Source organism: Streptomyces sp. NPDC002788 (assembly GCF_053592115.1).
Window position 1 is genome coordinate 1 of the sequence record NZ_JBSFVB010000023.1, and the last position, 57671, is coordinate 57671.

The window sequence follows — 57671 nt, forward strand, 5'->3', positions numbered from 1 at the left end:
GCCCCCCCCGCCCCCCCCCCGCGGGGCGGCGCCGCCCCGCGGCGGGGGGCGCGCGCGCCCCACTCCGGCAACGCGGCGAGGCGCGGTGCCGGGCCTTCGTGCCGCCGCACTGCCGATGCTCAGGCAGGCACAGGCGCCGGCGCCTCCGGGCCCACGTACCGCGCCACCGGCCTGATGATCTTCGTGTCCTCCGCCTGCTCCAGGATGTTGGCGCTCCAGCCCACCACACGCGCGGCGGCGAAGGTCGGGGTGAACATCTCGCGGGGCAGGCCGCAGAGTTCCATGACCACGCCCGCGTAGTACTCGACGTTGGTGTGCAGTTCACGGCCGGGCTTCAGTTCCGCCAGGATCGCCTCGACGTGCCGCTCGACCTCCACGGCGAAGTCCACCCGCGGACCGCCGAACCCCTGGGCGACCTCGCGCAGCATCCGCGACCGCGGGTCCTCCGTGCGGTAGATCGCGTGCCCGAACCCCATGATGCGATCGCCGGCGAGCACCCGCTCTCGCACCCAGGAGTCGATGCGATCCGGGGTGCCGATCGCGTCCAGGGTGTCCAGCGCGCGACTGGGGGCGCCTCCGTGCAGTGGCCCCGACAGCGCGGCCACCGCACCGGCGAGGCAGGCCGCCACGTCCGCGCCCGTCGACGCGATGACCCGGGCCGTGAAGGTTGACGCATTGAATCCGTGATCAATGGTTGAGATCAGGTACTGCTCGATCGCCCGCGCGTGCTGCTCGGTCGGTACCGAACCGGTCAACATGTAGAGGTAGTTCGCCGCATAGGACAGGTCCTCGCGCGGCTCCACCGGCTCGAGCCCGTTCCCCAGCCGGTGCAGCGCGGTGAGCAGCGTGGGTACGGCCGCGGCCGCCGCGAGGGTGTCCTGCCTGCGCAGGTCGGCGTCGATGTCGTACACGGGCCGGAAGCCCTTGGCCGCGCCCAGCAGCGACAGCGCCGTGCGCATCCCGGCGAGCGGGCCGGAGCGCCCGCCGGCTGCCGCGATGGCCGGCAAGGCCGCTCGCACCTCGTCGGGCAGCCGCCGCAGCGCCGCGGTGTGCGCCGCGAAGGCCGCGCCCTGCCCGGCGTCCGGCAGTTCGCCGTGGACGAGCAGGTGCCAGACGTCCTCGAAGGCGCGGGTCCGCGCGAGGTCGACGGCGGAGTACTGCCGGTAGTGGTAGAAGCCCTCGAGGCCACGGACGTCACCGACCTGGGTGTCGGCGACGACGACACCCGCGAGCCCCCGGGGTGCATCGATGAGCGCGGCTGTGGACCTGTTGACGGACATGTGTTCCTCCCTGGACTTGATTCGACTGTCCATGCTTGACTTGAGGTGTGTCAATATTGATTAGATCAATATATCCATCAATGGTCCGCTAGGCGGATACGGTGACCCCCATGCGCGATCAAGAACCCGTCCCCCTGGACGCGGAACGGCGGCTGACGACCAAGGAGGCCGCCGAACTGCTCGGCGTGAAGGCGGAGACCGTGTACGCGTACGTGAGCCGCGGTCAGCTCAGCAGCCGGCGGGTGACCGGCGGCCGGGGCAGCACCTTCGACGCCGAAGAGGTCGAAGCGCTCGCCCGGCGCAACCGGCGGGAGAGCGCGGGCGGTTCCGGCTCCGGCGGAGAGCTGGGCGTACGCACCCGCATCACGCTGATCGAGAGCGACCGCTACTACTTCCGCGGCGTCGACGCGGTCGACCTGGCCACACGGCACACCTACGAGGAGGTCGCCGAGTGGCTGTGGACCGGCCGGATGCGCCCGGGCACCACGTTCACCGCACCCGCGGCCTCCGTGGCCGTCGCCCGCAGCGCGGTCGAGGCACTGCCCGAACACGCCGCGCCCACCGACCGGTTGCGGGTCGCGGCGATCGCCGCCGCGACCGCCGACCCGCTGCGCTTCGACCTGTCCGAGGACGCCGTACTCGGCACCGCGCGCACCCTCATCCCCACGCTCGTCGCCGCCCTGCCTCCGGGGCGGCGGGACCGCCGTGACGACGGCCCCTTGGCCCACCGCCTGTGGACCCGCCTGTCGCCGCGCAAGGACCCGGACGAGGCGGCTCTGCGCGCCCTGGACGCCGCCCTCGCCCTCCTCGTCGACCACGACCTGGCCGCCTCCACGCTCGCGGTGCGTGTGGCGGCGTCGGCCCGGGCCCACGCCTACGCGGCGGTCTCCGCCGGACTGGGCGTGATCGAGGGGCCGCTGCACGGCGCGGCCAGCGGGCTCGCCCACCGGCTGCTGCAGGACGTGCTCGACCAGGGCGACGCGGCACCGGTGATCGAGGACCAACTCCGCGCCGGCCGCCGTATCCCGGGACTCGGCCACCGGCTCTACCCGGGCGAGGACCCGCGCGCGCGTGCGCTGTTCGCCCTCCTGGAGCAGGTCCCGCAGGCGGAACCCGCCCTGCTCGCGGCCCGGGAGATCGTCGAGACCACCGCCCGCCACACCCCGCTGCACGCCAACGTCGACCTGGCGCTCGCCGTGCTCACCACGTCCTGCGGCATGCCGCCGACCGCGGGCGAGACGATCTTCGCAGTGGCCCGTACGGCGGGCTGGATCGCCCACGCCCTGGAGGAGTACGGCGAGCGCCCCCTGCGCATGCGCCCGAGCGGTGTCTACTCAGGTCCCAAGCCGCCACAACCACTGCCGGAGTAGGCAAGGGCGGGGCCGGAATGAGCTGCGGCCCAACTCAGGTTAGGCTCACCTCTGTGAGTACGTGCTCAAGCGTCTCCCGGGACTCCGACGAGCCCGTTCCGGGAACCGCGGCCATCGCGAGGACCTGGCTGTTGCTGGAACAGCCCGGCCCGTGGGGTGCCAAGGCGCTCACTTCGAGCCACCTGGACCCCGCGGTGGGCCGTGCCCTGGAGGCGGCCGCGAAGGACACGGGCGTACGGATCGTGCTCATCCGCAGGCCAGGGCGCCATGCGGACCGCCGTATGCCCGCCACGCGCCGGGTGTTCGCGGCCCACACCGTTCCGGGAAACGTGTGGCTGCGCAGCGCCACCACCTCGGACCCCGCCCGGCTGCTCGAACTCGACTTCGCCGCACTCGGCCGGGGCGACCACGGCAGTTTCGACGCCGTGCTCGGGGCGGAGCCCCACGACGATGAGCCGCTCGCCCTCGTCTGCACCAACGGCAAGCGCGACCGATGCTGCGCCCTCCTCGGCCGGCCCCTCGCCGCCGAACTGGTGGCGTCCGGCGTCGAGGGCGTCTGGGAGGTCACCCATCTGGGTGGTCACCGCTTCTCCCCCACGGCGCTCGTGCTGCCGTACGGATACGCCTACGGCCGGGCTGAGGCGCACACCCTCAAGGAGGTCCTGCAGGGCGCGCGGGAGGGGCGGATCGTCGTGGAGGGCTGCCGGGGCGGCTCGGCCTGGGAACGGCCCGGCCAGGCGGCCGAGCTGGCCGTGCGCACCATGACGGGCGAGTGCGCGGCGGAGGCGCTGAGCGTCGTACGGACGGCCGGCGCGGCCCCGCACTGGGAGGTGACCGTCGCCCACGTCGACGGGCGCCGCTGGCAGGTCGACGTGGTCCAGGGGGCCGCCCTGCCGCCCCGTCCGGAGAGCTGCGGGGCGTCCGTCCTCGGGTCACCCGCGCGGATGGACGTGGTGGCGGTGCGCGAGGTGAGGTTGACGACGGCGCTCGCGAGCTGACCGTCCGGCCTCCACCGATTTCCGGCAGTGGACGCCGTCTTCGCACGTATTGATCAAGAGATCCATGCCACACCCGTTACGGCGAGTGGGCAGCCGCACGTACCGTCATGGGTATGAGCCCCACTCCCCCCGCTCGCCGCCTGCGCCTCGGCCTGCCCCGGCGGGTGTTCTCGCAGGTGCTGCTGATGCAGGTGGCGATCGCCGCGGGGGTCGCGGTCCTCGCGACCGGGCTGTTCCTCGCGCCCCTCGGCGACCAGCTCGACGACCAGGCGATGCGCCGCGCCCTGGCGATCGCGCAGACCACCGCGCAGCAGCCGGGCCTCGCCGAGGAGGTGAGGGACACGCCTCCCTCACCGAACGGTCCGGTGCAGAAGGAGGCGGAGCGGATCCGCAAGGCCACCAAGGCCGAGTACGTCGTCGTGATGGACTGGCGGGGCGTGCGCTGGTCGCACACCGACCCCAAGCAGATCGGCGGCATCGTCTCGACCGACCCCGGCCAGGCCCTGGCCGGCAAGGAGGTCATGGAGATCGACAGCGGCACCCTGGGCCGCTCCGCACGGGGCAAGGTGCCGCTGCGCGACAGCGACGGCACGATCGTCGGTGCCGTCTCGGTCGGTATCGCCTACGACAGCGTCCGGGCCCGGCTCATCCACGCGATCCCCGGGCTGCTCGCGTATGCCGGCGGTGCCCTGGCCGTGGGCGCGCTGGCCGCGTGGCTCATCTCGCGGCGGGTCCAACGACAGACCAGGGACCTGGCCTTCTCGGACATCGCGGCGCTGCTGTCGGAACGGGAGGCGATGCTGCACGGCATCCGGGAAGGCGTCGTCGCCCTGGACCGCACCGGCCGGATCCGCCTCGTCAACGACGAGGCGCAGCGCCTGCTGAGCATCGGGGACGCGGTGGTGGGCCGCTCCCCCGACGAGGCGCTCGGCGCGGGCCGGACGGCCGACGTGCTGGCCGGACGCGTCACCGGCACCGACCTGCTCACCGTGCGCGGCCAGCGGGTGCTGGTCGCCAACCGCATGCCCACCGACGACGGCGGCGCCGTGGCCACCTTGCGCGACCGCACCGAGTTGGAGCAGCTGGGCCGCGAACTCGACTCCACCCGTGGTCTGATCGACGCCCTGCGCGCCCAGGACCACGAGCACGCCAACCGGATGCACACGCTCCTGGGGCTGCTCGAACTGGAGATGTACGACGAAGCCGTCGAGTTCGTCGGCGAAGTCGTCGGCGACCACCGGGCGACCGCGGAACAGGTCACCGAGCGGATCGAGGATCCCCTGCTCGCCGCCCTGCTGGTCGGCAAGGCAACCGTCGCGGCCGAGCGGGGCGTCGCCCTGTGGGTGTCGGACCGGACCCGGCTGCCCGACCGGCTGGTCGACCCGCAGGGCCTGGTCACCGTCGTGGGGAACCTGGTGGACAACGCGCTCGACGCCGTCGCGGGCAAGCCGCACGCGCGCGTGGAGGTCGAACTGCGCGCCGAGGGCCGCACGGCGATCCTCAGGGTGTGCGACACGGGGCCGGGAATCCCGCCCGAGCACCGAGAGTCGATCTTCACCGAGGGATGGTCCACGAAGAAGCCGCCGGCGCACCGCGAGCGGGGCATCGGGCTCTCCCTGGTGCGCAGGCTCGCCGAGCGGCAGGGGGGCAGGGCGACCGTGGGCGAGGCGCATGGCGGGGGCGCGGAGTTCACCGTCATCCTGCCCGAGGCGCTGGCCGAGCCGGGTCCCGAACCGGCCTTGACCGTGCCGTCCGTCCGGCGGACGGCCGAGGAGAAGTCGTGATGATCGAGGTCCTCGTCGTGGACGACGACACCAGGGTGGCCCGGGTGAATGCCGCCTACGTCGAGAAGGTGCCGGGCTTCCATGTCGCAGGCGAGGCGCACAGCGCCGCGGACGCGCTGCGCCAGCTGGAGACGCTGCCCCGGCTGGACCTGGTGCTCATGGACCACTACCTGCCCGACGAGACGGGGCTGGCGGTCGTCCAGGAGATGCGGCGGCGCGGCCACCAGACCGACGTGATCATGGTGACGGCGGCCCGGGACGTGACGACCGTGCAGGCGGCGATGCGGCACGGCGCACTGCAGTACCTGGTCAAGCCGTTCGCCTTCGCCGGGCTGCGCGCCAAGCTGGAGGCGTACGCGGAGCTGCGTCGCACGCTCGACGGCGGCGGGGAGGCGGAACAGGCCGAGGTGGACCGCATCTTCGGCGCACTGTCGGCCGGGTCTGAACCCGCCCTGCCCAAGGGGCACTCCCCCACCACCGCGGAGCTGGTCCGCCAGTCGCTGATGAACGCCGACGGGCCTCTGTCCGCGCAGGAGATCGCCGAGCGGACCGGGGTGAGCCGCCAGACCGCCCAGCGGTATCTGAAGCTCCTGGAGCGCACGGGACGGGCCAGACTGACCCTGAAGTACGGCGATGCGGGCCGCCCGGAACACCGATACGTGTGGGCGACCCGCGGCTAGAAGGATGCCGAAGATCTTGAAATCGAGTCTGGATTGCACCAGTTCACGCCGATTGACTTTTACTGGCAATCCGGGGTGAGTCGGGTGGCCGGAGCAAGAGTCACCGCCCAGGACCGACCGGGCTACCGGGCAAGGCCGTTGGCCATGCTGTAGGCAGTCCGAGGCCCTCCCGGCTGTCAGCCCGTGGCCTTCTTCGCGAACTCGGTCGTGTAGGTCCGCGCGAGGTCGATCTTGGCGTTCTTGATGTTGGGGTTGAACGCCTTGAGTACCTTCTCGACCGTCTCGGGGCCGTCCGCCGGCATCACGCCGTCGTTGGTGAACATCGGCAACGTGCTTTTGATCGCCTGTGCGTAGAGGGCCTTGTCTCCCTGCGAGTAGTCGGCAGGCATCTTGTCGGCGATCTGGGACGCGCTGTGCGTGGACATCCACTTGAGCGTCTTGACGAACGCGTCGACCAGCTTCTGGACGGTGCTCTTGTGGCTGTCCACCCAGTCCGTCCGCATGTACAGGCTTGACGACGGATACGGCCCGCCGAGTGCCTCCTGGGACCCCTGCGGCGTCCGCATGTCGAGAAGGACGCGGCCCGCCTTCTTGTCCAGGATCTGTGCCACGGTCGGGTCGGTCGTCATGCCGCCGTCGATGGAGCCCTTCTGGAGCGCCGAGATGAAGGTCGGTCCGGCCCCGACGGCGACGGGCGTGAAGTCGCTGACCTTCACACCGTTCTTCACGGCGAGGTACTTGGTGAGGAAGTCCGTCGAGGAACCGAGGCCGGTGATGCCGAGCTTCTTCCCCTTGAAGTCCTTGGGCGAGGTGATGTCACCCGCCGCCTTGTCCGAGACGATCTCGACCTCCCCGGGGGCGCGAGAGAACTGCACGACCGACTCGATGTGCTTGCCCTTGGTCTGGAGGTCGAGGGTGTGGTCGTAGAAGCCGACGGCTCCCTGGACCTGCCCGGAGACCAGCGCCGTCTCGGCCTGGACGCCGGCCGGCTCGCTCAGCAGTTTCACGTCGAGCCCCTCGGCGTCGAAGTAGCCGAGCCGCTGGGTGAGCATGGCGGGCAGGTAGATGACCTTGTCCAGGCCCCCGACCATGATCTTGACCTGCTCGCCCTTGCCGTCACCTCCGCTGCCCGAGCCGGCCGACGCCGTACCGGCGGCGTCGTTGGCGCAGGCGGTGAGCGAGGAGAGGGCGAGCAGGCCGGCGGTGGCCAGGGCGGCGTATCGGGCGTTCTTGCGCATGGCGGTTCACGTCCTTGTGAAGGGGAGTAACGGAGAAGGGGGCGTACGGGGCGGGTGTCAGTGCTCGGAACCTGCGGGCTTCCAGCGGAAGACGCGCCGTTCGGCGAAGGTGAGCAGTCCTTCGGCGAGGAGCGCGACGACGGCGAGGATGACCATCGCCGCGTACACCCCGGCCGCGTTGAAGGTGCCCTGCGACTGCGCGACGAGCAGGCCGATGCCCTTGGTGGCGCCGATGTACTCGCCGACGATGGCTCCGATGAGGGCGAAGCCGAAGCTGACGTGGAGGCTGGTGAAGATCCAGGAGGTGGCGGACGGGATGACCACCTGAAGGGTCACCCGGCGGTCGCTCGCGCCCAGGATGCGGGCGTTGGAGACGAGGTTGCGGTCGACCTCGCGGGCGCCCTGGAAGGCGTTGAAGAACACCGGGAAGAAGACCAGGACGACGGCCGAGGCGACCTTGGAGGCCGGGCCGAGTCCGAACCAGATCACGAAGATCGGTGCGAGGACGATCCGGGGAATCGAGTTGAGCACCTTGATGTACGGACCAAGGACATCGGCGAGCAGCGTGATCCGCCCCAGCGCGATGCCGAGCACGACACCCGCGACCACACCGAGGACCCAGCCCAGCAACGCCTCGTAGAGCGTGTACCAGATCTGCTCGCCCAACGAACCGAGCGCGGTACCGTGCGCGACCCACGTGTAGATCTGGTCCCAGATCTGCGAGGGCATGGAGAAGTTGAACGGATCGATGACCTGAGCCCGGGACAGCGCCTCCCAGAGACCGAGGACGCCGACCAGCAGCAGCGCCCGAACCGAGTTGATGAGGACTTTCCGCCGGCGTGCGGCGCGGGCCCGCGAGTGGGCACGGTCGGGGGCCTTGGCCGTCTCCACCACCGGTGCGCTGAGCAGTTCAGGCGACATGGGCGGCACCCCTCTCGCGGGTGATGCGCACCTCTTCGCCGAGGGATTCCCAGATCTCGCGGTAGATCTCGATGAACCGCGGCTCCAGGCGCACCGCCTCGACCTTGCGCGGCCGGGGCAGGTCGATGGTGAAAATCCTCTTCACGGTGGCCGGTCCCGCGGTCATCACGACGACCTTGTCGGCCAGGGCGATGGACTCCTCCAGGTCGTGGGTGACGAAGACGACCGAGGCGCGCGTGCCCTCCCACAGGTCGAGCAGTTCGTCCGACATCAACGCCCTGGTCTGCACGTCGAGTGCCGAGAACGGCTCGTCCATGAGCAGGATCTCGGGGTCGTTGACGAAGGTCGCGGCGAGCGCCACCCGCTTGCGCTGGCCGCCGGAGAGCTGGTGCGGGTAGCGGTCCTCGAAGGCCGCGAGCCCGACCCGGGCCAGCCACTCGCGTGCCTTCCGCTTCGCCTCCCCCTTGGGCACGCCCCGGAAGCGCGGTCCCGCCATCACGTTGGACAGGACCGTACGCCACGGGAAGGTGGCGTCCTGCTGGAAGACGAAGCCGACCTTGTCACCGACGCCGCGTACCGGCTCGCCGACGACCAGCACCTCGCCCTCGGTGGGCTCCTCCAGGCCGCTGACCAGGGTCAGCGTGGTCGATTTGCCGCAGCCCGTGGGGCCGACGACCGCCACGAACTCGCCGCGGCCGACCGTGAGATCCAGGTCGCGGACGGCCGTGTGCAGGCCTCCAGACGGGGTCCTGAACGTCTTGCTCGCGCCCCGCAGTTCGATGACGGGGCTGGTGTCTGCGCTCATGGCCGGGGACGGTAGATCCGGTTCCGGAAGCGACATCAGTCTTGTGCGCGCATACCGTTCTTTTGCTCGCAGAAGCCTGTTGTGCTCGTTCTGCTCGGGTTACAACAACGGAGCCGAACAGGGCTCGCTGCCCGCATGGCCTTGACGGAAAGAGGCCCGATGATTGACGTCCTGGTCGTGGACGACGACTTCCGTGTCGCCGAGATCAACGCCAAGTACGTGGGAAAGGTCCCCGGTTTCCGGGTGGCGGCCCGCGCGCACAGTGCCGCCCAGGCGCTGGCGAGTGTGCAGCGCGGAGGCATCGACCTGGTCCTGCTCGACCACTACCTTCCCGACTGGACGGGCCTCGAACTCGTCCACCGCATGCGCGAGCAGGGCCACGGGGCCGACGTCATCATGATCACCGCAGCCGGGGACGTCGCGACCATCCAGACCGCGATGCGCCTGGGCGCGCTGCACTACCTGGTCAAACCCTTCACCTTCGCCGCGTTGCACACCCGCCTCGACTCCTATGCCGCCCTGCGCCGCACCGTCGAGCGGGTCGGCGGCGGTCGCGGCATCGCCGCGCAGGAGCAGGTCGACCGGATCTTCAGCGCCCTGCGCACCACGCCGCTCCCGGCCTCCCCGGGGCTGTCGAACGGCCACTCGGAGCCGACCACGGAACTGATCTGCCGCGTCCTGCACCACGCCGATCACCCGCTCTCCGCCCACGAGGTCGCCGCCGAGACGGGCCTGAGCCGCTCCACCGCCCAGCGCTACCTCCGCCGCCTGGAACAGTCCGGCCGCCTGCGCCTGTCCCTCAGGTACGGCGACACGGGCCGACCCGAACACCGCTACGCCTGGGTGACGCCGTAGCCGTACGGCCGTGCGGGCGCCGCCCTACGCCGCCCCCGCCCCGGTCAGCGACCGCACCTCGGTCTCCGCCTGCTTGGCCTCGTCCGGCACCTCAGCCGAGGTGACCGTGCCCAGCCAGCCCGCGAGGAAGCCCAGCGGGATCGAGACCAGGCCCGGGTTCTGCAGCGGGAAGTACTGGAAGTCGACGCCCGGGAACAGCGAGTCCGGGCTGCCCGAGACCACCGGGGAGAGCACCACGAGCACCACCGCCGGGATCAGGCCGCCGTAGACCGCCCACACGGCGCCACGGGTGGTGAAACCGCGCCAGAACAGGGAGTAGAGCAGCACCGGAAGGTTCGCCGACGCGGCGACGGCGAAGGCGAGCCCCACCAGGAACGCGACGTTGAGGTCCCTCGCCAGCAGACCGAGGGCGATCGCCACCACCCCTACTCCGGCTGCCGCGATACGCGCCACGGCCACCTCACTGCGCGGTTTGCCGCCCTTCCGCCGCAGGGACGCGTACAGGTCATGGGCCACGGACGCCGAGGACGCGAGCGTGATGCCGGCGACCACGGCGAGAATGGTGGCGAAGGCGACCGCGGCGACGATCGCGAACAGGACCGTTCCCCCCGTGGACCCGGCACCACCGCCCAGATCGAGCGCCAGCAGCGGAACCGCCGTGTTCCCCGCCGCGTTCGATCCGCGTACCGCCTCCGGCCCCACGATGGCGGCCGCCCCGAACCCGAGCACGATCGTCATCAGGTAGAAGCCCCCGATGAGGCCGATGGCCCAGACCACGGAGCGGCGTGCGGCGCGCGCCGTGGGCACCGTGTAGAAGCGGGACAGGATGTGCGGCAGCCCCGCCGTACCCAGTACGAGGGCCAGTCCCAGGCTGATGAAGTCGAACCGGGAGGTCCAGTCCCCGCCGTACTTCAGCCCGGGCGCCAGGAACGCCTCCCCGTGCCCGCTGCGCTCGGCCGCCGTGAGCAGCAGCCGGTCCAGGTCGCCTTGGAAGCGCACCAGGACGAGCACCGTCAGGGCGATGGTGCCGCCGAGCAGCAGGACCGCCTTGACGATCTGGATCCATGTGGTCGCCCGCATACCTCCGAACGACACATAGATCACCATGAGCGCGCCGACGCCGATGACGGTCCAGGCCCGTGCCGCCCCGCTCGTGCCCCCGAGCAGCAGCGCCACCAGGCTGCCCGCGCCGACCATCTGCGCCACCAGATACAGAACGGACACGGTGACCGAGGAGGTTCCCGCCGCGATCCGCACCGGCCGCTCCCTCATCCGCGCCGCCACGACGTCGGCGAGCGTGAACCGGCCACAGTTGCGGACCAGTTCGGCGACGAGGAACAACACCACCAGCCACGCCACCAGGAATCCGACGACATACAGCAGCCCGTCGTAGCCGAACAGCGCGATGAGCCCGGTGACCCCGAGGAAGGAAGCGGCCGACATGTAGTCGCCCGCGATGGCAAGACCATTCTCCATGGGTGTGAAGAGCCGCCCGCCCACGTAGAACTCCTCCGCCGATCCACGCCGGTTGCGGCTCACCCAGGTCGTGATGGCCAGCGTGACCGCGACGAACGCGCTGAACAGCAGCAGTGCCAAGGTCTGGTGATCACCCGTCACGAGGCACCGCCGTCCACGCCGCGCGTCAGTTCCTGGGTGTCCCACCGCAGTTCGAGCGCGGCCCGGTCCCTGCGCAGCCGCGCGTGCCGTGCGTACGCCCAGGTGAGCAGGAAGGTGGTCAGGAACTGCCCGAGCCCCGCGACCATCGCCACGTTCACCGCTCCCGCCACGGGCCGGGCCATCAGCGATGGCGCCGTCGTGGCCGCCACGACGTAACCCACGTACCAGGCGAAGAAGGCCGCGGAGGCCGGCACCACGAACCTGCGGTACCGCCGACGCACCTCCCGAAAGGCCTCGCTGCGCTGCACCTCCAGGTACACATCGGCCGCGGCGGCCCCGGTCTCGCCCCCTTTTCGGGCGGACGGCACGACCGTCGGAGCGGGCGCCTCGACACCGGCCGACTCGCCCCAGCCGGAGGCCAGGGCGTCGTACCAGGGATCGTCGTACCTCAGCTGTCCGGCCCCCTCGGCCGGGGCCGGGTCATGACCGTCGAGATGCTCGACCGAACTTTCCTGACCAGCCCCGGCTCCGTGGGGACGGCCCTTGCTTGACTGCATGCCCAAGGATGGACAGAACGGGAAGATGCCCGACTCTTCTTCCCCTCGCTGTTCACCCCATCAGGTGACCCGACCCGCAAGCCGCCGCCGGCTCCGAGCCGGGATGCGACACCCCGGCCCTGCTCCGTTACGGCCCGGTGCGGCTGCTACGCGTCGATCCGCGACCGGTCCAGCGTCGCCGCGGAGTTGGAGATGAACTCCTTGCGCGGCGCCACGTCGTTGCCCATCAGTAGATCGAAGACCTGCTCGGCGGCCTCCAGGTCGGACAGGTTGATCCGGCGAAGGGTGCGGTGGCGCGGGTCCATGGTCGTCTCGGCCAGCTGGTCGGCGTCCATCTCGCCGAGGCCCTTGTAGCGCTGGATCGAGTCCTTGTAGCGGATGCCCTTGGTCTGGAACTCCATGAGCTTGTCTCGCAGCTCCCGGTCCGAGTACGTGTAGACGTACTTGTCCTGGCCCTTCTTCGGCTGGACGATCTCGATGCGGTGCAGCGGCGGCACCGCGGCGAAGACCCGTCCGGCCTCGACCATCGGCCGCATGTAGCGGTGGAACAGGGTCAGGAGCAGCGTGCGGATGTGCGAGCCGTCGACGTCGGCGTCGGTCATCATGATGATCTTGCCGTACCGGGCCGTGTCGATGTCGAAGGTCCGGCCCGAGCCGGCCCCTATGACCTGGATGATCGCGCCGCACTCGGCGTTCTTCAGCATGTCCGTCACGGACGACTTCTGGACGTTCAGAATCTTGCCCCGGATCGGCAGCAGCGCCTGGAACTCGGAGTTCCGGGCGAGCTTCGCCGTGCCGAGCGCGGAGTCGCCCTCGACGATGAACAGCTCGCTTCGGTCGACGTCGTCACTGCGGCAGTCGGCGAGCTTGGCCGGGAGCGAGGAGGACTCCAGGGCCGTCTTGCGGCGCTGGGCGTCCTTGTGCTGCCGCGCGGCGATGCGGGTGCGGGCCGCGGCGACAGCCTTCTCCAGCACGACACGGGCCTGCTGGGCCGCGTCCCGCTTCGTGGAGGTCAGGAACGCCTTCAGTTCCTTGCTGATCACGTTACTCACGATGCGACGGGCCGCCGAGGTCCCCAGGACCTCCTTGGTCTGCCCCTCGAACTGAGGCTCCGCGAGGCGCACCGTGACGACCGCGGTCAGCCCCTCCAGGGCGTCGTCCTTGACGATGTCGTCCTCGGCGACGCGCAGCAGTTTCTTGGCGCGCAGCACCTCGTTCATGGTGGTGGCCACGGCCTGCTCGAAGCCGGCGACGTGAGTACCCCCCTTGGGGGTGGCGATGATGTTCACGAACGACTTCAGGGTCGTGTCGTACCCCGTGCCCCACCTGAGCGCCACATCGACGTCGAGCTCACGGGTGACCTGGGTGGGCGTCATCTGACCGTGCTCGTCCAGGACCGGGACGGTCTCCCTGAAGGTGCCCTGACCGGAGAGGCGAAGGACGTCACAAACCGGCTTGTCGGTGGCCAGGTACTCGCAGAACTCGCTGATCCCGCCGTCGAAGCGGAAGGACTCCTCGCCCTTGCTGCCGCCCTCGCCGAGCCCGTACTCGTCACGCACGACGATGGTCAGGCCGGGCACCAGGAACGCGGTCTGGCGGGCACGCTGGTGCAGCGTCTCCAGGGAGAGCTTGGCGTCCTTGAGGAAGATCTGGCGGTCGGCCCAGTACCGCACGCGAGTGCCGGTACGGGTCTTGGGGATCTTCTTGGCCTTGCGCAGGCCTCCCTTGGCCTCGAACTTGGCGTCCGGGCCGTTCCCGGCGAAGGCTCCGGGGACGCCGCGCCGGAAGCTGATCGCGTGGGTGTGCCCCCCACGGTCCACCTCGACGTCCAGTCGGGCGGACAGGGCGTTCACCACGGAGGCACCGACGCCGTGCAGACCGCCGGAGGCGGCGTACGAGCCGCCTCCGAACTTGCCGCCGGCGTGCAGCTTGGTCATGACGACCTCGACACCCGACAGGCCGGTCTTGGGCTCGACGTCGACCGGGATGCCCCGGCCGTTGTCCCGGACCTCGACCGAGCCGTCGTCCTGGAGGATCACCTCGATGTGGTCGCAGTAGCCGCCGAGGGCCTCGTCGACGGAGTTGTCGATGATCTCCCAGAGGCAGTGCAGCAGGCCACGGCTGTCGGTCGACCCGATATACATGCCCGGGCGCTTGCGCACGGCCTCGAGCCCCTCGAGGACGAGCAGGTGCCGCGCGGTGTAGTTGGAACCGTCCCGGTCTGCTCCTGCCAGCAGAGCTGTGGACGGCACGGACGTATCGGCGGTCACGCGGTTCGCTCCTCGCTGAATTTCAGATGGGGCCCTCACGGGTAAGGGCGCGGCTTCAGTCACCGGTGAGAGGGTACAGAGGCCTGGTAGAGCCGTTGTAACGCCACCCTCGTCGGAAACTCAGACTAGTCCAGGCTCGCATGCCTGTTCGATCCCTCGATGGAGTGAAGCACACATCACGTTCCCTTCCAGGCATGAACCATTTAGGCTCCGGGCACGTCCTCATGAACGACCGGCAACCCAGCCGGGAGGACCGACCACCGATACAACGCGAAGCCCCGTAAGACACATAGACACGCAATACGGCACATTCGCCGCCAACCGGCAACAGACAGCCGCCTCGCAAAGATTCTTTCGAGGAGAAGCCCAGAGCGGGAACGTTTTGGGGCTGGTTGGATGTTGACCCTGGTACGACAGCTCGTCGAGCTAGAGAAGAGGCGACGTGACTACTGTTCTGACCCCTGCGAGCCAGTTGACGGCCGCTGATCGCTGCGACCGCTGCGGCGCCCAGGCGTACGTGCGCGTCGTCCTGCTCAGCGGCGGAGAGCTGCTCTTCTGCGCCCACCACGGGCGCAAGTTCGAGCCGGAACTCAAGAAGATCGCCGCTGAGATACAGGACGAGACGGAGCGGCTGACGTCCGTTCCCGAGAACGCCTCCGAAGAAGAGCGCTGACACCTCGCGTCCGACGACGAGCCAGCCCGGCACAGGCCGGTGAGCGGGCGGCTGCCTCTCCACTCGGAGGCAGCCGCCCGTCCTCGTCCCCACTCGCCGACTCAGGCGCCGCCGGACGCCTCCCACAGCCTTCTCACGCCCGGGTCCAGCCGAGGGTTCGCATCAGGTCGGACACCCGCGTGTACACCCCCGGGCTGCCGGCTCGCCCACAGCCGATCCCCCAGGACACGAGCCCTATCACCCGCCCCTGGGCCACCAGCGGGCCCCCGCTGTCGCCCTGGCAGGCGTCCCGACCCCCCTCCGTCTCCCCGGCGCACAGCATGCTCCGAGCGTCATAGGCGCCGTCGGCACCCCCTGGATACGCGTCCTCGCAGAGAGCGTCGGCGAGCAGGCGCACGCGTGCCGCCCGCAGACTGTTCGCATACGCTCCGGCGCCCGAGGTGTCGCCCCACCCGTACACCGTCGCAGTACCACCCACCGCATACGCGGGGTCACCGTCCGGAGCCATGCCGATGACCGAGTCGGCGGGGAGAGGTTCGTCCAGGGTGAGGACGGCGAAGTCCCCGGAGTTGCTGACACCGTCGTACGCCGGGTTCACCCAGGTGCGGCGCACGGCGACCTCCTGACCACCCTGGTTCGAGAGCAGGTCGGTGCGCCCGGCTATGACCTTGAGGTCCCGCGCCCGCTCCGGTGGCCCGCCCAGCACGTCCCGGTCCAGACAGTGGGCTGCGGTGAGCACGGTGCTGCGGCCCACCGCCACGCCTCCGCAGAACTGCCCCGCGCGCGTCCCTCCGAACCGGTCACGACTCGACAGGGCCACCGTCCAGGGGCTCTGGGACACGTCGACGGGGAATCCACCTATGACCACCCGGTCGGCGGCCACAGAGGCGTTGGAACCCAGGGATATGACGCTCAGCGAGGCAGCGGCCAGGGCCACGGCTCGGGCAAGGCGACGACGCATACACACTCCTCACTCCGTGGTGACGATGAGACACCCAGGGTGATCCACGCCGCCGGCCTCCGCACCCCGGAGGGCGACACAGCGAAGGCCCGGCTTCCCTCAGGAAACCGGGCCTTCCACGTCGTACGACCGCGATCAGTCGAGATAGTCGCGCAGCACCTGCGAACGGGACGGGTGGCGCAGCTTCGACATCGTCTTGGACTCGATCTGGCGGATCCGCTCGCGTGTGACGCCGTACACCTTGCCGATCTCGTCGAGGGTCTTCGGCTGACCGTCGGTGAGACCGAAGCGCATGGAGACGACGCCCGCCTCGCGCTCGGACAGGGTGTCCAGAACGGAGTGGAGCTGCTCCTGGAGGAGAGTGAAGCTGACCGCGTCCGCCGGGACGACCGCCTCGGAGTCCTCGATGAGGTCACCGAACTCGCTGTCGCCGTCCTCGCCCAGCGGGGTGTGCAGCGAGATCGGCTCGCGGCCGTACTTCTGGACCTCGATGACCTTCTCCGGGGTCATGTCGAGCTCCTTGGCCAGCTCCTCCGGGGTGGGCTCGCGGCCCAGGTCCTGGAGCATCTGGCGCTGCACACGCGCGAGCTTGTTGATGACCTCGACCATGTGCACCGGGATACGGATGGTGCGGGCCTGGTCGGCCATGGCGCGAGTGATCGCCTGACGGATCCACCAGGTGGCGTACGTGGAGAACTTGTAGCCCTTGGTGTAGTCGAACTTCTCGACCGCGCGGATCAGACCGAGGTTGCCCTCCTGGATGAGGTCCAGGAAGAGCATGCCGCGGCCGGTGTAGCGCTTGGCCAGGGAGACCACCAGACGGAGGTTGGCCTCCAGCAGGTGGTTCTTGGCGCGGCGGCCGTCCTCGGCGATGATCTCCAGCTCGCGCTTGAGCTTCGGGGCGAGCTTGTCGGCATTGGCCAGCTTGTCCTCGGCGAACAGCCCCGCCTCGATGCGCTTGGCGAGCTCGACCTCCTGCTCGGCGTTGAGCAGGGGGACCTTGCCGATCTGCTTCAGGTAGTCCTTGACCGGGTCGGCGGTGGCACCGGCGGCAGCCACCTGCTGCGCGGGCGCGTCGTCCTCGTCCTCGTCGGAGAGCACGAAACCCGCGTTCTCGGTGCCCTCGGGCTCCTCAACGGCCTTGCCGGGGGCTGCTTCCTCGAGCACCTCCTCTTCGAGGAGTTCGACGTCGTCCTTCTTGGCACTGGTCTTCTTGGCCGCCGTTTTCTTGGCGACGGCCTTCTTCGCGGCCGCCTTCTTGGCGGTCGTCTTCTTGGCAGCCGCCTTCTTGGCGGGCGCCTCCTCCTCGACGGCGGGCTCGGTGGCGGGCGCCGCCGGCGTGGCGGTGGCCTTCCTGGTGGTCACCGCCTTGGCCGCGACCGTCTTGGTGGCGGTGCGCTTGGCAGGACTCTTCGCTGCGACGCTCTTTCGGGTGCGCTTGGGCTCTGCGGCACTGACCATCAGCGTCACACCCTCTTCCTCGAGGATCTGGTTGAGGCTGCGCAGTACGTTCTTCCACTGAGTGGCCGGAATCTGGTCAGCTTCGAAGGCCCGACGCACGTCATCGCCGGCGATCTGCCCCTCAGCCTTTCCCCGCTCAATGAGCGCCATGACAGAGACGGACTCGGCGATCTCCGGCGGGAGCGTACGGGATGTGCTGGCCGACACGAACAACCTCTCGGAACGTTGGAAAACGGCTTCCGGCCCCGTCCACAGGGACAGGAGCCGACCGCCGGCTTGGGGATGGGCCGACGGCGCGGGCGGGGGCCGGGAAGATGCACAGCGCCGTGTACGGCGTCCGTATTCCCTCCGCGGCTGTCACCTCTTAGGTCATCGCGTTCTTCCCGCGAGCGTTACGCCCAATCTGCGTGGCCCGAGTCACACCCCGTAAGCGAACAAAAACGGTCAGACGCGGGCACGGGAGGTCATTTACGGTACCGACCCGGCCTGCCCTGCGGAACTGCGGCCCCTTCGCGCCGTCGGACCCCGCGGGATCACGAAGATCCCGCGGGGTCCGACGGGAGGCGGTCCACCGACCGGGCGCTGCCACAGGAGGGGGGTGGCACACCCGGCCGCGCCGCCCGCGGAACGCGGTCAGTGCTCGCGCGGGGCGGGCACCACCCGTTCCACCTCGGGGTGGACGGTGAGAAGTTGGCGCATCGCCGCCTCGGCGGCGGCTCCGTCGCCGGCGCCGAGGGCGTCACAGATACGGCCGTGATGGGCCAGCGACGTCTCGTTCGGCCGGTCACAGCCCGCGACCGGGCCACCGGAGACCTGGAGGGCGGAGGACACGATCCCCGAGAGGTGCTCCAGCATGCGGTTGCCCGCGACCTGGATGAGCAGCGAGTGGAATTCGGAGTCGGCGCGGGAGAAGGTGAGCGCGTCACCCTGGGCCATCGCGTGCCCCATGATCTCGACCATGTCCGTCAGGCGCTGCTGGACGTCCTCGCGCCCGTGCCCGGCGGCGAGGCGGGCGGCGAGCGGCTCGATCGTCCAGCGCAGCTCGCTCAGCTCGCGGCGCTGGCTGTCGCGCTGCGGCCCGAAGGCCCGCCACTCGATGATGTCCGGATCGAGGAGGTTCCAGTCACTGACGGGCCGCACGCGGGTGCCGACGTTCGGGCGGGCGCTCACCAGACCCTTGGCCTCCAGGACACGGAGCGACTCGCGCACGACGGTGCGGGAGACCTCGAAGCGCTGGCCGATCTCCTCGGGCACCAGCGGACGATCGGCCCCCAGGTCGCCGGAGACGATCATTTGACCCAGTTGCTGGACGAGTTGGCCGTGCAGCCCGCGGCCGCGGCTACCCGCGGCGCGTCGGCCCACACGGCCCAGCTCGGAGTCCGCGCCGTCCCAGGCAGGGGCCCCGACGCGGTCGACGGCGGGTGCCTCGGCGTAGGGGTAGCGGTCGAGTTCGCCCGGGCTCGCGAGGCCGGAGTCAGCGGAGCGGGCGGCGGTCATCATGGTGTGCGCAAGGGTACTCACGCATCCTTTGTCGGCGCCGTCTCCAACTCCCTTGAGGTCTTTGGTGAAAAGCACACGAAAGGGTGATCGCTCACCCCGTCGCAATTGACGCCTTATCGGAAAGAAATGGGCGTTCCTCGGGGAGTTGTGCGCAGGGCCGGACTAAGGGTTACGGACAGTCGTCATCTGAACCTGCTCCGCAGCGTGGTGAGCAGGTACGCGCAGAGCAGGGCGGTCAGCGACAACGTCAGTGCGCCGCCGACAGGTTGCGAGATCACCCTGAGCGCGGCGTCCAGGTACCGCTCCCCTCCGAAGGGCCACCGCGGAAGGAGGGCCTCGCGCAGCCGCACGGAAAGTCCGGCCGCGGTTCGCACGGACGGTCCGTTCACGAGCTGGTGCACGACGGGCACGACGAGGAGGGGCACGGCGGCCACCGCGGCGAGCCCGGCCGAGGTGGAGCGGAAGACACCCGCGGCCAGTACGCCCGCCCATGCGCAGCCGACCACGAGTCCGATCCAATCGGCACTGAGCGGTAGCCAGTCGGCGGGAACCCGGGCGAGCTCCCGTCCGTAGACGAGATAGAGCACTTCGGCGTCGCAGCCGACGGTGAGGACGGCCAGCACCAGCGCGATCGCCGAGGAGACGAGCAGTTTGGCGGCCAGCAGCCCCAGCCGGCGGGGCACGGTGCCGCGGTCCGCAGCCAGGGCAGGGTGGCGGAACTCGTCGCCGAAGGCCAGTGCGCCGAGCAGCCCGGCACCGAGCGCCGCGGGCGGCAGCGGCAGCTCCTGCGGCCATGCGGCGAGCAGGCGCGGCTGCGGGGTGTGACCGATGCGGGCGAGCACGACGGCGGTCACGGCGGACACGACGAGCACGACGACCCCGGTGAGGAACCCGGTGCGGATCCCGGCGGCACGGCGGATTTCGTAGCGGAGGGGGCGGAGAGGGCTGGGGGCGGGACGGACGGAGATGGGGGGCGGCAGCGGGGGCAGCTGATCCAGGGTGCCGGCCGTGCGGGAGAGCGGAGCACTGGATGAGGCGAGTCCGGTCGACGATTCTTCACGAGGCACGGCGGCGTCGGACGGGCGACCCGCCGTAAGGGTGTTCGAGCGCTCGTGCGGCGCGGCGGGGTGGGCTGGGCCGGCGGAGGGCTGCGGCTCGTCGTCGTCCGGCTCCGGTGTGTCAGTGAGGGGTCGCGGATCGAGCGTGGGCCGCGCCTCAAGGGTGGAAGCCGCAGGGAGGGAGGCCGCGGGGCCGCCTACGGGGGCCGGTCTCGACACATCGAGGGAGAGTCCCGGCTCACCGGCCTCTGGAGCGGCGGCTGTCCGGTGCGCGTCGGCGATGCGCTCCGGCCCGGCACCGACGGGTCGTGTTGCGACTCCGGCGGGTTCCAGCCCGCCGGCGCAGGTTCGTCCCGCGCTGGGAGCGGCTCCTGCGCCGGGCCCCATATCCCCGATCTCATCGGCGAGTTGGTGGACGACGATGCCGTGCCGGAACGCGACCTCCCCGATGTCCGCGCAGGTACTGCCGTACACGGAGAGGCGGTTGCCGCCCTCTCGGACGACTTCGACGGAGCGCTGCGCGGTGCGGGCCTGCTTGGCCAGGAGGGCCGCCAGACGGGCCGCGTGCGGGCTGCGTACGGCGACTCGAGGGCGGAGCCGGGTGCGCGAGAACTCCGCCGCCTCCTGGTCGGCCACGAGCCTGCCCTGCTCCAGCGTGATGACACGGTCGGCGGTGCGCGCGGCCTCCTTGGGGTCGGCTGTGGTGAAAAGGACCGTGCCGCCTTGAGCGGCGTGGGCGCGCAGCATGCCGTGCAGCCACTGGCTTTCACGGGTGGAGAGTCCGTCGGCAGGGTCGTCCAGGACGAGGGTGTGCGGGTCGGCCAGGAGGACGCAGGCCAGGCCCAACCGGCGGTCCATGCCGCGCGAGAGGGTGCCGAGGCGTTCGTCGCGCAGGCTCACGAGCCCGACCGCCTCCAGGACTTCGTCGGCACGCCGGACCGAGACCCCGGCGGCCGCACACAGCATGCGCAGATGACCGCGGACCGTACGGGCCGGGTGCCCGGGCACATCGCCCAGCAGAACGCCGACCTCACGCGAGGGATGGGCGATGCGATGGAGGGGGCGGCCCCGGAAGTGGGTGATGCCACGGCCCTGTTGCAGTTCGAGCATGAGTCTGACAACCGTCGTCTTGCCCGCGCCCGGTGCTCCGAGCAGCGCGGTGACCCGGCCCGCTCGCGCCTCGAAGGAGACGTCGTCGGCTGCGGGCGGGAGCTCTTTGCGGGGGTTGCTGGTCAGTCCGAAGGCCTGGATCACCCGCAGCAAGATAGCGCGGTATGTCCGGTTTTTCGGGCAGCGCAAGGCCTGCCTCGGGCAGGGCGCTCAGGCGTGCCCGGGCTGCGGGAGGCCGAGTTCCGGTTCCGGCGCCGCGCGTGCCCGGCTCGTCGATCAGACCTCGGGGCGCAGCATCGGTGGGTTGAGCAGAGTCGCGCCGCCCGCGCGGAAGAGCTGGGCCGGGCGTCCGCCCTGGCGCGTGGTCGTCCCACCGGTGGGGACGAGGAAGCCCGGTGTGCCAGTGACCTTGCGGTGGAAGTTGCGCGGGTCGAGCGTCACGCCCCACACCGCCTCGTAGACGCGGCGCAACTCCCCCACCGTGAACTCCGACGGGCAGAAAGCCGTGGCGAGCGACGAGTACTCGATCTTGGAGCGGGCACGCTCCACGCCGTCCGCCAGGATCTGCGCGTGGTCGAAGGCGAGCGGCGCGACCGGCTCCGCATCGCGCCCGTGACCGCCCTGCTGCAGCAGTTCCTCGACAGGGGCCCAGCGCGCGTTGCTGGCGTCGCCGCCCGCCCTGGGCGCAGGCAGATCGGGAGCGAGGGCGAGGTGCGCGACACTGACGACCCGCATCCTGGGGTCCCGCTTGGGGTCACCGTAGGTGGCGAGCTGCTCCAGATGCGCACCGTTGTCCTGAGCGGGGACGGACGGGTCGTGGACACGCAGTCCGGTCTCCTCGGCCAGCTCGCGTGCTGCGGCCTGCGCCAGGTCCTCGTCGGCCCGCACGAAGCCGCCGGGCAGCGCCCAACGCCCCTGGAACGGCGGTTCGCCCCTGCGTACCGCCAGCGCACAGAGGGCATGGCGGCGCACGGTCAGCACGACCAGGTCCACGGTGACGGCGAAAGGCGGAAACGCTGACGGGTCGTAGGGCATGCGGCGATCATAGTCGTCTGCCTGACGATAAACACGCCCTTCGCCGCTTCCCCCGCCTACTGATCCACTTCGGTCCGATTTGGCTCCGCTGTCTGTTCGCGGTGGTCCGTCGGTGACAGGTCCTGGCAGGTCACACCCCCAGTTGCAGTCCGTCTGCCGCCTCTTCGACCATGGCTAGGCCGAGCCGGCTGACCCGCACGGAGAACGGCTCTCCCGCCACGCGCAGTCCCGTGAAACCGATCTCGCCGAGGGGGGCACTGCGCATGGGACGCAGGGTGACGGTCCCGGCCGGGGCGTCGGGGCGGATACCGGCGAGCGTTGTCAGCAGCAGGACTCCGGCAGCCGCCGGTGTGGCCGCCGGGCGGCAGGCCGCCGGGTGCGGGAGGGGTGCGCTGCCCTCCCTGCGCTGCTCTCCCGCGTACATCTCGGGCAACCGGTGAGCGAAGGTCTCGGAGGCCGCGAGTACGCCGCGCAGCAGCGAGTTCGCCTCCTTCTCGTAGCCGGCGGCGGCCAGGCCCGCCACGGCGAGGGCCGTCTCCTGGACGCGTACGGCCCCGGCACGGTGGCCGAACGGGTTGTATCCCAGTTCCTTGGCGCCCAGTCCGCGCAGGCCCCAGCCCGAGTCCATGGCAGGACTGCCCAGCAGCCGGGCGAGGTTCTCGGTCTGGACCTTGTCGAGCAGGCCGGGCGCCGACTCGCCGCCGCCCAGCAGCCCGGTGTCCAGGAGGTGGACGGCGGACGCACCGAGATGAGGCACGGGTCTGCCGTCCGGGGCACGGGCTGCAGCAGGCCGGCCGCCCCCTCGGTCGTCGACCCAGAAATCGCTCCGGAACGCAGTCCGCAGCGTGTGCGCCCACTGCCGCAGTGCCGCTCCGCCGGCCCGACCGCAGGCGTCGAGCAGGTCGGCGCCGAGCAGAGCGGCCCGGTGGGCGTGGGCCTGTGTCTCGCAGCGGACCAGTCCGCCCGGGTACAGGTCACCCAGGTAGCTGCCGTCGCCCACGGCGATCCGCAGCCAGGTCAGGCAGCGCTCGGCCACGGGCAGCAACTCCTCCGTGTCCTGCTCGGAGAGGCCCCAGCGGCGGGCCTCGGCGAGCAGCGCGGGGAAGAGCAGCGTGGCCTCCGTGCCCGTGCACTGCGGGGGGAGGTGCGGGCCGGCGTCGCGTCTCGGGCCGGGGATCATCCCGGACTGCGGTCCTGAGTCGGTGAGTTGCGTCCGGGCGAGGATCCGCAGTGTCCCCGCTGCCAGGCCGGTGCCGAGGGGCAGCGCCATCCGGGCGGCGACGAGCGCGTCGGAGGGGGCCAGGCCGCAGCGCCAGGGCGCTCCGGCCGCGAGGTGGGTGTCGGCGGGGTGGGCGGCGTCACGCAGCAGGAGGGCTTGGAGGTCCTCGATGCTCGTCCGCAGGAGGTCACGGGCTCTTGGGTCGTCGCCTTCCGCGCGGGCGGCAGCGAGCGGACTTGTCGCCGCGCGGCCCGCGGCTCGCAAGGGGCCCGCTCCGTCCGGCCGCACCCGCAGTTCCACACTTCTGCTGCCGCCCGGCGGCAGATCGAGTTCCCACCGCAGCAGCCCGGCCGAGGCCAGGGCGTCCGACGGGGGCGGTTCGGCCGTGACGGAGGCGTTGCCGGTGGCGCAGGACCAGCGCAGGCCGGCGCCGTGGACGCTGGCGGGCAGTTCGGGTCCCGCGTTGCCCGCGGCGATCGCGCCGAGGTCGGCGAGGTCCGTGCCCAGCACCACCTCGACCGGCAGCCGCAGGGGGCGGGGAGCCGCGCTGTGCAGGGTGATCCGCTCCGTGCCGTCCGCGAAGCGGTTGCGTTCCACGAGTACGTCGGGATCCGGTCCCGCCTGCGGGGACGCGCGCAGCGTGCCGACGAACCTGGCACGGTCGGCCGTGGTCATCCGGGCCTGCACCGGGAGGGGTTCCCGCCCTGCCACGCGGATCTCGCAGCGGGAGAGCACGCGCCGCCCGGCGCGGTAGAAGCCCTCCAGCCCTCGGCCGGTCAGCTGCCCTTCCTCGGTGGAGATGGCCAGGCCCGGCAGGGCGACGCAGATCATCAGGGTGTGGGCGGGAGGCAGATCGGCGGACCAGCGCGGTCCGCGGATCGGGGCGCCCCGGGGAGGGGGCGCCTGGCCTGCGGGCGACGTAGGCCGGCCCTGCGCCGGGGGCGGTGCGCCGTGACCCGGCCCGGAGCCCGAGCGACGCCCGGGGCCCGCCCATGGCGGAGACGAAGGGCCGGGACCCGGCGGTGAGGGCGGGCACGAGTCGGGGCCGGTGTACGCCGCGGCGGGTGAGGCACCCCCGGGAAACCTGGGTCCGTGACCGTCGATACTGGCCGATGGTCGCGGAGGACCGTCCTGGCCCCTGGACCGCGGGGCTCCGGCCCCGGCCGGACCCAGCGGCGGGGGCCCGCCCGGGGAGCGGCGGTTGTCGGCGTCGGAGGGCGGAGTCGGCTGTTGCATGGGAGGGCTTCCTCTGCGCTCTGTGCGCCTCGAAGGGTTCGGCGCCGGTGCCGGAGGGCTCCGACGGAGCAGGGGCGGTGCGGCGTTCGGCCGGTCCAGGCGTTCCGCCACTCAGGTGAACGGCGTGGGCGTCCTGCGAGTCACGCCCGAGGCCCGGCCCCTCGGGCGTCGAAGCCGCCCGTCGGACGCTCACTCCTCCTCGGCGGTGCGGGCGGGCTGTGCACGTTCCTTGTCCGCGCTCCGGCAGGGCATGGTGGCCTTCCTCGACGTACGCGCTCGCGCGCCGCCTGTGCGCGCCCTGCTGGAGGGAGCAGCGTCCGCCGCCCTCGCGCGGGCGGGGCGCGTGCCGGCTTCCGCGGCACCGGCAGGGCGTGTGGTGTCGGCCGGTGTGCGGCGACGGGGAGTCCGTGCGCCTGGGGCATGGCTGTCCGCGTGGGGGAGGCCGGAGGCCGTGTCGGCGGCAGGGCGGGGGCGTCGTCGACGGCGTGCGGGCGCCGCTGTCGGTGAGGGCTCGGGTTCGGCTGTCTCAGGTTCAGCGGAAGCCCGACCGTCCGTCCGCGCTTCCAGGGCGCTGGCCACTTCCCCGCGGCCTGCGCGCTCCGCCCGCAGGCAACTGCGGATCGACTCCGGGTCGAGACCTTCGTTGCAGGCCTGGTGCAGGAGACGGGCGAAGAGGTAGTCGGGATCCGCGCCCAGGGCCATGGCGAGGGCTTCCCGGGCCTCCAGTTCGTCGCCGGTGGACCATGCGACCCAGCCGGCGAGGGTGAGCGGGGCAGCGGCGTGTTCGCTGTAGGGCCCGACGCAGCGGCGGGCCAGTGACCGCCAGAGGCGCAGGGCGTGGCCGGCCTCTTCGCCCTCCATCCACGCGGCCGCGCGGTCGCGGGTCGCGCGGTCCTGGAGGCCCAAAATCAACCGGGCGGCCTCGTCGTGGCCGAGCAGTTCGTCGTCGCGGAGATCCGCCAGGAGCATGCCGGAGACCGGCTGTGCCGCTGCGAGGCGATCCAGGATCGAACCCGCCAGCTCCAGCGTCTCGTCGGCCACGGCCGCGCGGCCCGCGTCGTCCAGGATCCTCGGGACCAGCGCCATGCTGGCTGTGTCCAGGGCGGCCTCCTGTCCGAGGGCAGCCGCGTTTTCCCAGGGCAGCAGCCGGGACCGCAGCTCCCGAAGTGTGCCGCGCACCTGGATTCCGGCGTAGGTGGCCGCGGCGGCCAGCACGGACGTGCCGGGCAGGCCCATGGGGGCTCCCTCGGGCGAACAGCATGCCGCGTTGTCACAGCAGTACGACCAGTAGCGGCCTTCCGAGATGCACAGCGCCTCGACGACCACCACGTCGAGGGAACCGCACTCGACCCGCAGCCTCTGGGCCAGAGGCCTCAGCCGCTCCATGACCTGCCGGCCGGACTGGCCCTTCTCCGGCTCCTGGCACAGGAAGGCGACCATCGACTCGGGCCGGCTCCCTCGGCGCTCGCTGCCCGTCACCAAGCCGTGGGCCAGTTGCCGGGCGGCGGACGGCCAGTCGTCCGCGTTCGCCGGGATGCCGAGCCTGGCCCTGCCCCCGAACCGCCCGCGTCCGTCCCTGTCGTGCAGGGCGACCAGGACGATGCTGTCCTCGGGGCGGTACCCGAGCAGATACGGCAAGGCGTCGGCCAGCTCGGCCGGGGTGCGCAGGGTGACCTGGTGCTCGCCGCTGTGACCGTCGTGCGCGGGGCTGGGGACGTGCGGCCCGGACCCGTCGCTGCCCCGCTTCGCCGGTCCACCGTCCGTGTGCCCGCCATGCGCCGACGGCCCGGTGATGTCGCCGTTCTCGGAGGATCCAGTCGCTTCGCTGTGGTTCGTCATGCGGAGACGATCTCGCGGAATCAAAACCTCCGCTTGACCCTGTGGATAAGTCCGATCAGGGACACGTCATCCGCGGACAGCGCGGCGCCCGCTCCCCCGACGCACCGCTCGCGCTGTCGGTGCCGTCCTGTTGTATGGAACGCATGGAGCACACGAGCAACGCGGATCTCAGGGCGGCGGCCGACGCGGTCCTCGCCCGTCTTGTCGGGGACGTCTCGGGAGGGGCCCGGCTGCGCGAGGACCAGTGGCGGGCCATCGAGGCGCTGGTCGCCGACAGACGCCGTGCCCTGGTCGTCCAGCGCACGGGCTGGGGCAAGTCCGCGGTGTACTTCGTGGCGACCTCGCTGCTACGGGCGCAGGGCAGCGGTCCGACCGTGATCGTGTCCCCGCTGCTCGCGCTCATGCGGAACCAGGTGGAGGCGGCGGCCCGGGCCGGCATCCACGCCCGAACCATCAACTCCTCCAACACCGAGGAGTGGGAGGCCGTTCAGGCCGAGATCGCCGCGGGTGAGGTCGACGTCCTGCTCGTGAGTCCCGAGCGGCTCAACAACCCGGACTTCCGGGACCAGGTGCTGCCCCGGCTCGCCGCCGCCACCGGCCTCCTCGTGGTCGACGAGGCGCACTGCATCTCCGACTGGGGACACGACTTCCGGCCGGACTACCGTCGGCTGCGCACCATGCTCGCCGACCTTCCGCCTGGTGTGCCGGTGCTCGCGACCACCGCCACCGCCAACGCCCGCGTGACGGCCGACGTCGCGGAGCAGCTCGGCACCGGCGGTGCCTCGGACGCCCTCGTGCTGCGGGGTCCGCTGGACCGGGACAGCCTGAGCCTGAGCGTGCTGCGGCTCTCGGACGCCGCACACCGGATGGCCTGGCTCGCCGAACACCTCGATGACCTGCCGGGTTCCGGGATCATCTACACACTCACCGTGGCCGCCGCCGAGGAGGTCACGGCCTTCCTCCGGCAGCGCGGGCACACGGTGGCGTCCTACACGGGCAAGACGGAGAACGCCGATCGCCGGCAGGCCGAGGAGGACCTGCTCGCCAACAAGGTGAAAGCGCTGGTCGCCACCTCCGCGCTCGGTATGGGTTTCGACAAGCCCGACCTGGGCTTCGTGGTGCACTTGGGCTCGCCCTCCTCCCCCATCGCCTACTACCAGCAGGTCGGCCGCGCGGGTCGCGGTGTGGAGCACGCCGAGGTGCTTCTGCTCCCGGGCAAGGAGGACGAGGCGATCTGGAAGTACTTCGCGTCGCTCGCCTTCCCTTCGGAAGACCTGGTGCGCCGCACGCTCGACGTCCTCGCGCACGCGGAGAAGCCGCTGTCGCTGCCCGCTCTGGAACCCCTGGTGGAGCTGCGGCGTTCCCGTCTGGAGACCATGCTCAAGGTCCTCGACGTGGACGGGGCCGTCAAACGCGTCAAGGGGGGCTGGATCGCCACCGGGCAGCCGTGGACGTACGACACCGAGCGGTACGCGTGGGTGGCGCGCCAGCGCGAGGCCGAGCAGCAGGCCATGCGCGACTACGCGTCGACGGCGGACTGCCGTATGGAGTTCCTGCAGCGCCAGCTGGACGACGAGGCCGCCAAGCCGTGCGGTCGCTGCGACAACTGCGCGGGCCCGCGCTTCACCGCCGACCTGTCCGAGGAGGCGCTCGACGCGGCGCGCGTGGACCTGGGCAGGGCCGGCGTCGAGGTGGAGCCCCGCAAGATGTGGCCCACCGGACTGCCGGCGATCGGAGTGGACCTCAAGGGACGCATCCCGCCCGGTGAACAGGTCGCGCCAGGACGCGCCTTGGGCCGCCTGTCGGACATCGGCTGGGGCAATCGGTTGCGCCCCATGTTCGCGCCCCAAGCTCCTGACGGGCCCGTGCCGGACGACGTGGCGAAGGCCGTGGTCGGCGTGCTGGCGGACTGGGCCAAGGGCCCCGACGGCTGGGCTTCGGGCACGTCCGCCCAGCACCGCCCGGTCTGCGTCGTCACCGTCGCCTCCCGCACCCGGCCCCAGCTGATCCACTCCCTGGGGGCGCGCATCGCCGAGGTCGGGCGGCTGCCGCTGCTGGGCGCCGTCGAGTACGCGGGAGACGCACACCTGGCATCCCGGAGCAACAGCGCCCAACGGCTGAAGGCACTCGACGGTGCTCTGACCGTGCCGTCCGCCCTCGCATCGGCCCTCGCCGAGGCCCAAGGCCCGGTCCTCCTCGTGGACGACTACACGGAGACCGGCTGGACTCTCGCGGTGGCAGCTCGGATGCTCCGACGCGCCGGGGCGCAGGGGGTGTTGCCGCTGGTGCTGGCGGTGCAGGGCTGACGGCCTGCCGGAGCGGCGGCCTGCCGTCTCCGTCATCCGCGCGAACAGCGCAGACGCCCCGGGCGCGAGGAGGCGGCACGACCGGTGCGTGCACGCCTCTGGACGCCGCACACCCCGGTGGCGTACGAACGTCTCGGGCTCGAACGCCCCAGGGGCGGCTCGGAGACACATGAGCTGGGGATATTAGCCGCGCATCATCTGATAACGGTCGGCTGCCTCAATTGCTCGTTGCCGCATTCAAGTTCGACAGGAACAATTGAGGTCCGCTCCCGCACGGCTCGCCCGCCGCCTCGGCAGGGCTTCGCTGCGGTGCGCGCTCCCAGGAATCCGACCCCGCCCGCAGTGTGGGCGCGTAGCCGAAGGGAGGACCGTGACCTTCGGATTCGCTCCGGCCTCGGCAGCGGCGTCGACCGCCGCTTCCGCCAACCGCTTGCTCGAACCCGCGGAATGGGCCGCCGCCGGGATCCCTCTGCTGCGCAACCCGCGAGAGGTCGTCAGCTCACTGCACGCCCGGCACCACCCGCAGCCCGCGACCGCTGTCGTCGCCGTGCTCGACCCGGACGAGCGACTGCGGGCGAGTGCCTCGTTCGTCCGCCGCCCGGCGCCTGCCGACGGCTGGATGTTCCGCAACGTGCTGCTCGCGCAGCTGCGCCGGGTCATCCCGCACGACCTGCGGCGCCGTACCCCGGTACGGACCGCTGTACTGCTCTACTGCCGTGAGGGCGACGCACGTTGGACGGAGGAGGACGGCGCGTGGATGTGGGGGCTGCGCGATGCCTGCACTCTGCACGGGCTGCGCTGCGGGGCGTACATCACGCTGACCCGTGACGGCTGGCAGGTCCTCGGCGAGGGCCGCGGCGGACGCCGCCCTCATTCGGCCTCGGCACCGGAGCCGTTCGCCACGTCCGAGGCGCCGCCGCCCATACCGCGCACCGGCGGCGCCGCCTCCGAGATACTGCGCCGCGCAGCGGCGGCACGCTGAGTCCCCGGACAGACCGTTCCGGTACCGGCCCGGGGCGATGGCCCCCTCGTCAGGCACACCACGCTGCCCCGACGACAGCCGGAGCAAGCACTCACGCGTCCAGGACCGACTGCCGGAACGGGCACCCGAACAGGGCTGGGCCGCGCACCGTCACGTCAGTCCAGCCCACGCCGAAGCACCCGCTGCGCGGAGCCGCCGTGACGGCGGCTGACGTCGCCCTCAGCGCCCGGAACCGGACGTCAAGGCTCCGACTCAGACGCCCGCGCCCAGCACCGAGTTGATCCGCTGCGGGTCGCCGCAGACGATCAGCAGGGCCTCGGCCCGGGAGTGCGCCAGCGACAGGGCGCTCGCGTCTGCGGCCTCGGAACCGCCGTTGACGGCGACCACGACCACGGGGCGCGACGCGGCACGGGCCGCGACGGTCGCGTCCGTGTAGAACACGTCGTCACCGGCGTCATGCTGGGCCCAGTAGGAGGTCTCACCGAAGGACAGCTCGTGGGTGGCCCACGGGTGCTGCTCGCCGGTCGTGATCACCAGGACATCGCCGGGGGCGCGGCCGGAGTCCAGCAGCAGGTCCACGGCTTCCTCGGCGGCGTCGAGCGCCCCCTCGACGGAAGCGGGGATCAGCTGGATCTGCGGTGCGGCCGGAGCGGCGATGCCGGCGGCGGGACCCGACGGAGCGGGCTTGGCGGCCACGTCACGCGGCGTGCGTTGCATCGGCGGCGCCGGCCGGAGAGGGCCGGGACGACCGGGACGCGACGGAGCCGCGGGACGGGGACCGGGTACGGGGCGAGGGGTCGGCGCGGTGCGGCCGCTGGCCGGAGTGGCGCGGGGACCCTGGGCACTCTCGTGAATCTGAGGCTCCTCGGGAATGAGAGGCATGGGTTGATATTTATCAAACGTTGGTACGGCCCGCGTGGGCGGGTGGCGCGTACGTGCGATCGAAACCGTCAGAAATCGAAGCCGAGCTGACCCTCGATCTCCGGAACGCTTCCGTCCGTCCAGCTGCGGACCTTCTTGAGGTGCCGCCACTGGGGCAGCGCATCAAGATACGCCCACGACAACCGGTGGAAGGGGGTGGGGCCCCGCTCCGCCAGTGCCGCCTTGTGCACGGGTGATGGATACCCGGCGTTGTCCGCAAAACCGAAGTCTGCATGGTCGAGACCCAGTTCGGCCATCATTTTGTCGCGCTGGACCTTGGCGATCACCGAGGCCGCGGCGACCGCCACGCACGACTGGTCGCCCTTGATCACCGTACGGACCCGCCAGGGCGTACCGAGGTAGTCATGTTTGCCGTCGAGGATGACCGCGTCGGGACGGACCGGCAGGGCATCCAGAGCACGCCCTGCCGCGAGCCGCAGTGCGGCCGTCATCCCCAAGGCGTCTATCTCCTCGGGGGAGGCATGACCCAGGGCGTACGACGTCACCCACTTCCGCAGCTCCTCAGCGAGTTCGGTGCGCCGCTTGATGGTGAGCAGCTTCGAGTCAGTGAGGCCCTCGGGCGGGCGGCGCAGTCCGGTGATCGCCGCACAGACGGTGACGGGGCCGGCCCACGCGCCGCGCCCCACCTCGTCGACACCTGCAACGATCTTCGCTCCGGTCGTGGCTCGAAGGGAGCGCTCGACGGTGTGAGTAGGCGGTTCGTACGGCATGGCGCCCCTAGGTTACGCCGCCCCGATCCGCCCGCGACACCCTGGTCGCCGCCGGCAAGGACACGGCCCTCACACCGCCCTGTCAGGCGCCGCCCGGCCGCAGCAGCGGAACCATCAACTGCTCGACCATCTCCTTGATTTCATGATCCAACCATTCGCAGCCGCACATCTTGGAGCGGTACATCATCATCGCCGGAATGGCGTCGAAGACATAGCCGTTGGCAGCGTCGGGGCGCACCTCACCCCGCTCTATCCCACGCTCGATGACCTCCCGCAGCCTCCTGATAGTGGGCTCCACGACACCCTCGAAGATCACTGCATGGAAGCGTTCGGCCTGCGCGGGGTCGCACTCGTGAATCACCGATCGCAGCGCGAAACCGGGGCGGGAGAACATCGCGTCACGGGCTCGCAGGCACAGCACCAAGAGGTCTTCGCACACACTTCCCTCGTCCGGTGTCGCGTCGATCTGCGGCAGTCCGGCGCGCAGGGCGTCGGCGACAAGGTCCTCCTTGGACGGCCAACGCCGGTAGACCGCGGCCTTTCCGGTCTGGGCGCCGGCGGCGACACCCTCCATCGTCAGGCCGTTCCAGCCCACGGTACTGAGTTGGTCCAACGCGGCATCGAGGATCGCGCGTTCGAGCACGACACCGCGACGGCGAGTGGTCGTCCGAGCGGGGGTGTCCGCCCAGCTGGGGGTGACCATCTGACTCTCTCCAACGAACAAGGGAAGCGGGGATTCCGGGGATACGGGACGCGCCGGACGGCCTCAACGGGGGTACATGCCGCACGGCGACGCCAAGAGTGAACGCTTGCGTTCACTGTCGGGGACTCACTACGGTTGACGCCACAGTGAACGCGAGCGTTCACTAAGGCATTCGTGGGGGACTTATAGTGACAACCTCTCCATTGTTCCAGGACCAGAAGCCAGGTGCGGCACGCCGGGAGGGACACCCCGGTATCGCGCTCGCCGTCATCGCGGCCTGCCAACTCATGGTGGTACTCGATGCGACGATTGTGAACATCGCTCTCCCGCACATTCAAGACGCGCTCGAGTTCAGCACCACCGACCTCACCTGGGTCGTCAGCTCCTACACACTCACCTTCGGCGGCCTGCTGCTCCTCGGCGGCCGCGCCGGCGACATCCTCGGCCGCCGCCGGGTCTTCATGACCGGCATCCTGCTGTTCACCCTCGCCTCCCTGCTCGGTGGACTCGCCCAGGAACCCTGGCAGCTGCTGGCGGCACGCGTCCTGCAGGGCGTGGGAGGCGCGATCGCGTCGCCCACCTCGCTGGCGCTCATCACCACCACGTTCCCCGAGGGCCCGGAGCGCAACCGGGCCTTCGGCGTCTTCGCCGCCGTGTCCGCGGGCGGCGGTGCCATCGGCCTGCTCACGGGCGGCATGCTCACCGAGTGGCTCGACTGGCGCTGGGTGCTCTTCGTGAACGTGCCGATCGGCGTGCTGATAGCCGTGCTCACCCCGCTCTACATCAGCGAGTCCGAGCGGCACTCCGGCCGGTTCGACATCGCGGGTGCGGTGACCTCGACCGCGGGCATGGCGTCCCTGGTCTACGGCTTCATCCGCGCTGCGGACGAGGGCTGGCGGGACACCTTCACCATCGGGTCGTTCGGCGCCGCGGTGGTGCTGCTGCTGGCCTTCGGGCTCATCGAGTCCCGGGCCAAGGAGCCGATCACCCCACTGCGGATGTTCGCCGACCGGAACCGCTCGGGCACGTACGTGATCATGCTGAGCCTGGCTGCGGCGATGTTCGGCATGTTCTTCTACATCGTGCTGTTCGTGCAGAACGTGCTCGGCTACAGCCCGATCGAGGCGGGGCTGGCGTTCCTGCCGGTCACGGTCGTGATCGCGCTCGGCGCGGGTCTGTCGCAGCGGTTCCTGCCGGTGCTGGGGCCCAAGCCCTTCATGGTCGCAGGTTCGGCGCTCGCGATGATCGGACTGGCCTGGCAGGCGCTCATCACCTCCGACAGTTCCTACATCGGCGGGGTGCTCGGCCCGATGCTGGTGTTCGGCTTCGGCATGGGACTGAACTTCGTGACGCTGACGCTCACCGCGGTCTCGGGTGTCGCCCAGCACGAGGCCGGCGCCGCGTCCGGGTTGCTCAACACGACGCAGCAAGTGGGCGGTTCGCTGGGGCTGTCCATCCTGACGACCGTCTTCGGCACGGCGACCAGGGACGAGGCGGAGAAGCAGCTTCCGCAGTTCATGGCCGAGGGCTCCGCGGAGCAGAAGGCGGAGTTCGCGAGGACGCGGCAACTGCCCGCGCCGTGGGGGCACGAGGTGCTGGCCCAGGGCATTTCCGCGGCCTTCATCCCGGCCGCCGCGATGGCCGTTCTCGCTCTGGCCACCGCCTGGCTGGTGATCCGGGTCCGCAAGAGCGACCTGGAGGCGCTCTCCGGCTCCACCGGGCCGGGGATCGGCTGACGGGAGGGCTCCGACGGCCAGCTCCGGCGGGCCACCGACGGGCGCGACGCAGTCCCGTCGGCAGCCGCCGGGCTGGTTCACGACCGAGCGCGGGTGGCCGGACCATGCCCGGGGGACGAACGCCGCGGGCAGCGGTCCGGCCACCCCCGCGTGTCCCACACGGCGGGCGAGAACACCCCACCCGCGGAACAGGACCGCGAGCAGAACCTCCATGGCCACCCCCTTGCGCTCCCGACGGATCTCCGGCGTGCGGATGCCCTGAGGGCTCGCACAGCGGATGTCACGACAACGCATGGCCGGTCACGGAGAGTTCCCGATATATACGGAGAGTTCGCGAAGCGGAAAGGCTAGGAGGCCGACGTGGGCATCCAGTCCGGAAGCGGCTCCGTGCGCTCCACCCACACCGCGGGCGGCGTCCCCACCTTCCCCGAGGCGATCACGCCGCCGACGATCGCGCAGGTGGTGTCGACGTCCCCGCCGGCCTGGGCGGTCGTCCAGAAGGCCTGCTCGAAGTCACCCAGGCTTCGCGCGGCCGACCAGAGAGCGAAGGGCACGGTGTCGTGGGCGGTCGTCCGCCGGCCGCACCCCAGCACCGCCGCCACCGTGGCCGCGTCGCCGTAGTCGAGCATGTCCCGGGCCCGGCGCAGTCCCGCGCCCACCGCGCTCTTCGGGACCAGGTCGATGACCCCGTCGAGGAGGGCTTCGGCGCTGGGCGGACCACCGGGTGCGGCGGCGAACGCGGCGGCCGCGGCGACGGCCATGGCGCCGACGACGGCCTCGCGGTGCTGGTGGGTGGTGTAGGCGGAGATCTCCGCCTGGTGGGTCGCCTGTTCCGGGTCGTCGGCGTACCAGGCCCCCAGCGGGGCGATCCGCATCGCGGCGCCGTTGCCCCAGGATCCGTGGCCGTGGAAGAGCGCGGCAGCGAGCTCGCGCCAGTCGCCGCCCTCTCGGACGAGCCGCAGCAGGCGGTTGACCGCAGGTCCGTAGCCCCGGTCGACATCGTGATGCTCGGCGAAGGAACGGGCGAGGGCGTCCTGGTCGATGCGGTGGTGTGCGGCCAGGACGGCGACGACGGAGCAGGCCATCTCCGTGTCGTCGGTCCACTGCCACGGCCCGTGCGGCACCTCGCGGCGCTTCAGCAGCGCGTAGTTCACCGGCACGAAGTACCGGGAACCCAGGGCGTCCCCGACGGACAGTCCGCGCAGGCCGGCCAGGGCGCGGTCCAGGCGCACGTCGGTGGAGGAATCAGCGGTCATCGCCCTGCCCACTCTATCCGGTGATCCCGTACGGTTCGGGGTCTCGCCAGCGAACGAACGGCCGGTCGAGCGTGTACTTGCCGTCGCCTCCCAGAACGAGCATCCGCATCTCGCCGTTCCCCGGATTCGACAGCGACTCGAACTCCGCGACCGTCCAGTGGAACCACCGCATACAGAACAGCCGCATGGCCAGACCATGGGTCACGATCAGGACGTTCGGCGGATGGTCGGGGTCCTCGAAACTGCGGAACAGGCTCTCCAGGAACCCGCCGACCCGGTCGTAGACGTCGGCTCCGGACTCGCCCTGCGCGAAGCGATAGAAGAAGTGGCCGTACGCGTCCCGGTAGGCCTTCTGGAGGCGGACCTCGTCGCGGTCCTGCCAGTTGCCCCAGTCCTGCTCGCGCAGCCGCGGTTCCTCGCGGACGCGTATGAGCCCGGGTTCGAGGTGGAAGGCGCGCAGGGTTTCGTGCGTACGGCGGTACGGGGAGACGTACACGCTGACGCGCTCGCCGCCGAACAGCTCGCGCAGCTGCTCGCCCGTGGCCTCCGCCTGGCGCCGGCCCCGCTCGGTCAGGGCAAGGGCATGGTCGGGTTCACGCTCGTACACGGTGTCATCAACATTGCCCGTTGACTCGCCGTGCCGGACAAGGACGATGCGCCGTGGTCGTGCCATGCCAAAACCCTAGATCGGGTGAGAGCCCGTCGAGCACTCGTGCCGCACCCTTACAGCGTAGGTCACACAGATCCTGCACCTCAGGTCGCACCGGTCGCACTCATGTTCGGCCGGAAGTCCTCCGTCCGGGCTCAATCGGGTCGCTCCTCCCCGGGGCCCGCCCTCCGGGGTCGTGGTGCACCACCCTGCCCGCCCGGGTCAGACCGTCCAGCTCGGCTCCATGTCGACCACGTCCCCGGTGAGTGCGGCCACGTCCGCATCCGTCTGTGCCCTCAGGGCGAGCCGCTCCACGCGTTCGGTGCGGTACTTGCCGTGCTCGGCGGCCGACCGCCACATCGACAGCACCAGGTACTCGTTCCCGGGCGCCTCACCGAAGAGCCCGCGCACCATGCCGGGCGAGCCGGCCATCGCCGGGTTCCAGACCTTCTCCTGCATCAGGACGAAATGCTCGGCCCGCTCCTCGTGGACGCGGCAGAGCGCCACCCGCAGCAGGTCGGCGTCCGTGAAGCGCGGTTCGAAGCCGGTCTTCACGTCGAAGCGGTAGTCGAAGAGCCTGATCTGGGCGTCCTTGAACGTGCCCGACTGCGCAGACGCGAGCCGGTCGTGGGACCGCGCCATGAAGGAGTCGTAGAAGGCTCGGCTCTCCCAGAACGCGAAGATGTGCGCCACGTCCGGCCGCCCTCGGCTCCAGCCACCCCCCTGCCCGCGAAATCCCGGCTCCCCCAGAAGCCCCGCCCACTTCCGCTGCCCCCGCTCGAAACCGCGGCGGTCCACCACGGTGCAGCGAATCCACTTGACCAGCACCGCGCCATGGTAAGGCCCCCGAGCGTGGCGTCGGTCACTCTCGGCCGGGCCGCTCCCCCACGCAGGCACCCGCGCTCGTGGCAGGATGGACAAGCAGTCGTCAGCGCCCGGCAGTTGGGCGGACGTGCGATCGGTACGGGGAAGGGGACTTGGGTGGACGGGCTCAACAAGGGGCTTCGCAAGGTCGAGATCGCGATGCGGTGGGATCCCAGTCCGGCGGGGCAGCCGTCCACCGACCTGGACCTCGTCGCAGCCACCTACCTGGCGGACGCTCCACACGGCGACCCCGCCTACGTGGTGCACTTCGACAGCCGCTCGCCCGACGGAACGATCTATCTCAACCGGGACAGCAAGGACGGCCAGGGCTTCGGCTACGACGAGGTCATGACGCTGGAGCTCGACCGGCTCGACAAGCGCTACGCGCGCGTGGTGGTGGGTGTCGTCATCCAGCAGCGCCCGGCGGAACGCACGTTCGTCAGTGTGGTGAACCCCGGCCTGCGCATCCGCGAGGGTTACACGGTCCTGGCCGAGGACGACTTCGGCAGTGTTCTCGGGGCCACGGCCACCACGGTCGCCGAGTTCGCCCGGGAGGGCTCCGGCCCGTGGGAGTTCCGCCCCGGCCTCCATGGCTACGAGGGAGACCCCGTGGAGTTCACCAGGACGATGGGGGCGGCGCACCGGCCATGAGCCGGCCATGAGCTCGGTGTTCCGGACGGCTGGGACAGCGAGCCCGGCTGGTCGACGGCCGCCAGGTCGAACGTCGCCCCCGCCGCCCGGAAGAGGGGCGGCACATCCGTACGGAGAACGGCCTGCTGCCCTGGCTCGCCCTGTGCCTGCCGCTCACCGTGCCGGTGCCCTCATCCCGGCGGAGATCCGCTCACCGTGCGGCCCGTCTCGGTCCGGCAGGGCTCTGCGCGAGGTCGATGTCGCACAGGGGTCGAACACAAGAGGGGCACCGGCCCGAAGGCGGTGCCCCTCTGTCATGGGCTCAAGCGGTCGGCGTCAGCTGCAGCCGCTCGTCGAGCCGCAGCCCTCGCAGATGTAGCAGGAGCCGGCGCGCTGCATCTTCGTACCGCAGGAGAAGCACAGCGGGGCGTCGGCCTGGATGCCCAACTGCATCTCCACCAGTTCAGCACTGGTGTGGGCCTGCTGCGGGGCGGGCTTGGCCGCCTCTTCCTGCTTCGGCGGCAAGACGGCCTTCAGCTCCTGGGCACGCGGTGCCGACTGGGCCAGGCCCTCGACGTCGACCTCGTCCTCGTTCGGCTCGTACGAACCGGTCTCCAGGTGCCGCTGACGCTCCTCGGCGGAGTGGATGCCGAGCGCGGAGCGCGTCTCGAAGGGCAGGAAGTCCAGCGCCAGGCGGCGGAAGATGTAGTCGACGATCGACTGCGCCATCCGCACGTCCGGGTCGTCCGTCATACCGGCCGGCTCGAAGCGCATGTTGGTGAACTTCGAGACGTACGTCTCCAGCGGCACGCCGTACTGGAGGCCGACGGAGACCGCGATGGAGAAGGCGTCCATCATGCCCGCGAGGGTCGAGCCCTGCTTGGACATCTTCAGGAAGACCTCACCGAGACCGTCGTCCGGGTAGGAGTTGGCGGTCATGTAGCCCTCGGCACCGCCGACGGTGAAGGACGTGGTGATGCCGGGACGTCCCTTCGGGAGGCGCTTGCGGACCGGGCGGTACTCGACGACCTTCTCGACCGCGGTCCGGATCGTCTCCTCGGCCTTCTCGGTGATCTCGGCCTTCTCCTTCTCCTTGGTCTTCGCGGAGAGGGGCTGGCCGACCTTGCAGTTGTCGCGGTAGATCGCGAGTGCCTTGACGCCCAGCTTCCAGGCCTCGAAGTAGATCTCCTCGACCTCCTCGACGGTCGCCGTCTCCGGCATGTTGACCGTCTTGGAGATGGCGCCGGAGATCCACGGCTGGATCGCGGCCATCATGCGGACGTGGCCCATCGGGGAGATGGCGCGCTCGCCCATGGCGCAGTCGAACACCTCGTAGTGCTCGGGCTTGAGGCCGGGGGCGTCGATCACGTTGCCGTGGTCGGCGATGTGGGCGACGATCGCCTCGATCTGCTCTTCCAGGTAACCGAGGCGGCGCAGGGCCTGCGGGACGGTGCCGTTGACGATCTGCATCGAGCCGCCGCCGACCAGCTTCTTGAACTTGACCAGCGCGAGGTCGGGCTCGACACCGGTGGTGTCGCAGGACATCGCGAGGCCGATGGTGCCGGTCGGGGCGAGCACGGACGCCTGGGAGTTACGGAAGCCGTTCTTCTCGCCGAGGCGAAGGACATCTCCCCAGGCCTCGCTGGCGGCGGCCCACACCGGGGTGTCCAGGTCGTCCATGCGGACGGCCTTGTCGTTGGCGTCCGAGTGCTGCTTCATGACGCGCTTGTGGGCATCGGCGTTGCGGGCATAACCGTCGTACGGGCCGACCACCGAGGCGAGTTCGGCGGAGCGGCGGTAGGCCGTGCCGGTCATCAGCGAGGTGATGGCGCCGGCGAGGGCGCGACCGCCGGCGGAGTCGTAGGCGTGGCCGGTGGCCATCAGCAGGGCGCCGAGGTTGGCGTAGCCGATGCCGAGCTGGCGGAACGCGCGCGTGTTCTCGCCGATCTTCTGGGTCGGGAAGTCCGCGAAGCAGATCGAGATGTCCATCGCGGTGATGACCAGCTCGACGACCTTCTGGAAGCGCTCGGCCTCGAAGGACTGGTTGCCCTTGCCGTCGTCCTTCAGGAACTTCATCAGGTTCAGCGAGGCCAGGTTGCAGGACGTGTTGTCCAGGTGCATGTACTCGCTGCACGGGTTCGACGCGGTGATGCGGCCGGACTCGGGGCAGGTGTGCCAGGTGTTGATGGTGTCGTCGTACTGGATGCCGGGGTCGGCACAGGCCCAGGCGGCCTCGGCGATCTTGCGGAAGAGGCTCTTGGCGTCGACCTCCTCGATGACCTCGCCGGTCATCCGGCCGCGCAGCCCGAACTGGCCGCTCTGCTCGACCGCCTTCATGAACTCGTCGTTGACGCGGACGGAGTTGTTGGCGTTCTGGTACTGAACGGACGCGATGTCGTCGCCGCCCAGGTCCATGTCGAAGCCCGCGTCGCGCAGGACGCGGATCTTCTCCTCTTCCTTGACCTTGGTCTCGATGAAGTCCTCGATGTCGGGGTGGTCCACGTCGAGGACGACCATCTTGGCGGCGCGGCGTGTGGCGCCACCGGACTTGATCGTTCCTGCCGAGGCGTCGGCGCCGCGCATGAAGGAGACCGGGCCGGAGGCATTGCCGCCGGAGGACAGCAGCTCCTTGGAGGAGCGGATGCGGGAGAGGTTCAGGCCGGCGCCGGAGCCGCCCTTGAAGATCATGCCCTCTTCCTTGTACCAGTCGAGGATCGACTCCATGGAGTCGTCGACGGACAGGATGAAACAGGCGGAGACCTGCTGGGGCTGCGGCGTGCCCACGTTGAACCAGACGGGGCTGTTGAAGCTGAAGATCTGGTGCAGCAGGGCGTACGCCAGCTCGTGCTCGAAGATCTCGGCGTCGGCGGGCGAGGCGAAGTACTTGTGGTCCTCACCGGCCTTCCGGTACGTCTTCACGATGCGGTCGATCAGCTGCTTGAGGCTGACCTCGCGCTGGGGGGTACCCACTGCACCGCGGAAGTACTTGCTGGTGACGATGTTGACCGCGTTCACCGACCAGAAGTCGGGGAACTCCACGCCGCGCTGCTCGAAGTTGACCGAGCCGTCGCGCCAGTTGGTCATGACGACGTCACGGCGCTCCCAGGCCACCTCGTCGTAGGGGTGCACCCCAGGGGTGGTGTGGATGCGCTCGACACGCAGGCCCTTGCTCGCCCTGGTGCTCTTGGCGCGGGAACTCCGTGCCGGACCGCTCGCCGTCTCTGTCATGCCGCCTCCCTGTACGGGCGAAAACGCCCTGAAGTGCCCCGTTGTTCCCGTGGCACGGTGTTCTGTCTGGTATTGCGGGCACCTACTCTCATCGCCCGCAACAGGTCTTCATATCGCCGCCGCCCGGCCGGGCCCCGAGCTGCCGTCCGGGTCCGGCCCGCCGGTCAGTCGGCGGCGCCTGCGGGCTCGGGGACGGGTGCCGCCCCTCCGGGCCCGCGGTCGTCTTCCTGGCTCCCCGCGTCCGCGCGGTCTTCGTCGTCCGCGTCGGGGTGTCCCGTCTCCGCCCTGAGTTCCGCGATGGCCACCTCGAAGTCGTCGAGCGAGTCGAAGGCTCGGTAGACGGACGCGAACCGCAGGTAGGCGACGAGATCCAGCTCCTGCAACGGGCCGAGTATGGCCAGCCCCACATCGTGGGTGGTCAGCTCGGCGCTTCCGGTGGCCCGCACCGCCTCCTCGACCCGCTGGCCGAGCTGGGCGAGCGCGTCCTCGGTGACAGGCCGCCCCTGGCACGCCTTGCGCACACCGTTGATGATCTTCGTACGACTGAAAGGCTCGGTGACTCCGGACCGCTTGACCACCATGAGCGAGCACGTCTCCACGGTCGTGAAACGACGGGAGCAGTCAGGGCACTGGCGGCGCCTGCGGATCGACGTGCCGTCGTCGGTCGTACGACTGTCGACGACACGACTGTCGGGGTGCCTGCAGAAGGGGCAGTGCATGAATTCCCAACCCTCCTCACAGCAGACTCAATAGCCTCGCTGGGCCTCTTGCGCCCCACGAAGCAGCCCCAAGCATAGGCGATGACCATGAGTGCGGAGACCCGGGGGACCACAACTTCTGGGCTGCTGTAGCAATCCAACCACTAGATGTGGGGATCAGCTCACACTTCCAGGCCGTACGCGCGTGTCGGACGCCAAGGCCCTGGTGACACATGACAGGCCGGGCCCCACCGCCCCCACGCCTTCGGCGGCACCGCTGTCCGCGACGTCACCCCGACACGGCCGCCTCCCTTTCGTACCGCAGGCGTATCGCTGCGGCACATGCGGAGATACCGTGGGCGCCGCGGGGAGGGGGCGTGGGACTCCCGCACAGATGAGGGCTCGTCCCAGGGCAGGGGGATGCCGGATGGCAGACTGGGGCAACAGTCCACGAGGCGATCACCCCGGCGGTGAAGAGTACAGCAATGGGCCCTTTTGCCCGCCAGGTGGCGCGGCCGCCAATACACCCGGACACATGATCGCGTCCGATGATTCGCGATTTTTCACTCGAACGTGTGTTTGGCGCAACCTTTCGAAAGCAACTACCGTTGTCCAGCAGGGAGACCATCGAGAGGGGCCGACGTGACCACCACCGCAGACAGCGCCGCCATCACTGCCCAGGACCGCTCCCAGGGCCGACTGGAGCCGGTGCATGCGATGAACGACGCCACGAACCCTGAGGGGCACAAGCGCTCCCTGCCGGGACGACCTCCGGGCATCCGGGCGGACAGCTCCGGACTCACCGACCGCCAGCGTCGGGTGATCGAGGTCATCAGGGATTCGGTGCAGCGTCGCGGCTATCCGCCGTCGATGCGGGAGATCGGCCAGGCCGTCGGCCTGTCCAGCACCTCCTCCGTCGCACACCAGCTGATGGCACTGGAGCGCAAGGGCTTCCTGCGCCGCGACCCGCACCGTCCGCGCGCCTACGAAGTGCGCGGCTCTGACCAGGCCGCCTCCGCGCAGCCCACGGACACGGCGGGCAAGCCGGCCGCGTCGTACGTCCCGCTGGTCGGCCGTATCGCCGCCGGTGGTCCGATCCTCGCGGAGGAGTCCGTCGAGGACGTCTTCCCCCTCCCCCGCCAGCTCGTCGGCGACGGTGAGCTGTTCGTCCTGAAGGTCGTCGGTGACTCGATGATCGAGGCCGCGATCTGCGACGGTGACTGGGTCACGGTCCGCCGCCAGCCGGTCGCAGAGAACGGCGACATCGTGGCCGCGATGCTCGACGGCGAAGCCACCGTCAAGCGCTTCAAGCGCGAGGACGGCCACGTCTGGCTGCTGCCGCACAACGCGGCCTACGAGCCGATCCCCGGCGACGACGCGACCATCCTCGGCAAGGTGGTGGCCGTACTGCGCCGCGTCTGACCCAGCGCGCCGCGTCGGGCGGGCCCAGTCGGCCCGCCCCCTGACCGGACCCCGGGACCCCTGCGCCGGTTCCGGGGTCCTGCGCTGTCCGGGGTCGGTATGTGAGCTGACCAGCGGGATCCAGGGCCGGCACCTGACATGGGGGCCGGCCTGTCGCTCGGTCGCCGCAGAGCGACCCCGAGTCAGCCGTCCTCCGCCTGCTGGGCCACCGCGTCGATCGCCGCGAGTGACTTCCGCACCTGGTTGCGGTCCGTCGTGTACCAGAAGTCGGGCAGCGACGCCTTCAGATACCCCCCGTACCGGGCCGTCGCCAGGCGCTGGTCCAGCACGGCGACCACGCCACGGTCGCCCGCCGCCCGTACGAGACGGCCGGCGCCCTGGGCCATGAGGAGCGCGGCGTGGGTGGCGGCGACCGCCATGAAGCCGTTGCCGCCCGCGTCCTCCACGGCCTTCTGGCGGGCGCTCATCAGAGGGTCGTCCGGGCGCGGGAACGGGATCTTGTCCATGACGACCAGCTGACAGCTGGGTCCGGGAACGTCCACGCCCTGCCAGAGCGAGAGTGTGCCGAAGAGGCAGGTCTTGGGGTCTGCCGCGAAGTTCTTGATGAGCTCGCCGAGCGTCTCCTCTCCCTGCAGCAGGATCGGGAACTCCGGGATCCGGGAGCGCAGCTCCTCCGCGGCCAGCTGGGCGCCGCGCATCGAGGAGAACAGGCCCAGGGTGCGCCCGCCCGCCGCCTGGATCAGCTCCGTCAGCTCATCGAGCATGTCCGCGCGGTCGCCGTCCCGCGCCGGGCGCGCCAAGTGCTTGGCGACGTACAGGATGCCCTGCTTGCGGTAGTCGAAAGGCGAGCCGACGTCGATGCCCTTCCACTGCGGGAGGTCGTCGCCCTCGGTGCCCTCGGGGGCGAGGCCCAGGGAGGCGCCGACGCCGTTGAAGTCGCCGCCGAGCTTCAGCGTCGCGGAGGTCAGAACCACGGAGCGGTCAGCGAAGAGCTTCTCCCGCAGCAGCCCCGAGACGGACATGGGGGCGACGCGCAGGGATGCGCCGAAGCGGTCGTGGCGCTCGTACCAGACCACGTCCCATTCGGAGCCGTTCGTGATCCGCTCCGCGACGTCGTGCACGTTCTCCACGGAGGCCAGGGCCTGCTTGCGGACCGCGTCCTCGTCCTGGACGGACTTGTCGCGGGTGGTGCCGATCGCGGAGATGACCGTCCGGCACGCGTCGCGCAGCGCCATGAGCGCGTACCCGAGGTCCTCCGGGATCTCCTCCAGACGGCCGGGAAGCGCCAGCTCCATCAACCGTTCGAAACCCTCGGCGGCGGTCTGGAGCTGATCCGCGGCCTTCTCGTTGACGAGTCTCGCGGCCCGGCGCACGGCTCGGTTGACCTGCCCCGGCGTGAGTTCGCCGGTGGCGACCCCGGTGACGCGGGAGACCAGTTCGTGGGCCTCGTCGACGATCAGCACCTCGTGCTGCGGGAGGACCGGGGCGCCCTCGATAGCGTCGATCGCGAGCAGCGCGTGGTTGGTGACGACGACCTCGGCGAGCTTGGCACGCTCACGGGCCATCTCGGCGAAGCACTCGGCGCCGTACGCGCACTTCGAGGCGCCCAGGCACTCCCTCGACGACACCGACACCTGGGCCCAGGCCCGGTCCGAGATGCCTGGCGTGAGGTCGTCACGGTCGCCGGTCTCGGTCTCGTCGGCCCAGTCGCGCACCCGCAGCAGGTCCTGGCCCAGCTTGCTGGTCGGAGCGGCCGCCTCGAACTGGTCGAAGAGGCCCTCCTCCTCGTCCTGCGGGACACCCTCGTGCAGGCGGTGCAGGCACAGGTAGTTCGACCTGCCCTTGAGCATCGCGAACTCGGGCCGGCGGCGCAGCAGGGGGTGCAGCGACTCGACCGTTCTCGGCAGGTCGCGTTCGACCAGCTGGCGCTGCAGGGCCAGGGTGGCGGTCGCGACGACCACACGCTCCCCGTGCGCGAGCGCGGGCACCAGGTAACCCAGCGACTTGCCGGTGCCGGTGCCGGCCTGGACCAGCAGGTGGGAGCCGTCGTCGATCGCTGCTTCGACGGCTTCGGCCATGGCCACCTGACCGGGGCGCTCCGTACCGCCGACGGCAGCGACGGCAGCATGGAGGAGTTCGGGGAGTGAGGGCTTCGTCATAGCGCGACCACCCTACGACCCGGCACTGACAAACGGGTGATCAAGGCGGGCGCAGGGGGCGGGATCAAGGGCTGGGACTCCTCGACGGGTGGTGACGGGTGGTGGAGGACGGTCACTGACCGGCGACCGTCTGCTGTGGCCGCCCGGGACAGGGCGAGCAGATCGAGGAATTCCGTCGGCGCGCGGAACCTCGGCGGCGCGGGCCGTGTTCAATGAGTGATGGCGCGGTGGCACAGCGCTACAGGAGATGCCGGACAGACCGGTCACGGACCATGAGGGCGGCCCGCTTGGCGGGCAGGTCGACCTCGGCGGAGAGCCGGAAGCCGGCGCTGAGGAAAGCGGCGACGGAGGGGGTGTTGCGGATGTCGGGTTCCGCGATGACGCGTGCGCAGGAGGGCCGCTCCGCGAGAACGAGATCGGCCACGGCGCGGAGCAGCAGGCCGCCGAGACCGCGTCCTCGGTCTGCGACCCCGCCGACGAGGAGATGCAGTCCGGTGTCGTGAGGCCGGGCCGGGTAGTGGCGGGCCAGGGGGTCCAGATCCGCCCGATAGATCTCCCAGTAGCTCATCGGCTTTCCGTCCAGCACGCCGATGCACGGCACGCTGCGTCCGTCACCGGCGAGCTGGGCTCGTAGATGGTCCTCGGTCACGCTCTGCGGTCCGGACAGTTCCCAGAAGGCCGCGGCGGCGGGGTCGTTCATCCAGCGGCTGATGAGTTGCAGGTCGCGTTCCACGCGTACGGGGACGAGGCGGAACACGCCCGAGGGCGTCTCGGCCGGCCCCCAGTCGGCGACGCGGTCGAGGAGATCCTCGTACGGAAGGCCGGAGGCCGCGCCGGCCGTGGTGAGGGGGAAGGAGCACCGTGCGGGGTCCTGGTCGCGCCACGGTGATCCGTCGCGGGTACCGGTCGCCTCTTCCGCGACGAGGGCGAGGAGTTCGTCCGGCAGCCGAAGGTCCATGGTGTCCTCGGCGTGCCCGTCCGCACCACGCTCAGCACCGGCGTCGGCACCAGAACCCGCACCGGAAGCCGCGTCCGTGCCGATGTCGGAGGGGTTGGTGGAACCAGCACCGGCACCGGAAAAGGAGTCGACATGGGCGTCGGCCCCCGCGGTGACAGCGATGCCGGTATCGGCGGTCGGTTCGACGGGCGGCACCGCACGCTCCTCTCAGAAGGGGGATGGGCATGTCCTCAGGGACGGATGAAGAAGGTCGGTCGTGGTCGGGGACCGTCGGGGTGATCAGCAGTACAGGGGGTTGGCGATGGTGACGTAGACGGACTGGGTGTCGACCGGGCCGACAAGTTCGTCCAGGCCGTGCAGCCGGGTCAGCAGGTTGGCCTTGCAGCGCAGGACGGGTGAGTCGAGCAGCCGGGCGGGCAGGGAGGTGCGCAACCGGTCCGGGCCGGAGGCGACGTTCCCGAGGAAACGGCGGAAGGCGGCGAGCAGCAGGCGTTCGTCCGCCAGTCGCTGGGAGCCGAACGCGCCGATGAGGCCGAGCACGTTGTTGACCGCCAGGTAGTACGCGAGGCGCTCGTCGGTGACCTCGTCGCCGACGAACGTGTCGCTCTGCTCTCCGATGCCGGGCAGCCGGGCGTCGAGGTCCGCGCGCCGGGACTCGCGGAAGTAGTAGCCCTGGTTGTCGCGGTAGCGGCCGCCCGCGGGCCAGCCGTCGGCGTCCAGCAGAAGCAGGGTGTTCTGCTGGTGGGCCTCAAGGGCGACGCCGGCCTCACCGTCCAGCCACAGGACGGGGCGCACAGCGTGCTCGAGGTACCGCAGGAACCACTCGGCGGCGACGGCTCCGCGGGGCCGGCCGGTCCGGCGGGCGAGGCGTGTGACGACCTCGGCCAGCCGAGACCGCAGGGCCGGGCCCGGTGTCTTCGGGGAGTCCGGGCCGGTTCCCGGCGGCGGGGTCGGTGAGCTCGGGCGCGGGGAGACGAGACCGGCGACGCAGGAGACATCGTCCGAAGGGCTGAACGGGTTGTGGCGGATCACCACGTCCAGACCGGGCAGCGGGGCGCCGTCGGATCCGTCGACAGCGAGCCAGGCGGGGTCGCGGACGATGTCGAAGCCCGGGTGCACAGCCTGCCACTGCTGCGCGAGGCCGCTGCGGAGCAGGCGGTGGATTTCGACGCCGCGGTGGAGCTCCTTGCGGAGATTCTCACGACGGGAGTTGGTGATGCGCAGGGCCAGCGACAGCTTGAGCATCGCGGGTGCGCCCGTCCGGTAGACGGTGCGTACGGAGGAGGTGGGCTGCCAGGGGGTGCCGTGGGTGCCCAGGTCACGGAGGAGTCCGCCGTCCAGCAGGGCAGCGGTCTCGGGACGGTGCAGGACCTCGCGCGCCTGCCAGGGGTGCAGGGGCAGGAGGGCGTACCCGTCGGGCAGCGGGATTCCGGCCCCGGCCAGACGGGCGGTGAGGGTGGCGGCGGCGACAGGGCGGCCGCGTTCGGTCCAGGAGGTGTCGGTGGCGAGGACGGAGGGGGCTACAGCCATCCAGTGCAGAGGGAAGGAGCCGCACAACTCGGGCGAGAACAGCCGGGCTTCGGCCTCGGAGAGACCCTCGCGGCTCTTCGGGGCCGGATGCAGGGGGTGTCCGAGGAGGAGTGCCTGCTCCGCGGAGAGGAAGAGATCGGGTCCGCCGGCCGGGTGTTCCCGGCGGTCGCTGAGGAAGACGGCGACGCGGCGGACGGAGTCGGCGACACTCGCGACGAACCCGACGCTGTCGACGACACCGGTGTCGACGGCGGGGTCTGCGGCACACATGGGACGGGGGTCCAGGGTGCTCACGGGAGTGCCGAAATCGCGGGCCGCCCTGGGACCGGCAGCAGGACCGGAGACGGATCCGGGGCCATGGCAGGGGCCGATCGCCCTGCGTGGCGTCTCCCTGGCGAGCAGGGCGGCGATCGTGACGGCGTCGGCCGGCGGAGCCGGGTCGGGAGCGTGGGCCAGACGAGGCGGGCCGAAGCGATGCCAGCCTGTCGGCGACCAGTAGCGGACCGGGGCGAGGAGGCCCGTGCCGCTGGCGGGAAGGGGAATGTGGAGGATGCCGTCGGCGGGGGCGGGTCGGCCTGTTTCGCGCACCCAACAGCGCAGCAGGTTCTCCACGGCGGCTGCCTGGGCGACGGTGTGCGGGTCGGGATGCTCCAGGGCGTCGGAGGCACAGCCGCCGTGCCCCAGCCCCTCGGCGCATTGGGCCGCAGGCCTCTGCCGGGGGACCGCCGGATTCTCCGACGCCCGCGAGGCCCCCGAGACTCGGTGATCAGCAGAGCCTTGTGCCCTCGTCGTGGCATGGCCGTCGGGTTCGGGGATGGCGTTCAAGACAGGTACCTCGTGGGATGGTTCCGGGGACATGCAGTCGGACAGGGCGAGGTTTGCGGACGAGAGAGCTACTCGGCCGCAGGCGTCAGAAGGTGAGGACTCGCGACGTGTAAGCCCGCGACGCGTAGGCCTGCGGCAGGAAGGCCAGTGAGCAGAAGACCGGCAGGGCGACGGTTCGTGGCGTGGCCCGTCACGCCCTGGAGACTCACTCGCCTACCCGGTGCTGCAGTGCGGCCCCGTGGCACCGGGCCACCGTCCCGACAGCGTCGGCCAAGCGGTCCAGTACGGCGGCCGCTTGTTCATCCGTGATCGTCAAGGGCGGCAGCAGCCGTACGACGCTCGCTGGACGGCCGCCGAGACCGACGATGAGGCCGCGCCGCAGGCACTCGCGCTGGACCGCGGCCGCCAGGTCGGGGGCGGCGGGAAGCGTCCGGCGTCCGCTGTCATGTGCCCCCGGTGCCCCCTTGCCGCCACCCGTGCCCTCTGCACCCCCCGAGGCATCCCGATCCACCAGTTCCACCCCGATCATCAGCCCTCTCCCCCTCACCTCTCCCACACACGCGAACTGCCCGACCAGTCCCTGGAGTTGATCGAGCATGCGTGACCCGACAGTCGCGGCCCGCTCGGCGAGACCGTTCTCGCGGACGTGGGCGAGGGTCGCCGCCCCGGCGGCCATGGCGAGTTGGTTGCCGCGGAAGGGGGCGGCCTGGGTGTCGGGTTCCCCGGTGCCGAGGTCGTCGCGGTGGACCACGACGGCCAGCGGCAGGCTGCCTCCGATGGCGTCGGAGAGGACCATCACATCGGGACACACCCCGCTGTGCTGGACCGCCCAGAAGGCGCCGGTCCGTCCGACGCCGGTCTGGATCTCGTCGGCGATGAGGGGGACGGACCGGTCGGCGGTGAGCTGCCGCATGCGCCGCAGCCAGGCGTCCGGCGCGGGGAGCACCCCGCCCTCGCCCTGGACGGGCTCGACGATCATCCCGGCGGGAAGCGACCGGCCCGGCCCGGGGTCGCCCAGGAGAGACGCGGCCCAGTCGGCGGCGTGGTCGACGCCGCGCTCACCCTCGAGCCCATAGGGGCAGTGGTAGCCCCGTGAGCTGGTCGGGCGGGCGGCCCGTGTGTCGGCGGACGCGTCGAGTGATCCCGTGGCGGTGCAGTGGTGGGCGCCGGTGAACGTCACGAGACCGGTCCGCCCGGTCGCCGCGCGTGCCAGTTCGGAGGCGGTGTGCAGGGCGTCGCTGCCGGACGGGCCGCAGAACCGCACGCGGGCCCGCGCGGCGAGTTCCGGCGGCAGGGTGCGGAGGAGCTCGGTGACGAAGGCTTCCTTGACGGGGGTGGTGAAGTCCAGGGCGTTCAGGGGCGCGCCGGAGTCGAGGACCTTGCGGATGGCGCCGAGAACGACCGGGTGGTTGTGCCCGAGGGCGAGCGCGCCGGCGCCGGAGAGGCAGTCCAGGTAGCGGCGGCCGTCCGCGCCCTCGATGGTCAGTCCTCGTGCCCGCACGGGCACGATCGGCAAGGCGCGGGCGTAGGTGCGGGCCGCGGACTCGCGTGCGGACTGGCGGCGCGGGAGCACCTCCTGCGCGGATCGTGCTGCCGGGACCGTGTCCTCGGCGGCTCCACCGGGGAAGGATTTCACCTGCGTACGCCGCACAGCGGCCTCCTCTGACGCACAACCCCCACGAGCGGATTCCGCCACGGCTTGCCTGACCTCCCACTGGGCACGGGTACGGAGGACCGCACACAGACAGCAGGACCCCCACCGCTACCAACCCCGGACCGCGCACGGGGTTACGGGTTGCATCAAGATCCTTTCCGTGACGGAACTGTTGCCGTTCCGTCGGACCGCCCCCACAGCCACCGCATAGTGTGTGGTGCCGTTCCCGGACGCCGTGATGCCGTGAGACCGACCTGAACTCCCCGCGAGTCGGGCGGAGATCACGCCCGAGGCGACGGTTCGTTCCAGTTCGTTTCACCTCAGGGGGAGTCAGATCATGCGATCCACACGGCAGTCGTCCGTCACCGGCCGAGGGGGGAGGGCGCACCGCAGGAACTCCCCCGTGCTGGCCGCCGTGGCCCTCGCCTCGGCGCTCGCGCTGACCGCCACCGCCTGTGAGTCGGGGGACGCCGAGGCGAGCGGTGAGTCCTCCCCGTCCGCCATCACCTCGGACGACGGCAAGTTGAGGATCCCGGACGACATCCGGGACCGGCTCCGCGAGCACGGGATCGACATCGACAAGTGGAAGAACGGCGCCTGGAAGAACTGGGACCGGGACGAATGGCTGCGCGAGGCCAACGAGTACGTCAACCCGATCATCGAGGGCCTGTGGGACCCGGACCGCATGCGGGAGGCCGAGGAGCCGGACCAGGGCGTCGGCGACCTCTCCGGTGACCAGGGGGTCACCGACCCCGCACCCCAGCCGGTCGAGGCGCAGGCCGTGCCGCCGTCGTACCACGCCAACGCGCCCACGGCAGGCAAGGTGTTCTTCGACTCCCCCGAGGGCTCGGCCGTCTGCTCGGCGACGGTGGTGAAGGACCCGGCCCACCCGGGCAAGTCCAACCTGGTGTGGACGGCGGGCCACTGCGTGCACGCGGGCAAGAAGGGCGGCTGGTACCGCAACATCGCGTTCGTGCCGTCGTACAACGACGACGGCAAGCCGGTCGAGGCGCTGGAGAACGCCACCCGTGAGGACGTTGCCCCTTACGGCGTCTGGTGGGGCGACTGGGCGCAGACCTCGGACCGGTGGATCGAGCAGGGCGGGTCGACGGGCGGGGACGGCGCCCCGTACGACTTCGCGGTCATCCATGTGACGCCGGAAAAGGGAAGTGGCGGCAAGTCGCTGGAGGAGACGGTCGGTTCGGCGCTGCCGGTCGACTTCAGGGCGCCCGCCGTACCGAAGGTGAAGAGCCTCACGGCGATCGGCTACCCGGCCGCGCCGCCGTACGACGGGCAGAAGCTGTACCAGTGCCAGGACCGGCCCGGGCGGCTGTCGGTCACCGCGTCGGATCCGACGATGTACCGCATCGGCTGCACCATGACCGGCGGTTCGTCCGGCGGCGGCTGGGTCGCGACGGGCTCGGACGGCGAGCCGGCGCTGGTGTCCAACACCTCGATCGGCCCGGTGACGTCGGGCTGGCTGGCGGGACCGCGCCTGGGCGACGTGGCCAAACGCGTGTACGACTCGGTCAGTGAGAAGTACGCGGAGCGGTGAGCACCGACTGAGCGCCTCGGCGGTGGGGTGGCGCCCGGCGCACCGGCAGGGTACCGGGCGCCCCTGACGCGCCGGGTGCTCCGGCCATGTACCCGGCGCACCGGCGTGTGGGCTCATCAGACACCTTCACGACCCCACCCCCGTATGCGGGCGCAGTGGGGTGTCGCGCCGGAGCCGGGGCCTCCGGCGCATTCATGACATGCACACGCAGCACGCATGAGCGACATGAGCAAGACCTACGGCGGTCGCTGACCGGGGCATGCCGAAGGCCCACTCCCTGGGAGGCGCTTTCCAGGGGGCGGGCCTTCTCACTTCAGGGCCGACGGCGTCAGAGCGCCGGAGCCGGAACGTACGGCGTGAGCTCCGCCGCCAGTTCCTCATGCACCCGCAGCTTGAGCAGGGTGCCCTCCGGGGTGTGCTCCTCGGAGATCACCTCGCCCTCGTCGTGGGCACGTGCGACCAGCTTGCCGTGCGTGTACGGCACGAGCACCTCGATCTCGACCGACGGGCGCGGCAGTTCGTTGTCGATGAGCGCGAGCAGTTCCTCGATGCCCTGGCCGGTGCGGGCCGAGACGGCGATGGACCGCTTCTCGACGCGCAGCAGCCGCTGCAGGGTCAGGGGGTCGGCCGCGTCCGCCTTGTTGATCACGACGATCTCGAGCACGTCGGTGGCGCCGACGTCCCTGATCACCTCGCGCACGGCGGCCAGCTGCTCCTCCGGGTTCGGGTGCGAACCGTCCACCACGTGCAGGATCAGGTCGGACTCGCCGACCTCCTCCATCGTGGAGCGGAACGCCTCGACCAGGTGGTGCGGCAGGTGCCGGACGAAGCCGACCGTGTCGGCCAGCGTGTACAGCCGACCGCTCGGGGTCTCTGCCCGGCGCACGGTCGGGTCGAGGGTCGCGAACAGCGCGTTCTCGACCAGCACGCCCGCGCCCGTGAGGCGGTTGAGCAGCGAGGACTTGCCGGCGTTGGTGTAGCCCGCGATGGCCACGGACGGCACCTTGTGACGCTTGCGCTCCTGGCGCTTGATCTCACGGCCGGTCTTCATCTCCGCGATCTCCCGGCGCATCTTCGCCATCTTCTCGCGGATCCGCCGCCGGTCCGTCTCGATCTTGGTCTCACCGGGACCACGGGTGGCGAGGCCGCCGCCCTTGCCGCCGCCCATCTGCCGGGACAGCGACTGGCCCCAGCCGCGCAGCCTCGGCAGCATGTACTGCATCTGCGCGAGCGCGACCTGCGCCTTGCCCTCTCGGGACTTGGCGTGCTGCGCGAAGATGTCCAGGATCAGGGCCGTGCGGTCGATGACCTTGACCTTGACCACGTCCTCGAGGTGGATCAGCTGGCCCGGGCTGAGCTCACCGTCGCAGATGACGGTGTCCGCGCCCGTCTCGAGGACGATGTCGCGCAGCTCCTCGGCCTTGCCGGAGCCGATGTACGTGGCCGCGTCGGGCTTGTCGCGGCGCTGAGTGACACCGTCGAGTACGAGCGCGCCCGCGGTCTCCGCGAGGGCGGCGAGCTCCGCGAGGGAGTTGTCCGCGTCCTGCACGGTTCCCGTGGTCCAGACGCCGACGAGGACGACCCGCTCCAGGCGGAGCTGGCGGTACTCGACCTCGGTGACGTCCTCGAGCTCGGTGGAGAGGCCCGCCACACGGCGCAGAGCCGCGCGCTCGGAGCGGTCGAACTGGTCGCCGTCCCGCTCTCCGTCGATCTCGTGGCTCCAGGCGACGTCCTCTTCCATCAGGGCATCGGCCCGAAGACCCTCGGGGTGGCTGTGCGCGAAGCGCTTGGTGTCCTGGGAAAAGGAAGAAGAGGAGGTCATTGGATCCTTACGTAGCTTGGAAACCGTCTTGGCGACGGACCGCTGAGAGCCGTCCCGTCACTGTCCACAACGCACGAGCACTCCGGGAGATTCCCCGGCGCTCCGTGCCGCGCCGACCTGAAGATGTTCGCACGGCACGGGGCGTCTCGTCACCGTGTTATCGGGGGCCTGCCGCGGTCGGTGCGGCCGGCTTCACGGGCGCATCCGGCTTCCAGTCCGGGTGCCCCGGCATCGGCGGGGTCTTCTCGCCGTACAGCCAGCCCTGGAAGAAGCCCTCCATGTCGCGCCCGGCGATCTCGGTGGCGAGCCGGACGAAGTCCCGGGTCGTGGCCGTGTCGTCCTGGTGGCGGCCGACCCACGCGCGCTGCAGGCGTTCGAAGGCCGGGCGGCCGATCTCCTGGCGCAGGGCGTACAGGACGAGTGCGGCACCGTCGTAGACGTTGGGCCGGAAGATGCCGGTCTTGCGGCCCGGCTCGGGTGCCTTGGGGGCGGCGGGTGGTCCCCCGGCTGCGCGCCAGCGGTCGGAGGCGCCGTACGCGGCCTTCATCCGGTCCCGCACCGGCTTGCCGGCCTGCTCCTCGGCGTACAGGGCCTCGTACCAGGTGGCGTGCCCCTCGTTGAGCCACAGGTCGGACCAGGTGCCGGGGCCGACACTGTTGCCGAACCACTGGTGGGCCAGCTCGTGGACCATGATCGACTCGACGTACCACGGCGGGTGGACGGGCTCGGTGAACAGTTCCCGCTCGAAGAGGGAGAGCGTCTGGGTCTCCAGTTCGAAGCCGGTGGAGGCGTCGGCCATGAGCAGGCCGTACGTCTCGAAGGGGTAGCGGCCGACCTTGCTCTCCATCCACTCGATCTGGGCGGGCGTCTTCTCCAGCCAGGGTTCGAGGGCCTCGCGGAACTGTGTCGGTACGACGTCCCGGACGGGCAGGCCGTGCGGGCCGCTGCGGTGCAGCACCGTGGACCGGCCGATGGAGACCTGGGCCAGCTCGGTGGCCATGGGGTGCCGGGTCCGGTACGTCCACGTGGTCGAGCCGTCCGACCTGTCCACACCGTCGAGCAGGCCGTTGGCGACCGCCGTGTGCCCGTCGGGTGCGCTGACCCGGATGGTGAAGACCGCCTTGTCGGAGGGGTGGTCGTTGCACGGGAAGACCAGGTGCGCGGCGTCGGCCTGGTTGGCCATGGCGAGCCCGTCCGCGGTGCGCACCCAGCCACCCTCGCGCCCCTCGGCGGGCACGGGGTCGCTGGTGTGCCGGACGGTGATCCGCATCCAGTTGTCGTCCGACACGGAGTCCTCGGGCGTGATCACCAGGTCCTCGCCGACGGTGCGGAACTGCGCGGGGTCGCCGTCGACCTCGACCGACTCGACGGTGCCGTGGGCGAAGTCCAGGTTGACCCGCTCCAGGTCGGCGGTGGTCCAGGCGTCGATGGTGGTGACGGCCCGCAGCGGCTCGCGGTTGTTGCCCGGGTAGGTGAGGGAGAGGTCGTACGACGCGACGTCGTAGCCGGGGTTGCCCAGGTACGGGAAGAGGCGGTCGCCGACGCCGAGCGGGACGGCGGGGTCGCTCGCGGCGACGAGGCAGACGGAGACGGCCGAGGCCAGCAGTGCGGCGGATGTCCGTCGACGCAGGGTGCCGGACACTCGGAGGTGAGGGGTGTGGGGGGTGTGGGGCATGCCCCACCGCTACCAGCGCGCGCGGGCGCGACGGAGGCGGCGCGCGTCGGCCCCACCCGAACCGGGGACCGGCCCGTGCGCCGGGTGCCGTCCACTCTCAGCCGACGGGGGTCCCGGCCCGCCCAGTCCCTGCGTCGGACCGGCTCAGCCGCCCTGCGTCTGCGGCTGCGCCCGGCCCACGTCGTACACCCCGGCCACATTGCGCATGGCCCGCATCAGGGCGGGCAGGTGGGCCGCGTCCGGGAGCTGCACGGTGTACGTGTGACGCACCTGCTGCTGGGCCGGGGGCTCGACGGTCGCGGAGACGATCTCGGCGCCTTCTAGGGCCATGGCCTCGGTGAGGTCCGCGAGCAGGTGCGGACGGACGAACGATTCGGCGACCAGCGTGACCCGGCACTCGGCGGTCTCGCCCCAGCGCACACCGACTTCCGCACGCCCCCCGTCCCGCATACGCGCCACAGCGGCGCACTCCACGCGGTGCACCGTGACCGCTCCCCCGCGTACGGCGAAGCCGGTGATCTCGTCGGGCGGTACGGGCGTACAGCAGCGCGCGAGCCGGACGGTCGCGCCGGGCAGCTCGGCGAGGACATCGGCGGTGGCGGCGCGTGCGGCACACTGCTCGGGGGCCCCGTCCGCGTCGGGTGCGTCGGCGGCCGGCCGAAGAGCCGACCGGTCCTCCGGGGCCTCCTGCGCCTCGCTCCGCTGTGCCTCGGCCTGCACCGGGTGGGCGGCCAGCCACCGCTGGATGGCGATCCGGGCCGCGGGCGTGTGGGCGTGCTCCAGCCACTCCCGTGAGGGCTCGGACGCCGGGTCCTGGCCCATGAGGAGCTGGACGGTGTCACCGTCCTTCAGGACGGTGCTCAGCGTCGCGAGGCGGCCGTTGACGCGGGCGCCGATGCACGCATGCGCGTCCTCGCCGTACTGCGCGTACGCGGCGTCCACACAGGTCGCCCCCTCGGGCAGGCCGAGCGTGCCGCCGTCGGGCCGGAAGACGGTGATCTCGCGGTCCTGGGCTAGGTCCTCACGCAGGGTCGACCAGAAGTGGTCGGGGTCGGGGGCCGCCTCCTGCCAGTCGAGGAGCCGGGAGAGCCACCCCGGGCGCGTGGGGTCGACGCGCTCGCCGTCGGCGGGGTCGTCGGGGGCCGGCGCGTACGGGTTGCCGAGGGCGACGACGCCGGCCTCGGCGACCTTGTGCATCTGGTGCGTGCGGATGAGGACTTCGACGACCTGGCCGTCCTCGCGGGCGACCGCCGTGTGCAGGGACTGGTACAGGTTGAACTTCGGTACGGCGATGAAGTCCTTGAACTCCGAGACCACCGGCGTCATGCAGGTGTGCAGCTCGCCCAGGACGCCGTAGCAGTCGGCGTCCTCGTTCACCAGCACCAGGACGCGGCCGAAGTCGGAGCCGCGGAGCCGGCCGCGTTTGCGGGAGACCCGGTGCACGGAGACGAAGTGGCGGGGGCGGATGAGGACTTCGGCCGGGATGTCCGCCTCACGCAGCACGCCGCGCACCTCGTCGGCGACCTCGGCCAGAGGGTCGTCCGCACGGGCGGCGTTGCGGACGATCAACTCCCTGGTGTGCGCGTACTCCTCGGGGTGCAGAATCGCGAAGACCAGGTCTTCCAGTTCGGTCTTGAGCGCCTGGACGCCGAGCCGTTCGGCGAGCGGGATGAGCACGTCACGTGTCACCTTCGCGATGCGCTCCTGTTTCTCGGGGCGCATGACGCCCAGGGTGCGCATGTTGTGCAGCCGGTCGGCGAGTTTGATCGACATGACGCGAACGTCGTTGCCGGTGGCGACGAGCATCTTCCGGAACGTCTCGGGCTCTGCGGCGGCGCCGTAGTCGACCTTCTCCAGTTTGGTGACGCCGTCGACGAGGTAGCGGACCTCCTCACCGAACTGCTCGCGGACCTGGTCGAGTGTCACGTCCGTGTCCTCGACGGTGTCGTGGAGCAGGGAGGCGGTCAACGTCGTCGTCTCGGCGCCCAGTTCCGCGAGGATCAGGGTCACGGCGAGCGGGTGCGTGATGTACGGCTCGCCGCTCTTGCGCATCTGGCCGCGGTGCGAGGACTCGGCCAGGACGTAGGCGTGGCGCAGGGTTTCGAGGTCCGCGTCGGGGTGGTGGGCACGGTGGGCCTCGACGACGTGGCTGATGGCGTCGGGCAGCCGACCGCGTGCGGCGGGGCCGAGCAGGGCGGCTCTGCCGAGGCGGCGCAGGTCGATCCGGGGGCGGGCCTTTCTGCGCGGCGCTGTCGGCGTCACCGGCCCCGACACCGCGCCCGGCATCGGGCCTGGGGTCACGGAATTCGTGGCCTCCGCACTCATGGGCACCTCCGGCTGCGTCAACCGGCGGACGGGGTGCCCCAGGGCGGACACGGCTCAGGGGGCGGCTTCGGTCCCCGTCCGGGCCGGTGCTTGATGCTACCGAGCCCACCACGCCCGGCTGACCGCCTCTCGCCGAGCGTGAAACTGATCACCCATTCGAGGGACGAATGTGAGGTTTGCACCCCCGTACGCCGTGACCCTGGCGGCCCTTTCCCGCCAAGTGGCCGGTTCCTGGCGGCGGTTTCGGGTCGGGTGGCCGACGGCGTGAGGCTGTGTCAGGACAGCCGGCGCCTGCTCATGCGCGCGTGGCGGTTCCAAGCCAGTCCGCGTCGATCTCGCCCTCGGCCACGATCACCGCCGGGCCGGTCATCTCGATCTCCCCGTCGGGACGCTCGGTGACCACCAGGGTGCCGCCGGGGACGTCCACGGTGTACGTCACCGGGGTGCCGGTGATCGACGGGTCGGCGCCGTCGCGGCGGGCGGTGGCCACGGCGACCGCGCACGCGCCGGTGCCGCACGAGCGGGTCTCGCCGGAGCCGCGCTCGTGTACGCGCAACGCCACGTGCTGAGGGCCG

The 57671-nt window shown here is 71.0% G+C and carries 42 protein-coding genes (1 of these 42 running past the window's edge); 12 read left to right on the plus strand and 30 right to left on the minus strand.

From position 1 onward, the window contains the following. Window positions 1–119: 119 nt before the first annotated feature. Entirely contained in the window at window positions 120–1280 is a 1161-nt protein-coding gene (locus ACWD1U_RS32580) for a citrate synthase/methylcitrate synthase (RefSeq protein WP_451112962.1), read from the minus strand. 110 nt (window positions 1281–1390) lie between these two features. Here ACWD1U_RS32580 and ACWD1U_RS32585 point away from each other — a divergent pair, with 110 nt between their 5' ends. The 4 genes from ACWD1U_RS32585 to ACWD1U_RS32600 all read left to right on the plus strand — a co-directional run bounded on the left by ACWD1U_RS32585 (window position 1391) and on the right by ACWD1U_RS32600 (window position 6112). Then, window positions 1391–2650, plus strand: coding sequence for a citrate synthase (locus ACWD1U_RS32585; RefSeq protein WP_451112963.1), 1260 nt, complete (start codon window positions 1391–1393; stop codon window positions 2648–2650). A gap of 53 nt (window positions 2651–2703) precedes the next feature. Then, window positions 2704–3648 carry a sucrase ferredoxin gene (locus ACWD1U_RS32590; RefSeq protein WP_451112964.1) on the plus strand — a complete coding sequence of 315 codons (945 nt, stop codon included), beginning with the start codon at window positions 2704–2706 and terminating at the stop codon, window positions 3646–3648. Between the two features lie 113 nt (window positions 3649–3761). Beyond that, complete coding sequence (locus ACWD1U_RS32595; protein WP_451112965.1) at window positions 3762–5432, plus strand: sensor histidine kinase; 1671 nt, start codon at window positions 3762–3764, stop codon at window positions 5430–5432. Further along, the gene (locus ACWD1U_RS32600) at window positions 5432–6112 is read left to right on the plus strand and encodes a response regulator (RefSeq protein ID WP_451112966.1); all 681 of its coding nucleotides are present in this window, start codon (window positions 5432–5434) and stop codon (window positions 6110–6112) included. Before ACWD1U_RS32595 ends, ACWD1U_RS32600 begins: the two co-directional genes overlap by 1 nt. A 176-nt stretch (window positions 6113–6288) precedes the next feature. Here ACWD1U_RS32600 and ACWD1U_RS32605 read toward each other — a convergent pair whose 3' ends face one another. From ACWD1U_RS32605 to ACWD1U_RS32615, 3 genes are read right to left on the minus strand one after another with little or no spacing between them, the layout of a single operon-like run. Beyond that, window positions 6289–7350 carry an ABC transporter substrate-binding protein gene (locus tag ACWD1U_RS32605; protein ID WP_451112967.1) on the minus strand — a complete coding sequence of 354 codons (1062 nt, stop codon included), beginning with the start codon at window positions 7348–7350 and terminating at the stop codon, window positions 6289–6291. A gap of 57 nt (window positions 7351–7407) precedes the next feature. Further along, window positions 7408–8271: an ABC transporter permease gene (locus tag ACWD1U_RS32610; RefSeq protein ID WP_451112968.1), complete on the minus strand. Its 864-nt coding sequence runs from the start codon at window positions 8269–8271 to the stop codon at window positions 7408–7410. Further along, on the minus strand, window positions 8261–9076 hold the full coding sequence (locus tag ACWD1U_RS32615; protein WP_451112969.1) for an ABC transporter ATP-binding protein: 816 nt from the start codon (window positions 9074–9076) through the stop codon (window positions 8261–8263). The genes ACWD1U_RS32610 and ACWD1U_RS32615 overlap by 11 nt, the downstream gene beginning before the upstream one ends. Window positions 9077–9235: 159 nt before the next feature. Between ACWD1U_RS32615 and ACWD1U_RS32620 the strand changes: the two genes are divergently transcribed. Further along, window positions 9236–9931: a response regulator gene (locus ACWD1U_RS32620; RefSeq protein ID WP_451112970.1), complete on the plus strand. Its 696-nt coding sequence runs from the start codon at window positions 9236–9238 to the stop codon at window positions 9929–9931. A 24-nt stretch (window positions 9932–9955) separates the two neighbouring features. Here ACWD1U_RS32620 and ACWD1U_RS32625 read toward each other — a convergent pair whose 3' ends face one another. The 3 genes from ACWD1U_RS32625 to ACWD1U_RS32635 form a co-directional block, all read right to left on the minus strand. Next, on the minus strand, window positions 9956–11548 hold the full coding sequence (locus tag ACWD1U_RS32625) for a solute symporter family protein (protein ID WP_451112971.1): 1593 nt from the start codon (window positions 11546–11548) through the stop codon (window positions 9956–9958). Then, complete coding sequence (locus ACWD1U_RS32630) at window positions 11545–12105, minus strand: DUF485 domain-containing protein (protein WP_451112972.1); 561 nt, start codon at window positions 12103–12105, stop codon at window positions 11545–11547. The genes ACWD1U_RS32625 and ACWD1U_RS32630 overlap by 4 nt, the downstream gene beginning before the upstream one ends. 146 nt (window positions 12106–12251) lie before the next feature. Further along, window positions 12252–14375 carry a DNA gyrase/topoisomerase IV subunit B gene (locus tag ACWD1U_RS32635; RefSeq protein WP_451112973.1) on the minus strand — a complete coding sequence of 708 codons (2124 nt, stop codon included), beginning with the start codon at window positions 14373–14375 and terminating at the stop codon, window positions 12252–12254. Window positions 14376–14817: 442 nt separating this feature from the next. Here ACWD1U_RS32635 and ACWD1U_RS32640 point away from each other — a divergent pair, with 442 nt between their 5' ends. Continuing rightward, entirely contained in the window at window positions 14818–15048 is a 231-nt protein-coding gene (locus ACWD1U_RS32640) for a DUF7455 domain-containing protein (protein ID WP_451112974.1), read from the plus strand. Window positions 15049–15181: 133 nt separating this feature from the next. Here the strand turns inward: ACWD1U_RS32640 and ACWD1U_RS32645 are convergent, their stop codons facing one another. From ACWD1U_RS32645 to ACWD1U_RS32675, 7 genes are all read right to left on the minus strand, one after another. Further along, window positions 15182–16009, minus strand: coding sequence for a S1 family serine peptidase (locus tag ACWD1U_RS32645; RefSeq protein ID WP_451112975.1), 828 nt, complete (start codon window positions 16007–16009; stop codon window positions 15182–15184). A gap of 135 nt (window positions 16010–16144) precedes the next feature. Continuing rightward, window positions 16145–17677: an RNA polymerase sigma factor gene (locus ACWD1U_RS32650; protein WP_451112976.1), complete on the minus strand. Its 1533-nt coding sequence runs from the start codon at window positions 17675–17677 to the stop codon at window positions 16145–16147. Between the two features lie 426 nt (window positions 17678–18103). Further along, window positions 18104–18991, minus strand: coding sequence for a FadR/GntR family transcriptional regulator (locus ACWD1U_RS32655; RefSeq protein WP_451112977.1), 888 nt, complete (start codon window positions 18989–18991; stop codon window positions 18104–18106). Window positions 18992–19152: 161 nt separating this feature from the next. Next, complete coding sequence (locus ACWD1U_RS32660) at window positions 19153–21282, minus strand: ATP-binding cassette domain-containing protein (protein WP_451112978.1); 2130 nt, start codon at window positions 21280–21282, stop codon at window positions 19153–19155. A gap of 132 nt (window positions 21283–21414) precedes the next feature. Continuing rightward, window positions 21415–22173, minus strand: a complete 759-nt coding sequence (locus ACWD1U_RS32665) for an NUDIX hydrolase (RefSeq protein ID WP_451112979.1) — start codon at window positions 22171–22173, stop codon at window positions 21415–21417. A 130-nt stretch (window positions 22174–22303) separates the two neighbouring features. Next, window positions 22304–24223: a glycogen debranching N-terminal domain-containing protein gene (locus ACWD1U_RS32670; protein ID WP_451112980.1), complete on the minus strand. Its 1920-nt coding sequence runs from the start codon at window positions 24221–24223 to the stop codon at window positions 22304–22306. Between the two features lie 594 nt (window positions 24224–24817). Beyond that, window positions 24818–26467, minus strand: coding sequence for a DUF4192 family protein (locus ACWD1U_RS32675; protein ID WP_451112981.1), 1650 nt, complete (start codon window positions 26465–26467; stop codon window positions 24818–24820). A 143-nt stretch (window positions 26468–26610) separates the two neighbouring features. Between ACWD1U_RS32675 and ACWD1U_RS32680 the strand changes: the two genes are divergently transcribed. Both ACWD1U_RS32680 and ACWD1U_RS32685 read left to right on the plus strand, forming a co-directional pair. Further along, window positions 26611–28773: a RecQ family ATP-dependent DNA helicase gene (locus ACWD1U_RS32680; protein ID WP_451113039.1), complete on the plus strand. Its 2163-nt coding sequence runs from the start codon at window positions 26611–26613 to the stop codon at window positions 28771–28773. A gap of 370 nt (window positions 28774–29143) precedes the next feature. Then, window positions 29144–29755, plus strand: a complete 612-nt coding sequence (locus tag ACWD1U_RS32685) for a hypothetical protein (protein ID WP_451112982.1) — start codon at window positions 29144–29146, stop codon at window positions 29753–29755. 252 nt (window positions 29756–30007) lie between these two features. Here ACWD1U_RS32685 and ACWD1U_RS32690 read toward each other — a convergent pair whose 3' ends face one another. The 3 genes from ACWD1U_RS32690 to ACWD1U_RS32700 all read right to left on the minus strand — a co-directional run bounded on the left by ACWD1U_RS32690 (window position 30008) and on the right by ACWD1U_RS32700 (window position 32110). After that, on the minus strand, window positions 30008–30637 hold the full coding sequence (locus tag ACWD1U_RS32690; protein WP_451112983.1) for a hypothetical protein: 630 nt from the start codon (window positions 30635–30637) through the stop codon (window positions 30008–30010). 68 nt (window positions 30638–30705) lie between these two features. Further along, a complete protein-coding gene (locus ACWD1U_RS32695) occupies window positions 30706–31407 on the minus strand; it encodes a ribonuclease HII (RefSeq protein ID WP_451112984.1) in 702 nt (233 codons plus the stop codon). Between the two features lie 82 nt (window positions 31408–31489). Beyond that, on the minus strand, window positions 31490–32110 hold the full coding sequence (locus ACWD1U_RS32700) for a TetR/AcrR family transcriptional regulator (protein ID WP_451112985.1): 621 nt from the start codon (window positions 32108–32110) through the stop codon (window positions 31490–31492). 188 nt (window positions 32111–32298) lie between these two features. On the opposite strand from ACWD1U_RS32700, the gene ACWD1U_RS32705 reads away from it, so the two are divergent. Beyond that, on the plus strand, window positions 32299–33846 hold the full coding sequence (locus ACWD1U_RS32705; protein ID WP_451112986.1) for an MFS transporter: 1548 nt from the start codon (window positions 32299–32301) through the stop codon (window positions 33844–33846). 347 nt (window positions 33847–34193) lie between these two features. Here the strand turns inward: ACWD1U_RS32705 and ACWD1U_RS32710 are convergent, their stop codons facing one another. From ACWD1U_RS32710 to ACWD1U_RS32720, 3 genes are all read right to left on the minus strand, one after another. Next, complete coding sequence (locus ACWD1U_RS32710; RefSeq protein WP_451112987.1) at window positions 34194–35102, minus strand: ADP-ribosylglycohydrolase family protein; 909 nt, start codon at window positions 35100–35102, stop codon at window positions 34194–34196. A 13-nt stretch (window positions 35103–35115) separates the two neighbouring features. Beyond that, window positions 35116–35775: a histidine phosphatase family protein gene (locus tag ACWD1U_RS32715; protein ID WP_451112988.1), complete on the minus strand. Its 660-nt coding sequence runs from the start codon at window positions 35773–35775 to the stop codon at window positions 35116–35118. Between the two features lie 198 nt (window positions 35776–35973). Beyond that, the gene (locus ACWD1U_RS32720) at window positions 35974–36579 is read right to left on the minus strand and encodes a YdbC family protein (RefSeq protein ID WP_451112989.1); all 606 of its coding nucleotides are present in this window, start codon (window positions 36577–36579) and stop codon (window positions 35974–35976) included. 153 nt (window positions 36580–36732) lie between these two features. Between ACWD1U_RS32720 and ACWD1U_RS32725 the strand changes: the two genes are divergently transcribed. After that, window positions 36733–37266, plus strand: a complete 534-nt coding sequence (locus tag ACWD1U_RS32725; protein ID WP_451112990.1) for a TerD family protein — start codon at window positions 36733–36735, stop codon at window positions 37264–37266. Window positions 37267–37581: 315 nt separating this feature from the next. Here ACWD1U_RS32725 and ACWD1U_RS32730 read toward each other — a convergent pair whose 3' ends face one another. Both ACWD1U_RS32730 and nrdR read right to left on the minus strand, forming a co-directional pair. Further along, window positions 37582–40473, minus strand: a complete 2892-nt coding sequence (locus ACWD1U_RS32730) for a vitamin B12-dependent ribonucleotide reductase (protein WP_451112991.1) — start codon at window positions 40471–40473, stop codon at window positions 37582–37584. 164 nt (window positions 40474–40637) lie between these two features. Next, window positions 40638–41192: a transcriptional regulator NrdR gene (gene nrdR / locus ACWD1U_RS32735; protein WP_451112992.1), complete on the minus strand. Its 555-nt coding sequence runs from the start codon at window positions 41190–41192 to the stop codon at window positions 40638–40640. A 621-nt stretch (window positions 41193–41813) separates the two neighbouring features. On the opposite strand from nrdR, the gene lexA reads away from it, so the two are divergent. Further along, window positions 41814–42593: a transcriptional repressor LexA gene (lexA, locus tag ACWD1U_RS32740; RefSeq protein WP_451112993.1), complete on the plus strand. Its 780-nt coding sequence runs from the start codon at window positions 41814–41816 to the stop codon at window positions 42591–42593. Between the two features lie 182 nt (window positions 42594–42775). On the opposite strand, the gene ACWD1U_RS32745 is transcribed toward lexA, so the two are convergent. The 4 genes from ACWD1U_RS32745 to ACWD1U_RS32760 form a co-directional block, all read right to left on the minus strand. Beyond that, window positions 42776–44752 (minus strand): ATP-dependent DNA helicase, encoded by a 1977-nt coding sequence (locus ACWD1U_RS32745; protein ID WP_451112994.1) that lies wholly within the window; start codon window positions 44750–44752, stop codon window positions 42776–42778. 238 nt (window positions 44753–44990) lie between these two features. Beyond that, a complete protein-coding gene (locus ACWD1U_RS32750) occupies window positions 44991–45905 on the minus strand; it encodes a GNAT family N-acetyltransferase (RefSeq protein ID WP_451112995.1) in 915 nt (304 codons plus the stop codon). A gap of 84 nt (window positions 45906–45989) precedes the next feature. Then, a complete protein-coding gene (locus ACWD1U_RS32755; RefSeq protein WP_451112996.1) occupies window positions 45990–48065 on the minus strand; it encodes an IucA/IucC family protein in 2076 nt (691 codons plus the stop codon). A 205-nt stretch (window positions 48066–48270) separates the two neighbouring features. Next, window positions 48271–49716, minus strand: coding sequence for an aminotransferase class III-fold pyridoxal phosphate-dependent enzyme (locus tag ACWD1U_RS32760; protein ID WP_451112997.1), 1446 nt, complete (start codon window positions 49714–49716; stop codon window positions 48271–48273). Window positions 49717–50056: 340 nt separating this feature from the next. Between ACWD1U_RS32760 and ACWD1U_RS32765 the strand changes: the two genes are divergently transcribed. Next, on the plus strand, window positions 50057–51274 hold the full coding sequence (locus ACWD1U_RS32765; protein WP_451112998.1) for a trypsin-like serine peptidase: 1218 nt from the start codon (window positions 50057–50059) through the stop codon (window positions 51272–51274). A 328-nt stretch (window positions 51275–51602) separates the two neighbouring features. Here ACWD1U_RS32765 and hflX read toward each other — a convergent pair whose 3' ends face one another. From hflX to dapF, 4 genes are all read right to left on the minus strand, one after another. Then, complete coding sequence (gene hflX, locus ACWD1U_RS32770; protein ID WP_451112999.1) at window positions 51603–53096, minus strand: GTPase HflX; 1494 nt, start codon at window positions 53094–53096, stop codon at window positions 51603–51605. Window positions 53097–53253: 157 nt separating this feature from the next. Next, window positions 53254–54771 (minus strand): M1 family metallopeptidase, encoded by a 1518-nt coding sequence (locus tag ACWD1U_RS32775; protein ID WP_451113000.1) that lies wholly within the window; start codon window positions 54769–54771, stop codon window positions 53254–53256. Window positions 54772–54915: 144 nt separating this feature from the next. Next, a complete protein-coding gene (locus ACWD1U_RS32780; protein WP_451113001.1) occupies window positions 54916–57096 on the minus strand; it encodes a RelA/SpoT family protein in 2181 nt (726 codons plus the stop codon). Between the two features lie 295 nt (window positions 57097–57391). Beyond that, window positions 57392–57671, minus strand: partial view of a diaminopimelate epimerase gene (gene dapF, locus ACWD1U_RS32785; RefSeq protein ID WP_451113002.1) — the final stretch only. It continues 593 nt past the right edge of the window; the window shows 280 of its 873 coding nt (coding positions 594–873); the start codon falls outside the window, past its right edge; the stop codon is at window positions 57392–57394.

Bases quoted from the DNA above. Each gene is read 5' to 3' on its own strand.
- ACWD1U_RS32580 (WP_451112962.1), bottom strand. From the start codon at position 1,280: ATGTCCGTCAACAGGTCCACAGCCGCGCTCATCGATGCACCCCGGGGG.
- ACWD1U_RS32585 (WP_451112963.1), top strand. From the start codon at position 1,391: ATGCGCGATCAAGAACCCGTCCCCCTGGACGCGGAACGGCGGCTGACG.
- ACWD1U_RS32595 (WP_451112965.1), top strand. From the start codon at position 3,762: ATGAGCCCCACTCCCCCCGCTCGCCGCCTGCGCCTCGGCCTGCCCCGG.
- ACWD1U_RS32600 (WP_451112966.1), top strand. From the start codon at position 5,432: ATGATCGAGGTCCTCGTCGTGGACGACGACACCAGGGTGGCCCGGGTG.
- ACWD1U_RS32605 (WP_451112967.1), bottom strand. From the start codon at position 7,350: ATGCGCAAGAACGCCCGATACGCCGCCCTGGCCACCGCCGGCCTGCTC.
- ACWD1U_RS32610 (WP_451112968.1), bottom strand. From the start codon at position 8,271: ATGTCGCCTGAACTGCTCAGCGCACCGGTGGTGGAGACGGCCAAGGCC.
- ACWD1U_RS32615 (WP_451112969.1), bottom strand. From the start codon at position 9,076: ATGAGCGCAGACACCAGCCCCGTCATCGAACTGCGGGGCGCGAGCAAG.
- ACWD1U_RS32620 (WP_451112970.1), top strand. From the start codon at position 9,236: ATGATTGACGTCCTGGTCGTGGACGACGACTTCCGTGTCGCCGAGATC.
- ACWD1U_RS32630 (WP_451112972.1), bottom strand. From the start codon at position 12,105: ATGCAGTCAAGCAAGGGCCGTCCCCACGGAGCCGGGGCTGGTCAGGAA.
- ACWD1U_RS32645 (WP_451112975.1), bottom strand. From the start codon at position 16,009: ATGCGTCGTCGCCTTGCCCGAGCCGTGGCCCTGGCCGCTGCCTCGCTG.
- ACWD1U_RS32665 (WP_451112979.1), bottom strand. From the start codon at position 22,173: ATGCCCTACGACCCGTCAGCGTTTCCGCCTTTCGCCGTCACCGTGGAC.
- ACWD1U_RS32670 (WP_451112980.1), bottom strand. From the start codon at position 24,223: ATGATCTGCGTCGCCCTGCCGGGCCTGGCCATCTCCACCGAGGAAGGG.
- ACWD1U_RS32675 (WP_451112981.1), bottom strand. From the start codon at position 26,467: ATGACGAACCACAGCGAAGCGACTGGATCCTCCGAGAACGGCGACATC.
- ACWD1U_RS32680 (WP_451113039.1), top strand. From the start codon at position 26,611: ATGGAGCACACGAGCAACGCGGATCTCAGGGCGGCGGCCGACGCGGTC.
- ACWD1U_RS32690 (WP_451112983.1), bottom strand. From the start codon at position 30,637: ATGCCTCTCATTCCCGAGGAGCCTCAGATTCACGAGAGTGCCCAGGGT.
- ACWD1U_RS32695 (WP_451112984.1), bottom strand. From the start codon at position 31,407: ATGCCGTACGAACCGCCTACTCACACCGTCGAGCGCTCCCTTCGAGCC.
- ACWD1U_RS32700 (WP_451112985.1), bottom strand. From the start codon at position 32,110: ATGGTCACCCCCAGCTGGGCGGACACCCCCGCTCGGACGACCACTCGC.
- ACWD1U_RS32710 (WP_451112987.1), bottom strand. From the start codon at position 35,102: ATGACCGCTGATTCCTCCACCGACGTGCGCCTGGACCGCGCCCTGGCC.
- ACWD1U_RS32715 (WP_451112988.1), bottom strand. From the start codon at position 35,775: ATGGCACGACCACGGCGCATCGTCCTTGTCCGGCACGGCGAGTCAACG.
- ACWD1U_RS32730 (WP_451112991.1), bottom strand. From the start codon at position 40,473: ATGACAGAGACGGCGAGCGGTCCGGCACGGAGTTCCCGCGCCAAGAGC.
- nrdR (WP_451112992.1), bottom strand. From the start codon at position 41,192: ATGCACTGCCCCTTCTGCAGGCACCCCGACAGTCGTGTCGTCGACAGT.
- ACWD1U_RS32745 (WP_451112994.1), bottom strand. From the start codon at position 44,752: ATGACGAAGCCCTCACTCCCCGAACTCCTCCATGCTGCCGTCGCTGCC.
- ACWD1U_RS32765 (WP_451112998.1), top strand. From the start codon at position 50,057: ATGCGATCCACACGGCAGTCGTCCGTCACCGGCCGAGGGGGGAGGGCG.
- hflX (WP_451112999.1), bottom strand. From the start codon at position 53,096: ATGACCTCCTCTTCTTCCTTTTCCCAGGACACCAAGCGCTTCGCGCAC.
- ACWD1U_RS32775 (WP_451113000.1), bottom strand. From the start codon at position 54,771: ATGCCCCACACCCCCCACACCCCTCACCTCCGAGTGTCCGGCACCCTG.
- ACWD1U_RS32780 (WP_451113001.1), bottom strand. From the start codon at position 57,096: ATGAGTGCGGAGGCCACGAATTCCGTGACCCCAGGCCCGATGCCGGGC.